55 protein-coding genes and 2 pseudogenes (1 of these 57 only partly in view) are annotated in these 57,671 nt (G+C 43.3%); 18 read left to right on the forward strand and 39 right to left on the reverse strand.

What is annotated here, in order from left to right; translation table 11 throughout:
- Nucleotides 1-429: the beginning of a nucleoside hydrolase gene (locus L1D22_RS00260; protein ID WP_239828311.1), read on the reverse strand. It extends 516 nt beyond the left edge of the window; only the first 429 of its 945 coding nucleotides appear in the window; it begins with the start codon at nt 427-429; its stop codon lies off the left edge, out of view.
- 3 nt (nt 430-432) lie between these two features.
- Entirely contained in the window at nt 433-1,644 is a 1,212-nt protein-coding gene (locus tag L1D22_RS00265) for a PfkB family carbohydrate kinase (RefSeq protein WP_239828312.1), read from the reverse strand.
- A 633-nt stretch (nt 1,645-2,277) separates the two neighbouring features.
- Here L1D22_RS00265 and L1D22_RS00270 point away from each other — a divergent pair.
- A complete protein-coding gene (locus L1D22_RS00270) occupies nt 2,278-3,576 on the forward strand; it encodes an MFS transporter (RefSeq protein WP_123310035.1) in 1,299 nt (432 codons plus the stop codon).
- Nucleotides 3,577-3,737: 161 nt separating this feature from the next.
- Here L1D22_RS00270 and L1D22_RS00275 read toward each other — a convergent pair whose 3' ends face one another.
- The 8 genes from L1D22_RS00275 to L1D22_RS00310 form a co-directional block, all read right to left on the reverse strand.
- Nucleotides 3,738-4,751 carry a manganese-dependent inorganic pyrophosphatase gene (locus L1D22_RS00275; protein WP_239828313.1) on the reverse strand — a complete coding sequence of 338 codons (1,014 nt, stop codon included), beginning with the start codon at nt 4,749-4,751 and terminating at the stop codon, nt 3,738-3,740.
- Nucleotides 4,752-4,907: 156 nt separating this feature from the next.
- Nucleotides 4,908-5,360 carry a septal ring lytic transglycosylase RlpA family protein gene (locus tag L1D22_RS00280; RefSeq protein ID WP_239828314.1) on the reverse strand — a complete coding sequence of 151 codons (453 nt, stop codon included), beginning with the start codon at nt 5,358-5,360 and terminating at the stop codon, nt 4,908-4,910.
- Nucleotides 5,361-6,005: 645 nt separating this feature from the next.
- Nucleotides 6,006-6,974, reverse strand: coding sequence for a hypothetical protein (locus tag L1D22_RS00285; protein WP_239828315.1), 969 nt, complete (start codon nt 6,972-6,974; stop codon nt 6,006-6,008).
- A gap of 105 nt (nt 6,975-7,079) precedes the next feature.
- Complete coding sequence (locus tag L1D22_RS00290) at nt 7,080-7,343, reverse strand: hypothetical protein (protein WP_239828316.1); 264 nt, start codon at nt 7,341-7,343, stop codon at nt 7,080-7,082.
- Nucleotides 7,344-7,380: 37 nt separating this feature from the next.
- The gene (locus L1D22_RS00295) at nt 7,381-7,803 is read right to left on the reverse strand and encodes a hypothetical protein (RefSeq protein WP_239828317.1); all 423 of its coding nucleotides are present in this window, start codon (nt 7,801-7,803) and stop codon (nt 7,381-7,383) included.
- A gap of 55 nt (nt 7,804-7,858) precedes the next feature.
- Nucleotides 7,859-8,173 (reverse strand): hypothetical protein, encoded by a 315-nt coding sequence (locus L1D22_RS00300; protein WP_239828318.1) that lies wholly within the window; start codon nt 8,171-8,173, stop codon nt 7,859-7,861.
- Nucleotides 8,174-8,374: 201 nt separating this feature from the next.
- On the reverse strand, nt 8,375-8,935 hold the full coding sequence (locus tag L1D22_RS00305; protein ID WP_239828319.1) for a porin family protein: 561 nt from the start codon (nt 8,933-8,935) through the stop codon (nt 8,375-8,377).
- Between the two features lie 685 nt (nt 8,936-9,620).
- On the reverse strand, nt 9,621-11,645 hold the full coding sequence (locus tag L1D22_RS00310) for a M13 family metallopeptidase (RefSeq protein WP_239828320.1): 2,025 nt from the start codon (nt 11,643-11,645) through the stop codon (nt 9,621-9,623).
- A 231-nt stretch (nt 11,646-11,876) separates the two neighbouring features.
- Here L1D22_RS00310 and L1D22_RS00315 point away from each other — a divergent pair, with 231 nt between their 5' ends.
- Both L1D22_RS00315 and L1D22_RS00320 read left to right on the forward strand, forming a co-directional pair.
- Nucleotides 11,877-12,404 (forward strand): DUF2975 domain-containing protein, encoded by a 528-nt coding sequence (locus L1D22_RS00315; protein ID WP_239828321.1) that lies wholly within the window; start codon nt 11,877-11,879, stop codon nt 12,402-12,404.
- Between the two features lie 15 nt (nt 12,405-12,419).
- Nucleotides 12,420-12,659: a helix-turn-helix transcriptional regulator gene (locus L1D22_RS00320; protein WP_239828604.1), complete on the forward strand. Its 240-nt coding sequence runs from the start codon at nt 12,420-12,422 to the stop codon at nt 12,657-12,659.
- Between the two features lie 387 nt (nt 12,660-13,046).
- On the opposite strand, the gene L1D22_RS00325 is transcribed toward L1D22_RS00320, so the two are convergent.
- The 7 genes from L1D22_RS00325 to L1D22_RS00355 all read right to left on the reverse strand — a co-directional run bounded on the left by L1D22_RS00325 (nt 13,047) and on the right by L1D22_RS00355 (nt 20,965).
- Nucleotides 13,047-13,454, reverse strand: coding sequence for a hypothetical protein (locus L1D22_RS00325; protein ID WP_239828322.1), 408 nt, complete (start codon nt 13,452-13,454; stop codon nt 13,047-13,049).
- The gene (locus L1D22_RS00330; protein ID WP_239828323.1) at nt 13,454-15,616 is read right to left on the reverse strand and encodes a site-specific integrase; all 2,163 of its coding nucleotides are present in this window, start codon (nt 15,614-15,616) and stop codon (nt 13,454-13,456) included. Before L1D22_RS00330 ends, L1D22_RS00325 begins: the two co-directional genes overlap by 1 nt.
- Nucleotides 15,617-15,618: 2 nt before the next feature.
- A complete protein-coding gene (locus tag L1D22_RS00335) occupies nt 15,619-15,939 on the reverse strand; it encodes a hypothetical protein (protein ID WP_239828324.1) in 321 nt (106 codons plus the stop codon).
- Complete coding sequence (locus tag L1D22_RS00340; protein ID WP_239828325.1) at nt 15,929-17,365, reverse strand: hypothetical protein; 1,437 nt, start codon at nt 17,363-17,365, stop codon at nt 15,929-15,931. Before L1D22_RS00340 ends, L1D22_RS00335 begins: the two co-directional genes overlap by 11 nt.
- Entirely contained in the window at nt 17,362-18,588 is a 1,227-nt protein-coding gene (locus tag L1D22_RS00345) for a site-specific integrase (protein WP_239828326.1), read from the reverse strand. The genes L1D22_RS00340 and L1D22_RS00345 overlap by 4 nt, the downstream gene beginning before the upstream one ends.
- 201 nt (nt 18,589-18,789) lie before the next feature.
- Nucleotides 18,790-20,166: a nucleobase:cation symporter-2 family protein gene (locus tag L1D22_RS00350; RefSeq protein ID WP_239828327.1), complete on the reverse strand. Its 1,377-nt coding sequence runs from the start codon at nt 20,164-20,166 to the stop codon at nt 18,790-18,792.
- A gap of 307 nt (nt 20,167-20,473) precedes the next feature.
- On the reverse strand, nt 20,474-20,965 hold the full coding sequence (locus L1D22_RS00355) for a VOC family protein (RefSeq protein ID WP_008220945.1): 492 nt from the start codon (nt 20,963-20,965) through the stop codon (nt 20,474-20,476).
- Nucleotides 20,966-21,454: 489 nt separating this feature from the next.
- On the opposite strand from L1D22_RS00355, the gene ahpC reads away from it, so the two are divergent.
- Entirely contained in the window at nt 21,455-22,012 is a 558-nt protein-coding gene (gene ahpC, locus L1D22_RS00360) for an alkyl hydroperoxide reductase subunit C (protein WP_017629768.1), read from the forward strand.
- Between the two features lie 199 nt (nt 22,013-22,211).
- Entirely contained in the window at nt 22,212-23,804 is a 1,593-nt protein-coding gene (ahpF, locus tag L1D22_RS00365) for an alkyl hydroperoxide reductase subunit F (RefSeq protein WP_239828328.1), read from the forward strand.
- A 151-nt stretch (nt 23,805-23,955) separates the two neighbouring features.
- Here the strand turns inward: ahpF and L1D22_RS00370 are convergent, their stop codons facing one another.
- Complete coding sequence (locus tag L1D22_RS00370) at nt 23,956-24,555, reverse strand: LysE family translocator (RefSeq protein WP_017629766.1); 600 nt, start codon at nt 24,553-24,555, stop codon at nt 23,956-23,958.
- Between the two features lie 122 nt (nt 24,556-24,677).
- Here L1D22_RS00370 and L1D22_RS00375 point away from each other — a divergent pair, with 122 nt between their 5' ends.
- Entirely contained in the window at nt 24,678-25,163 is a 486-nt protein-coding gene (locus tag L1D22_RS00375) for an Lrp/AsnC family transcriptional regulator (protein ID WP_239828329.1), read from the forward strand.
- 113 nt (nt 25,164-25,276) lie between these two features.
- Here the strand turns inward: L1D22_RS00375 and L1D22_RS00380 are convergent, their stop codons facing one another.
- Together L1D22_RS00380 and L1D22_RS00385 are read right to left on the reverse strand one after the other, a co-directional pair.
- The gene (locus L1D22_RS00380; RefSeq protein WP_239828330.1) at nt 25,277-26,647 is read right to left on the reverse strand and encodes an L-serine ammonia-lyase; all 1,371 of its coding nucleotides are present in this window, start codon (nt 26,645-26,647) and stop codon (nt 25,277-25,279) included.
- Between the two features lie 26 nt (nt 26,648-26,673).
- Complete coding sequence (locus tag L1D22_RS00385) at nt 26,674-28,215, reverse strand: sodium/solute symporter (protein WP_050634745.1); 1,542 nt, start codon at nt 28,213-28,215, stop codon at nt 26,674-26,676.
- A 348-nt stretch (nt 28,216-28,563) separates the two neighbouring features.
- Between L1D22_RS00385 and L1D22_RS00390 the strand changes: the two genes are divergently transcribed.
- The 4 genes from L1D22_RS00390 (at nt 28,564) to L1D22_RS00405 (ending at nt 33,641) form a co-directional block, all read left to right on the forward strand.
- Nucleotides 28,564-29,868 (forward strand): MFS transporter, encoded by a 1,305-nt coding sequence (locus L1D22_RS00390; RefSeq protein ID WP_017104144.1) that lies wholly within the window; start codon nt 28,564-28,566, stop codon nt 29,866-29,868.
- Nucleotides 29,869-29,993: 125 nt separating this feature from the next.
- Nucleotides 29,994-31,010, forward strand: a complete 1,017-nt coding sequence (locus L1D22_RS00395; RefSeq protein ID WP_239828331.1) for a nuclear transport factor 2 family protein — start codon at nt 29,994-29,996, stop codon at nt 31,008-31,010.
- Nucleotides 31,011-31,258: 248 nt separating this feature from the next.
- Entirely contained in the window at nt 31,259-32,365 is a 1,107-nt protein-coding gene (locus L1D22_RS00400) for a porin (protein ID WP_239828332.1), read from the forward strand.
- A gap of 250 nt (nt 32,366-32,615) precedes the next feature.
- Nucleotides 32,616-33,641: a LacI family DNA-binding transcriptional regulator gene (locus L1D22_RS00405; protein ID WP_239828333.1), complete on the forward strand. Its 1,026-nt coding sequence runs from the start codon at nt 32,616-32,618 to the stop codon at nt 33,639-33,641.
- Nucleotides 33,642-33,709: 68 nt separating this feature from the next.
- Here the strand turns inward: L1D22_RS00405 and L1D22_RS00410 are convergent.
- Nucleotides 33,710-34,474, reverse strand: a pseudogene (locus L1D22_RS00410) (sulfatase-like hydrolase/transferase); the annotation flags it as partial.
- Nucleotides 34,475-34,621: 147 nt separating this feature from the next.
- On the opposite strand from L1D22_RS00410, the gene L1D22_RS00415 reads away from it, so the two are divergent.
- Complete coding sequence (locus L1D22_RS00415; protein WP_239828334.1) at nt 34,622-35,389, forward strand: hypothetical protein; 768 nt, start codon at nt 34,622-34,624, stop codon at nt 35,387-35,389.
- Nucleotides 35,390-35,507: 118 nt separating this feature from the next.
- Here the strand turns inward: L1D22_RS00415 and L1D22_RS00420 are convergent, their stop codons facing one another.
- The 6 genes from L1D22_RS00420 to L1D22_RS00445 form a co-directional block, all read right to left on the reverse strand.
- The gene (locus L1D22_RS00420; protein ID WP_239828335.1) at nt 35,508-35,927 is read right to left on the reverse strand and encodes a globin; all 420 of its coding nucleotides are present in this window, start codon (nt 35,925-35,927) and stop codon (nt 35,508-35,510) included.
- Nucleotides 35,928-36,058: 131 nt separating this feature from the next.
- Nucleotides 36,059-36,439: a VOC family protein gene (locus L1D22_RS00425; protein WP_239828336.1), complete on the reverse strand. Its 381-nt coding sequence runs from the start codon at nt 36,437-36,439 to the stop codon at nt 36,059-36,061.
- A 142-nt stretch (nt 36,440-36,581) separates the two neighbouring features.
- On the reverse strand, nt 36,582-37,022 hold the full coding sequence (soxR, locus tag L1D22_RS00430; RefSeq protein ID WP_239828337.1) for a redox-sensitive transcriptional activator SoxR: 441 nt from the start codon (nt 37,020-37,022) through the stop codon (nt 36,582-36,584).
- A 186-nt stretch (nt 37,023-37,208) separates the two neighbouring features.
- Nucleotides 37,209-37,730 carry an NAD(P)H-dependent oxidoreductase gene (locus L1D22_RS00435; protein ID WP_239828338.1) on the reverse strand — a complete coding sequence of 174 codons (522 nt, stop codon included), beginning with the start codon at nt 37,728-37,730 and terminating at the stop codon, nt 37,209-37,211.
- Between the two features lie 250 nt (nt 37,731-37,980).
- The gene (locus tag L1D22_RS00440) at nt 37,981-39,543 is read right to left on the reverse strand and encodes a glutamate synthase-related protein (RefSeq protein ID WP_239828339.1); all 1,563 of its coding nucleotides are present in this window, start codon (nt 39,541-39,543) and stop codon (nt 37,981-37,983) included.
- A 203-nt stretch (nt 39,544-39,746) separates the two neighbouring features.
- Entirely contained in the window at nt 39,747-40,304 is a 558-nt protein-coding gene (locus L1D22_RS00445) for a DUF1439 domain-containing protein (RefSeq protein ID WP_239828340.1), read from the reverse strand.
- Nucleotides 40,305-40,588: 284 nt separating this feature from the next.
- Here L1D22_RS00445 and L1D22_RS00450 point away from each other — a divergent pair, with 284 nt between their 5' ends.
- On the forward strand, nt 40,589-41,932 hold the full coding sequence (locus tag L1D22_RS00450) for a sigma-54 dependent transcriptional regulator (protein ID WP_239828341.1): 1,344 nt from the start codon (nt 40,589-40,591) through the stop codon (nt 41,930-41,932).
- An 89-nt stretch (nt 41,933-42,021) separates the two neighbouring features.
- Here L1D22_RS00450 and L1D22_RS00455 read toward each other — a convergent pair whose 3' ends face one another.
- Nucleotides 42,022-43,812 (reverse strand): hypothetical protein, encoded by a 1,791-nt coding sequence (locus tag L1D22_RS00455; protein ID WP_239828342.1) that lies wholly within the window; start codon nt 43,810-43,812, stop codon nt 42,022-42,024.
- Nucleotides 43,813-44,208: 396 nt separating this feature from the next.
- Here L1D22_RS00455 and L1D22_RS00460 point away from each other — a divergent pair, with 396 nt between their 5' ends.
- The 4 genes from L1D22_RS00460 (at nt 44,209) to L1D22_RS00475 (ending at nt 47,255) form a co-directional block, all read left to right on the forward strand.
- Nucleotides 44,209-44,595 (forward strand): DUF393 domain-containing protein, encoded by a 387-nt coding sequence (locus L1D22_RS00460; RefSeq protein ID WP_239828343.1) that lies wholly within the window; start codon nt 44,209-44,211, stop codon nt 44,593-44,595.
- Between the two features lie 221 nt (nt 44,596-44,816).
- Nucleotides 44,817-46,148 (forward strand): AarF/ABC1/UbiB kinase family protein, encoded by a 1,332-nt coding sequence (locus L1D22_RS00465; protein ID WP_239828344.1) that lies wholly within the window; start codon nt 44,817-44,819, stop codon nt 46,146-46,148.
- Nucleotides 46,149-46,245: 97 nt separating this feature from the next.
- Nucleotides 46,246-46,791, forward strand: a complete 546-nt coding sequence (locus L1D22_RS00470) for a glutathione peroxidase (protein WP_239828345.1) — start codon at nt 46,246-46,248, stop codon at nt 46,789-46,791.
- Entirely contained in the window at nt 46,788-47,255 is a 468-nt protein-coding gene (locus L1D22_RS00475; protein WP_239828346.1) for a DUF3429 domain-containing protein, read from the forward strand. The genes L1D22_RS00470 and L1D22_RS00475 overlap by 4 nt, the downstream gene beginning before the upstream one ends.
- Nucleotides 47,256-47,329: 74 nt before the next feature.
- On the opposite strand, the gene L1D22_RS00480 is transcribed toward L1D22_RS00475, so the two are convergent.
- From L1D22_RS00480 to L1D22_RS00505, 6 genes are all read right to left on the reverse strand, one after another.
- Nucleotides 47,330-47,764: an N-acetyltransferase gene (locus L1D22_RS00480; protein ID WP_239828347.1), complete on the reverse strand. Its 435-nt coding sequence runs from the start codon at nt 47,762-47,764 to the stop codon at nt 47,330-47,332.
- Between the two features lie 39 nt (nt 47,765-47,803).
- Nucleotides 47,804-48,580, reverse strand: coding sequence for a phosphotransferase (locus tag L1D22_RS00485; RefSeq protein WP_239828348.1), 777 nt, complete (start codon nt 48,578-48,580; stop codon nt 47,804-47,806).
- Nucleotides 48,581-48,630: 50 nt separating this feature from the next.
- The gene (locus L1D22_RS00490; RefSeq protein WP_239828349.1) at nt 48,631-49,245 is read right to left on the reverse strand and encodes a LysE family translocator; all 615 of its coding nucleotides are present in this window, start codon (nt 49,243-49,245) and stop codon (nt 48,631-48,633) included.
- A gap of 130 nt (nt 49,246-49,375) precedes the next feature.
- Nucleotides 49,376-49,693, reverse strand: coding sequence for a hypothetical protein (locus L1D22_RS00495; protein ID WP_239828350.1), 318 nt, complete (start codon nt 49,691-49,693; stop codon nt 49,376-49,378).
- 75 nt (nt 49,694-49,768) lie between these two features.
- Nucleotides 49,769-51,205, reverse strand: coding sequence for an oligosaccharide flippase family protein (locus L1D22_RS00500; RefSeq protein WP_239828351.1), 1,437 nt, complete (start codon nt 51,203-51,205; stop codon nt 49,769-49,771).
- Nucleotides 51,206-51,221: 16 nt separating this feature from the next.
- Nucleotides 51,222-52,148, reverse strand: a complete 927-nt coding sequence (locus tag L1D22_RS00505) for a glycosyltransferase (protein ID WP_176681724.1) — start codon at nt 52,146-52,148, stop codon at nt 51,222-51,224.
- Between the two features lie 326 nt (nt 52,149-52,474).
- On the opposite strand from L1D22_RS00505, the gene L1D22_RS00510 reads away from it, so the two are divergent.
- Nucleotides 52,475-53,620, forward strand: a complete 1,146-nt coding sequence (locus L1D22_RS00510; protein ID WP_239828352.1) for a glycosyltransferase — start codon at nt 52,475-52,477, stop codon at nt 53,618-53,620.
- 114 nt (nt 53,621-53,734) lie between these two features.
- Here L1D22_RS00510 and L1D22_RS00515 read toward each other — a convergent pair whose 3' ends face one another.
- The 4 genes and pseudogenes from L1D22_RS00515 to L1D22_RS00530 form a co-directional block, all read right to left on the reverse strand.
- Nucleotides 53,735-54,517 carry a ribonuclease H family protein gene (locus L1D22_RS00515; protein WP_239828353.1) on the reverse strand — a complete coding sequence of 261 codons (783 nt, stop codon included), beginning with the start codon at nt 54,515-54,517 and terminating at the stop codon, nt 53,735-53,737.
- An 81-nt stretch (nt 54,518-54,598) separates the two neighbouring features.
- Nucleotides 54,599-54,928, reverse strand: a complete 330-nt coding sequence (locus L1D22_RS00520) for an AzlD domain-containing protein (RefSeq protein WP_239828354.1) — start codon at nt 54,926-54,928, stop codon at nt 54,599-54,601.
- Between the two features lie 2 nt (nt 54,929-54,930).
- Nucleotides 54,931-55,659: an AzlC family ABC transporter permease gene (locus tag L1D22_RS00525; protein WP_239828355.1), complete on the reverse strand. Its 729-nt coding sequence runs from the start codon at nt 55,657-55,659 to the stop codon at nt 54,931-54,933.
- Nucleotides 55,660-55,799: 140 nt separating this feature from the next.
- Nucleotides 55,800-55,919, reverse strand: a pseudogene (locus L1D22_RS00530) (AraC family transcriptional regulator); the annotation flags it as partial.
- 247 nt (nt 55,920-56,166) lie between these two features.
- Between L1D22_RS00530 and L1D22_RS00535 the strand changes: the two are divergent.
- A complete protein-coding gene (locus L1D22_RS00535; protein WP_017631023.1) occupies nt 56,167-56,505 on the forward strand; it encodes a hypothetical protein in 339 nt (112 codons plus the stop codon).
- A gap of 446 nt (nt 56,506-56,951) precedes the next feature.
- On the opposite strand, the gene L1D22_RS00540 is transcribed toward L1D22_RS00535, so the two are convergent.
- Nucleotides 56,952-57,593, reverse strand: a complete 642-nt coding sequence (locus L1D22_RS00540; protein WP_239828356.1) for a hypothetical protein — start codon at nt 57,591-57,593, stop codon at nt 56,952-56,954.
- Nucleotides 57,594-57,671 lie beyond the last annotated feature (78 nt).

Consider the following 57,671-nt stretch of genomic DNA (forward strand, 5'->3'; position numbering starts at 1 on the left):
TACAACTACTTGTAATACGGTTTTACAGTTCTCTGCGCGTTCGATAAGATCTATTACTGCTGGCGACATCTCAGCTGAATTTGAATCTTTGACATAACGAGTCGAGCCCTTAAAGACCTGAGGTTTCACTTTTAGAGCCATACGCTCCAACACGCGATGGATCTCATTATAGCTAAGCGACATTCCTGTTTCTGCATCTGAAATTGCTTCGGGTGTTGTGTTGAACATGCTATTAGTAAAAGGGGCAGCATAGATAGCTTGAAGATCAATACGTTCGCTATTTAGTAAAGCCCACGCTATGGCAAATTGATCATCAATTTCATTGAATGTATCGCTATCAATAACGGTAGGGACGCTAGTACTTAAAGGTACGTCTAACAGCTTAGCTCGTTCCGCGAAACTCAATGTCGGGTATAGAGGTTGGTTCATGATTTATCCTTTTATATTAAGTCGAGCTTCAACAAGATCTGCATTTGGCATATTTGATGCCCCTTTTCGCTCTACGGCCAATGATGCGAAGGCTGAAGCATATTTCATAGAGTATTCAAGGCTTTTACCTTGAGCGATATTCGCAGCAAGAGCCCCATTAAACGAGTCACCAGCACCACTAGTATCGGTAACAACAGCCTTAAACGGTTCAAAGAACTGATGCGTTTTACCATCAAATAACAGGGAACCTTTAGAACCCAGCGTAAGAATTACCACTTTGACCCCCATGCTGTAGATTTTCTCTGCTGCTATTTTCGCTGAGTCCAAATCTTCAATCTCAATACCAGTTAAGCTTTCTGCTTCAGTTTCGTTAGGCGTCAAGATGTCGACAAGGTGTATGATTTGCTTGACGCCATCAGAATAAGGGGCAGGATTTAGCATAACTAAAGCAGGACTACGACTTGCGTATTCAATAGCTAATTTAGTTATTTCAAAATTATTTTCTAATTGCGTAAGAAAAACATTGCTATCATTAATTAGTGAAAACTCATTGGTTAACTCTTCTTTACTGATTTTTAAGTTAGCACCTAAATCAATGGTGATAACATTCTCACCACTACCTTTTTCGACAATGATGACGGCATTTCCAGTAGGATGCTTGTTGTCATCTAGAATGGTGAATGAATCAATTTCAGTAGATGCTAGATAGTTTTTAGCTTTTTCACCAAATTCATCATCGCCAATTTTTACAGTGAAATGGACATTATTACTAACTTTCGCTGCTGCTGTTGCTTGGTTGGATCCTTTTCCACCAGCATAAAAATTAGTGGATAAAGAGTGAATCGTTTCTCCAATTTTAGGAAAAGACTCAACTTCAGAAACTATATCTATATTGAATGAACCTAAAATATAAACATCATTACTCAACCTCTTTGGGAGACCGTCAAGCGTAAACCCATCGCCCTTATTTTTTATTGATAACGTAGACATAATCTTTTTTATTCCTGCATTTTTAAATGATTCACGTTCGTTTATTTCGATGAGTTTTGCGCCACCAAAAAATAATTCTGCGATTCCGCTTTCTACTAATTCTCTTAAGTCTCTTCTTATTGTTCGATCTGATACACTCAATGACCCTGATAGCTCAGAAACATAAACCTTTTTATTTTTTAGTAAGTTAAGGCGAATTAAATTCACTCTTTGATGCTTATTCATTCTATCTCCTCACTTTTTATAATGTTAACTATAGGCCGAACTAATTTCTCTATAATCGTCCACAGTTTAACCTATAGTTCGGACATTTAGTGTCCGACACTGCTGGTTATAAGTACAGTGTAAGACTGGTGGCGCTTTCAGGTGGGGGATTTCTCTTATTTTTGCGAGACGAGGCAAACGGTCGGTTTTGGCGAAGGTGGAGGGGGAGCTGTCTTCTTAAAAGGAGTCAATAGGTAGTATGAATTGATGTCGAGTTACTTTCACAGGGCACTTTATGTTGGTTCACTAAAATGTGTAGTTGTGACTTTGCCATACCTTAGCTAATTTAAGATTAGCTAATTTAGAAATGTGTGTAGCAAGCTTTTGTCCACTTCCGAGTTACGTTTTTGCTAGTTTAGCTATTGCTAATTTAGCAAAAAGAAAATTAACTGAAACATGTCAAACTCGCCCATGCGAGTGTACAAAATCACTGGATCAGATCACTCTACATAGATGTTGCCTTTCAAGAAACTGACATTGCCTTGAACAGTATTTAGGGCGTGACCAATTTTAAGCATTTGTGCCGTTGTACTTGAGCGTGTAAATGAACTTATGCCCCTTACTACCCGTATAAGTATTCTAAGGAGATCATAAATGAAACTTAATAGTACAACCCTCTATCAACGACTCTCAAACGAAGAAGATACTCGGCCATGCACTGGTATCTCTGACTCAGCTTGCAGTGAGGTGCCTGGTAATTTTTTTAAAATATTAATAGCTCAGCTAAGCACCAAGCTGGCAGATTCATTCACCAGCAGCAAAGTCGTGCTGCCTTGGCTCTTGGCCTCCGCCGGAGCACCCGCTTTTTTCACCGCTCTGTTAGTTCCCATTCGCGAATCTGGCTCTCTGATTCCGCAACTAATGTTGGGCGGAATCGTTCGTCAATTCCAGCACCGAAAACAATTTTATGTCATCGGATCATTGTTACAGGGAGCTGCTGTTGCTTTAATGGCTATCTCGGCGCTTCAGCTCAACGGCGCTAGGCTTGGCTGGACGATTATAGTATTACTGATTATTTTCTCGCTTAGCCGCGGACTCTGCTCTATTGCCAACAAAGATGTACTAGGAAAAACGATTCCTAAAGCTCGACGAGGTCGGTTAGGCGGTCTAAGCGCTAGCCTATCGGGCATCATTACCCTACTGGTGACTGGCAGCATGCTGGCTTTTCAGTATGGTTCAATTAATTTTGTGGTCACAATGATGGTGATTGCCAGCCTATTCTGGGTGTTTGCCGCCTTAAGTTTTGGATTAATTGTTGAATATGAGGGCGCAACTGAAGGTGCAGGCAACGGATTCAAAGTAGCATTAAAGAACCTTAACCTTTTACGTAGCGATAACCAATTTCAACGCTTTGTGATGGTACGAGCACTGTTAATGAGTTCTGGTCTAGCGGCTCCATTTATTGTGTTACTGGCAACCCCCCACACTGACCTTGGTGGCGTTCTGCTGTTTGTGATCTTAACGGGAATGGCCAACTTGATCAGTGGTTGGTTTTGGGGATTATTGGCGGATCGCAGCAGTCGCCATGTGATCTTGTTAACGGCGGCGCTCTCCATTTGTATTTTTCTGTGCACGGCTCTATTCCAGGTAACAATCGAATCGGCTTTGTCTTCGATGACTATCTTAGTTGTTTACCTTCTTATTTATTTTTTGCTCGCAATTACACACCAAGGAGTCCGTTTAGGGCGGAAGACTTATCTGATCGACATGGCAGACGGCAACCAAAGAACCGACTATGTGTCAGTGAGTAATACGGTCATTGGTATTCTTTTACTGGTATACGGAGCAATCAGCGCGGTCATTGCACAGTGTAGTATAACGGCGGTACTCATCTTATTTTCAGTAAGTAGCTGCGCAGCCTTGCTCATTGCATTGAAACTCAAGGAGATTTAATCAAGCTTTGGTTAACAAAGAATAGGGCATTTCGTGTACCATGCACGCCCGAGCTAGCATACTTCTGGACAAATCCAATTTAGACACCCCAAAACAAAAAAAGTATTGGTATCTCTACCAATCCCTTCACTACTTATTTATAAAGTAACGGGGCTTGCTCTCTACAAGTTCTCAATTGCCTTTTGAACCGCAGGGCCAATCTGACGCTTGCGAGAAGTGACGCCTTCCAAAGTTAGCATGTCGTTGGTTGGTTCAGCGTTGAAAGCCGACTTGATGACTTGATAATCGCTTTCATCCACCCACAGTAAATTAGCTTCTTTGTTCTTCGTGTCTGTGATTGAGAAGAACAGATGGTCTAAGCCGTTCTCTTCTTTGTAAGTTTTCATTGCAGCCAAAAGCTCGTCTTTACGGTCAATCAGTTGTTGAGCGGTTATTGTTTCAGCAACGCCGATTCCCACCTGTTTGCCACCGTACTTAAAGTTCTTGTAGTCCAGCGTCAGAATGGTTTCAGATGAAAGGTGGCTAAGATCCGATTTAGCAATCAACATTTGTTGGCCGAAGTCTTCGATATCTGAGATGCCTGCAACCTTTGCCAACTTCTCTGCGTATTCACGATCGTGCTCTGTCGTGGTTGCTGATTGGAATACCACGGTATCAGAGAGAATCGCGCCTAAGCCAACACAAGCAAGGTGTTTAGGTAAGGTCACATCGAGCTTTTCAGCGTTATCAGCCAGAATAGTGGCAGCTGAACCCCAACCTCGAATATCCATCTCGACAATCTGTGGTGTGTTAATTGGAGAGCCACCAATCGCATGATGGTCTACAACAGCCACAATAGATGCTTGGTCAATGGTTGGCGCTAATTGAGTCACTTGGTTGAAGTCCACCAACCCCACTCGGTATGAAGAGTAATCTGTCTCTACACGTGGAGATTCTGCATTACAGTAGTTCAAGATAAACATCGATTCAGGGTTGATAGGCTCAGGCACTGTCGCCGTACCACCATAAATATGAGCCGCGAGCATCGCAGACATTACTGTGTCGCTATCTGGGCTAAGGTGCCCTGTCCATACGAGATCTTCACTGTTTTCATTGGCAGATTGTTGCAGGCTAAAAGCAAAACTTGCTGAACTGAAAGACATAATTACGGCAGCAACGACAGGGGTTAGATTCACGGGTATTTCCTTATTTGGATTCGTTTTAGAACCCCATAAGCTAGCCATCAAAAATTTCAGAGCCGTTTCAGCGATGTTTCAGATTTACTTCAATGAGTAACGAAATGTAATTTAGATCTCGTTAGGTTTCACAAAACAGCTCAGGCTTAGAGGCAATTAATGCTTGTACCTAAAGGTATTGCTGCCATCAACAATCTCGATTTTTACAGGCACGGTGCCTTGTTTAACATTGCCGATGTTGGCAAATGCCTTATGAGAAAGATCAATAACTCGGCCTTTTACGTAAGGGCCTCGATCGTTAATTTTCACATCAACAGACTTGTTATTGTCAATGTTCGTCACTCTCACGATAGTACCGAAGGGTAAGGTTTTATGAGCCGCAGTATTCGCATTCATATTATACGTCTCACCACTTGCTGTGAGCCTTCCATGGAACTTATCGCCATACCAAGAAGCTTTACCAGCAAGAGCATGTGACTTGGCATAATCCTTTGTTTTAGAACTACCGACAGCCGACGTTGAGGTGCACCCAGCTAATATCATAAGAACAAAAGCGGTAAAGATAATATGTAATTTCTTCATCTGATGTGGGTGCGCTAATCTCTGCATGTTTCTCTATTTTCGTTGTTATTGGTTAGCAATATAATGCTGAGTATAGTCACGGCTCAGCCAAGGCTACCATTCGGTATGATGTCGTAATATTTTCATGAACAACGCTTTATTCCGTCATATTCATGAAAGGTTTTATCTTCAAAACGTCAACTTTAACAACGCCTTAAAGCTGTCTAAATCTTGACCACTTCATGCAAATATGTCACCCAGCCAAACATCCAAATACAAAAAAAAATACCCTTAACATAAAGTTAGATAAAAAAGTTAGGAATCCCTTTACGCACAAGGGCTACACACAAAATATCTAACTTTTCCCTCCTAAATCTAACTTCTTGCATTTTTCTTACTCACAAACGGAAAAAATTAGATCGGTTTATTTTGTAATTCTGTTTAACAGTTTATCTAAGTTTTTCCGTTGGGAAATCTCTATTGGGAAGGCATTCCGTGAGTTTCAAGTTCTGTCGCGAGATACGACAGAATCGCTTGGTGATCACACAAGGAGCGACTGGCAACGAAACTCATTATTGGACAATTGTGAGTTACGACCCATAAAGCATTTTCGCTTTTCGAATTAGTTCTATTATTACAACCACACGACCTAGCCACATGTGGTTGACCAAATTCCCTTACCCACGACAATCATTACTGGTACAACCACGTAGATTGGAACAACGGAAGCACATCTTTAACAGATTGATGGAACAATAAGAACGGAGTACCTTGCTCTTCACCATCAACATGCACCTTCATCTTAACGACTTGGTCTAAAGCAACACGGTCAAACACACCTGAACCGTCCATCATAGCCAACTCAATACTATCTGCATTGCCATCCAACCTCAGATACCAGTCAGAACGTAATGTCGCCATGCGTTCGTCCGAAGACAGCGTAAACACCGTCGTCACTTCAGTTGGCACATTCAAATCAGAGAACGTTGCCCCCTGTGTCTCTACGATACGGTTATCTTTCATCGCAAAAGTGTCATAATTGAATACTGACGAGTCCTTGCGGAGCTTAAACTCTTCAATCAAAGAGAAGTTAACGTAATGGTCAGTCAGATTGTACATAGACACGAAGTAATGAGCGTAATCGGCTTTATGTCCACTATCCATCCTGTATTCGTCAGTGCTAACACCAAGTATGATCGCCTTATCCTCGAACGTGTCGGTCTTACCGATGAAGCACTTGAACCTTACCTCTTCATACGCAAGCTCATCAGGATTGAATGTGTCTTTACACGCATCTTCAACAAAATCCATTGGCACGCCTGAAGCAGCTGCCAGATCTAAGAACTCACCAAAGCGTTGCGGTTCGTTACGGTTTACAACCTGATATGACGTTACTTCAGTAACTGAGGAGTCTGCTGCATCATCCTCATCGAGCGACTTGACAACCTTGCTCTTATCATCATCCTCGTAACACGTGTTATCTTCAGCGTCATACTTCAGCTTGTAATCAATCTCGGCACACTCTTTCGCACCGTGATAAACATCTTCAACCTCGTCAATCTTGCTCTTAACTTTTTCAAACAGCTCGTCAACATCATCAGAACCTGAGCCGCAACCGCCAAGCACTGCAGCCACCGCTACACCAACTAATAATCTCTTCACTCTAAAACCCTAAATGTCGTATTAAAAAGAGAGTACCTAAGTACCCTCTTTGAATTAGCTCATCTTTCCTGAAGCAGGCTATCTGAACTTATTACCTGAATTCTTTTAGAACTCGTAGCCAACACCTGCAACGACGCCAACATTTTCAGCACCAGTAGCGCCTGCTTGGTCAGCGATAATAGAGTCAGTGCCCTTACCCTGCTGAACCAAGAAACCATCACGGCTAGACGTACCTTGGTAGTAAGTACGCTCACCATTAAGAGTCGTTAAGTTGTATTTGAAACAATTTTGACCTTGAACAGTATCAAGTGCCATTGCAGGAGTTGTTACCACCATCGAAATAGTTGCCATTAAAATTGTCTTCTTCATGTTTGTCTTACCTTAAAATACAGCAAGATGCGGCGACTTAACCCATTGAAGCACTCGCGTTGACACAAAGTTTTAGTGCTTCTACGTGCTTGTTAATATCATCGTTAATCTTATTCACGATACCTTGTGTGGCGGGATAACTATCACCTAGTGTTTTGCTGTGTAGGACTGGATTAGTGAACGTCAGGTTTACGAGATTACCAGTTAGACGAGTATGAACGTCTACCGATAGCTCTTGTTTACTAATGCTGTTCCCCACTTCTGATTTATACGCAAGAGTCCAGTCATGAGAAAGTTCCGATTCTGTTGTGATTGGCGTATCAAATATAGTGTTAGAACAAGCAATTATTGTTTCGTATAACGGTTTTACGTTAGAAGAGAACGAGTGGGTTACTGGTTTGAAATCTGCTGGTGTAATGGCAGCACAGCCAGGTAATATACATATTAATAAAGTAGTCATTATTGTGGTTTTCAAATTCACGATATTTCCCTTAATTATTGTGGTTTCTAGATGATTAGAGGCAAGAACCTTGTCCGATAAGTACTTTAGCTAGTTGACCGTGCTTATCGTGTATTTCAAAGTCAAACTCACCACCATGCTCAAGATAATCACGCCATATAGGTGCATCACAGGTAAAATTAAAAAGCTGAACAGCCAGCGTATCAAGGTTCTCAGTTACGGTAATATCCATTTCAATTATATAGAGATGAGAATTATTAAAAATGGTCATGCTATTGATAGTAGCTTCACCAATAAAATTAAATTGCATTGCTTTTTGAGCTAATTTATCGAGAGTCTCAGCTTGGAGCAAAACAGGCGCCAACATCATAGCGACACCAAGGATTAAATTTCGAATAGTTATTTACCTTTAGGTTTCTTATCTGACGTCCAGCTGAACCAAAAGTAAGTTGCAGTTGTCGTTAGCACTACCATTGAATGCATGGCCGCTTGCTTTTTCTGTTGTGGGTTGTCTATCATTTTTTCTCAATACCTCGAAGCTCTAGAGAGCTAGTTTAAAAATCAGACCACGTTAGAATTTGATACCGACCATCAATGAAAGCGTATCCATGTCTGAACCATAGAACTCGTTGCGAGTCCAATCGGCACCAATGATATAATCTTCTAATAAATTAGCTTTAAGACCTAAACCGTAAGTGTATGAATTTTCTTTTTTTGAAAATGCCTCGTCTCCACCTTTTTCTGAACTATCTAACCAAGTCCATCCTAAAATTCCATAAGGCTTTAACGATAGAACGCCAGGCAATAATTCGAACGTGTAACCTGAATTCCAAGCAAGTTTATATGCGTTGCCAACAACTCTAAGGTTGCCTTCTGTACCATGATTTACATCGCCATCTTGCCTCGAAATAGAAGCGACAAAATCGTGATAACCATTTAACTCGTAGCCAGCTTGAATACCCCAGCCGTACAAAGTGTTAGAGGTCACCCCATTTTCTAAATCACTCTTAGCTGTATAACCAGTTTTTAGTAGCTCAACATGTAAACCAGAGTACTGATCTCTGCTTACTTGGTCATTTGCCGATACTGTTGCAGATATAAGTGCAGTAAATAATATTATTCCTTTCTTCATCTTTTATTCCAAATAAATACAATGGTTAAAATAAGGTTATTTCATTATTTTCACTAACTAAAAATTAAAGTTACAAGTCTATCCAAAGAATAACCTGGTTGATAAACAATAATATTTAGATTCAACATCCTAAATAAATATAGAAAATTTGCAATAATAAATTATCGTAAAACAATAAAAATTAAAAAAACACTTACAAAGAGAAAGTTTACAGAAGAAACCTTAATGAAAAATCTAGTAAACAATTGAATTTAATAAATATTTACAGAGAGCCTTTAAATTAACCACATTAATGAAAACATAGCTCTCATTAATGACAAGCTGTAAGAATTCAATTTTATAGGGCAATAGACCATTTGGAGTTTAGTATTAATATAAATAATTTATGGTAAAGTTATTTAATCCTGACTTTACGTCAACACAATTACAACACTGATTCAAGGTGATGTGCAATTCGATCTTTAAGGTGAATTGAGATAAAAAATAACCGGACAAAAAAGCGTTGTACGCTTAGGTATTTATGCCCGGCCAATGTTGAACAACAATATGTAGATTAACAGCTGTATTTAACCTATTTGGTAAAGTTCATTACCTTAATGTCAGAAAAACTTCCCAATCACCTGACATAACATACTCTTAAGTAGCTCACTTCACTTACCAAGATAATCTCCACAAACATTTTTATTTACCAGATCTTCACTCTTTCTTCCGGTTTGAGGTACAGTTTACTTTTTTCATCGATATTAAACGCCGTGTACCAGTCGTCAATGTTTCTCACAATACCATTAACGCGAAATTGATTTGGGGCATGCGGGTCACTTAAAATACGAGAGCGAATCGCCTCTGTTGTTGCTTTTTCGCGCCATACCTGAGCCCATGCAATAAAAAATCTTTGTATACCCGTGGTTCCATTGATAATAGGAGCTTTTCCATTAGGGTAACTTTCAAGACAGTATTGTTTATATGCTTCCAGCGAAACGGTCAGACCGCCAAGATCACCAATATTTTCACCTAAGGTTAAGCGTCCATTAATGGATAAACCATCAAATACATAATTATTGTATTGTTCTACCAATTGTGTGGTTTTGACTTGGTATTTTTGACTGGCAGAGCGAGTCCACCAGTCACGCATTATCCCTTTGCCATCAAACATTCGGCCTTGATCGTCAAACCCATGTCCAATTTCGTGCCCAATAACAGCACCTATCGCCCCAAAATTGAATGCCATATCAACATCGTTTGAATAAAATGGTGGTTGTAAAATTGCAGCAGGGAAGACTATTTCATTCGCTGTTGGTGTGTAATAAGCATTGACAGTTTGAGGTAAAATGTCCCACTCCCAACTTATTACCGGTTGCCCGATTTTTTGAATTTGTTTTTGTATATTTAATTGACGAATTTGTTCGACATTTCTGATAAGTGTATCTTTCGAAAACAATGCTGTCTTGTTCTTATGCCAGTGATCAGGAAAACCAACTTTCACAGTAAAGTCTGACATCTTTCCGATGGCTTCAAGTTTAGTTGCATCATCCATCCACAAGTTTTCATTAAAACGCTTCTTGAATGCGAGTTGAAGATGCTCAATTAACCTGAGCATAGCTGATTTGTTTTTAGTTGAAAAATATTGCTTTACATATAGTTTCCCCAGTTCCTCACCGTAGAGTTCATCAACCAAACGAAGTGCATTCTCTTCACGCGTCTTATCAACTTTGACACCAGCAAGTACACCGCTATGAAACTTAAAATGTGCTTCCGCAAAAAAACTCGGTAAAAAGCGAGCATATGAATCTACGTAATGGAACTCTAAATATGCACGCAATACATCAAGGTCACTTTCATCAAATACTTGGGACAAGTGTTGAAGAGCGGTGTCTGCCATCACGATGATTTTTTCATTTTCTGAACTCTTTACCCCAAGTTCTTCAAGAAATACTTCCCAAGGAAACTCGGGAGCTAAAGCTGCCAATTCTTTTTTTGTTACTGGGCTGTATGTTTTGACGACATCTCGCATCTCTGTGATTGACCAATAACCTTGCGCTAACCTTGTTTCAAGCGCAAACACTTTTAGCGCTCTCTCTAAAGCATCTTGATACCCAAGATGTTGAAAAATAGTAGTTATATATGATGCATATGAGTTACGTACGACATCCATTTCTTCACCTTCTTCAAGATAAAATGCTCGAGGCATTGTAAGTCCACCTTGAGTCATATGAAGTCGATTAATAGTCGGCTCTTTTTCGTCTTGAGAGACCAACAAATCTACAAACGATCCAACGTTCGATTTCGCCATAAAAGCTGCCACTTCATTTTTTGTAGAAATAGTTTCAATATTGATAAGCGTTTTTTTTATTGGTTCTAATCCTAAATTATCAATACTGTGAGTATCTAAATAACTCTCGTACAACTTTATGATGTTATGTTCTTCGAGAGTGAGTTCTGAACTATCCGTGACAATTAGTTGCGAAATAATACTTTTCAATTGTGATTGTGTTCGGAGGTGAACATCCACAAACGCATTCCGGAATGGATAACCCGCAGGTATTTTAGTGTGGTGAATCCAATTCTGGTTAACATACTGGTTAAAGTCATCTCCGGGCTTGATAGTTTCACTTAATACGATTGTGTTGTTTCCGTACGAAACTTCTTTTGCTAGTAAGTTAAAATTAGTTATCGATAACGTTAGTATCAATGATGTTAACAAATACTTCATAGTTTACTCTTAGAAACAGTAGGCCTTAAATAAAGTTTAGTACAAATATGACTCTCCCTGAAATCATAAGTGCTTAGGGTAAGCATTCATTTATGCTACTCTTTAACTTATCGCAATACAATAACTTCTTATCACTTTGAGGTTACTATTTATTTTTCTTGAGTTGCTTCCTGCATAGGCGTATATTCTTGGCTGCGGATTGCTTTTAAGGTGTAACAGGTTGGTTGTGTAATGAAGAAAATATCTATAGAGAAACTGTCTAAGACAATTCAAGTTGTCGCACTCGTTATTGCTGCACTAAGCGGATTAATAAGTATAGTGCTGTGGTTCTTAGCAACAGTGCTATCTCCTGAATGGATTGATGCATCATTCCCCGTGGTTATAGAGACACCCATAGGGCTCGAACGCTCACTTTTAGGTAGTATTCCCGCAATGTTTCCAGTTATACAATTTATGTTGATTTTCATAACATTAAGCAAATTATTTAAGTGCTACTCTAGGAGTATAATTTTCGAAGCTTATAATGCACAGTTAATCAAAAGGGTGGGTCTGCTGCTGTTAATAAGCCCCTTCGTAACTTTAGTTTCTGACATCGGGTTGTCCTTTGTACTGACTTACTCTCAAGGTCTCTGGGAATATTCGGTTAGCTTTACTGATTCTGATATCACTAACTTTTTTATTGGTGTTATTGTAATATGCATCAGTCGAGTTATGCGAATGGCAGCAATAATTAATGAAGAAAATAAACTTACAATTTAAACACGTGGCGCAAGAATAATGATCATTTTTAATATCGATGTCATGTTAGCTAAAAGAAAGATGCGTTCTAAAGAATTAGCATCTTTGATTGGAATTACCGAACAAAACCTGTCTGTATTGAAAAATGGCAAGGCCAAAGCACTCAAACTTTCGACTTTAGACGCGTTATGTCGACACCTAAACTGCCAACCGGGAGATTTGCTTGAGTTTGTTGAAGATACCCCTAATCATCAAGAAAAGTATATTAACGATTGATATACAACTCGCACATCTTGGTCAAACCGGCGTTTCTCAAGGTAGTTGTCATCATTTGCTTGCTCATTAAGCAGTTTCTCTTTCTGGATTTAGGTGAACGTCACCAACAGGTTCACAGTTTCTGTGATCCGCACCAGAAGTTTTGGACACTAAGTTAAGTGAGTACAATCACTAACGAGGTGGATAATGACAACTAAGAAAACACGAATCAAACATGCTCCTGAATTAAAGCCGAAGCGCTTAAGTTAGCAGAGAAAGTCGGTGTCGCTGCTACCGCAAGACAGCTATCGTTATATGTGTTGTTCACCGACACAATTGACGCTGGCATAGAATGGGGCAATTCCGTGTTACATGCCCCGCCAACACGCCTATTAATCGTTCTTCAACTTATGCTTTCAAATTATGTACGTTTGTTGAGTCTTTGCGTGTTTTGGTTTTGTAGCGATGCAACTCCCAAGTCATCTGAGCGACTTTATCTACCATTACCTTCAGTTCACCTTTGAACTGCTCATTCTCAGCTCGAAGTTTTTCGTTTTTATCCAAAACTTCTTGGTACTTATCCTTTGAAACCTTTGCCTTAGCTTTGTTAGCTTTAGCCTTTACAACCCCCACATTGGTTGGGTCAGTGGTATACTTCTCTTTCTCTGCTAACACCTTTTCAAGCAGAACAATATGATTCTTCAATGACCCATTAGAAACTCCTGCTCGCCTTTCAACAGCATAAGGACTGATTTTCTTACCCTCTTTCAAAAGAGCCTTAAACGCATTATCTAGCTTTGTTGCCACCGTCGCCATTACAGAGCCTCTACTCGATATTTTTCAAATTGAATGTTATGGTCAGCCATCACTTTTTCCGCAGTCCTTATATCACTTAGTTGCGTAGCAAGTGAGCTGCGGTTGAACATTCCCATTTCTTTCATTTTTTCAATTTTTTCAATACATCTCTCTCGCCTTACAACCCAGTTTTCAGCTTCACCCTTGTTTACATTCAGGTTCTCACAGTCCCTGCCTACGCATTTAGAAGGCTCAAACAAATGCCCCATGCTACATAGCTCACCAGAAAAACAAGTGCCAAATCCTGTCGATTTGTTTGCACCTTTCGTGTCTTCAACCAACTGATTAAACCTAGCATCACCAACCACCATAGGCTCTCCACTCATGAACTTCATGAAGCCACCTGATTGCTCTTCTGGATGCTCAATCATGTCCTTAAGGTACTCAGCGTGAGACTCTATTTCTTGCTCTTGGATTTTCTCTTTAATTTTGCCTGGATTTTGAATCCCTAGTAACGTTAGAAGCTCAGAATGACTCGCATAAATGGCTGTCATCGCAAGGTGTATATGCTTAAATTGATGCTTCAACGAGGCTAATGACACTAGCCCATGACCAACAACAAAATGAGCAAATGTACGTCTTAAAGAGTGAGTATTAAAGCGCCAATACAGTTCTCCACGCTCATTTTCCTTTATTGGGCTAAGCTTCTCGTGGACGATGGGGTTTAGCAGGTTAAAAACCTCATCCATTTCTTCTGGAAGGTAGCGAATATCGATATGAAGACTGTAATCGTAGAAAATTTTGCGTAAATTCGTAGTATGGAGTTGAGCATCTTTTAACTGACGATGAATAGTATCCCCTGTCCATCCCTTTCCTTCACCTTTGAACGAAAAACGTGGCGTGAGGTGGGTATCACCTGAAACAGAACAATATTTATCATTGAGTACCGTTAATATTAATAACGCCTTCTCACAAATTGGCGCACACGCCCATGCATCTTCACGACTTAGCTTTTCCAACTTATTCGTCCACGAACGCATTGTGCAAAGCTTTACGCCATCAATATCAACCTCTTTGTATGAGTCACCATCAATCTGAGTTAATTCACTAATCCTCATTCCTGTGAATGCTGAACAAGCGCCAAAACACGCTCCTTCAATCATCCCAAAAGCATCAATGGCTTGCTTCTCAGTCACCCCTTTTGATTGGGCATACGCTTTAACGTCCAATAAAACATTATCTTTCTTATAGGCATCAATAACGCCTCTATGAGCTTTACTGCGATAGATAGACTCAACTTCGTCCTTGGCTTTATCTCGATAGTCATCAAGTACCTCTTGAGGGGAAATGCCGCTGCTTTTTGCTTTTTCCTCAACCTCAATATCGACAATGAGTTCCTGATACAGTGTTTCGATTTCTTGTTCGATATCATGCTCAGTCTGTAATGTGCGATACTCCGCCTCGACTTCCGATTCGAGGTCTCGACCGCCCAAAAAGTCTCGGTAAGCAGACTCCACATCTTGAATTAAACGAGAAAGGTATTGCTCATAAATAACGGGGATTACCGTAGGATAATGCCCTTTACCATGAGCGGCATATTTCTTGGCAACTTTGCTTGCATTCTCACCCTCTTGGTAGGGAATGTGAAATCTAGCGCTCTCTGGGAAATATGGATTAACTTGAGCGAGTACACTGAGAGCATTCAGTCTCCTAGAAATAACCTCTTCACTCCCTCCACGTAGTGACTCTTTGATTTGCGAAAAGACAATCTCACTTGAAATATAAGAAAAAACGTTGATGGCAGTATTAGCAAACACTCTCAGTAATACATCGATATAACTCTGTATGTTTTTAACCTGCTCAATCTTCCTGAAGGTTTTACCCTCCATACTCAGCAAGGTTTCTTTGCCGCCCCATATCAACCAATACATTCGTTGCTTAAACTCTAAAAGCAGTTTGGGGTTATGTTTCTTGACTTGGAACGTTAAGGTGTAGTTCGATTTCTTCTCATTCTTGGTGTTGAACAGGTCGTTAAAATCCCAAGCATCATCTTCAAAGTAAGAAGCAGGACTGCCATCTCGCTTTACGCTGACTACAGTTCTTACAGTCGGCATAAGGTAAGCTTCGTCAACTGCCAAAGCGTATTTTTCAAACAGTGCGTGGTCATGACTAATACTGTACATGCTTACCCCTTAAAAATATCTTGAATAGAATCGTCATCCCAAAGAGGATGGCAACCTTGACGCTCTAGGTATTTTTCCGCTGCCTTGAGGTTTCTTTTCTTGAAGCGTTTTTTTATGTCTCGAATCGCTGACTTCACCTCGCTGAAATTCTTGATGAAGTGGTCAAGGCTTTTATGGGCGGCTACCGCCTCATTGAGACGAAACTCAAACGACAGCAAACGCCAAATATCATGAACCTCATCAACGACAGCAAAATTTCGGCACATAAAGCATTTGATGACATAGCCACAAGCGATATTTTTCACATCGTCATCATCTAACAATCCCGTTTCTAGATTGCTTTTTTTGAAACTCACGCTTTTGCGGCACATCTTCACCTTTACATACCCCTCCGTTAGCAATGTCGTCCACGGGCACGTGAGAAGATACTCTAAGCGCATCGGCTTCTTCACTAGACAAAACCTCACAATGTTGTGCCTTCGTGGTTGCTATCGCGGCAGTAACCCCTCCAGTTGGGTTACTGCCCAACGCAAAGAGTGTGGCAGCTCCAAAAGCCAATTCACGATGTGCTACGGCTTTTGAGTTCTTACTGTAGTCTGAATTATTCCATGTACTTTCACATGAATTGCGATTGCTCTCCATCGCGCCTTGTCGCCCCATCTTTTCTTCGGCGTACTGTTTAACGGATGACTTCAAGCGTGCGCAGTTTAAAGAAAAAACTGGATTTGCTGCTTTTATTGTTTGCAGTAAAACCGAGCGTGTCATTAGACCTACAATGTAGGTATGGAGATTCATATTCGTTGGCTTATTACCATTTCGCCGTCTAAAGAGATAATGCTTATCTAACCCCAAATCGACAGCATTAAGCTTCGACAATTCGAAGTGTTCTTCAAAAAAGGTTTTTGACACCGCTCTTGGTGTAAAGGTACGAGGTTCTTCTTTGTAGCCACGGGTTTTCAAGCCTTTTACCGAGATTCGGTTGCCACCTGCCCTATCGACACTCCAACTGTCTTCCGCCACAAAAGTGTTCAGCGCCTCTGCTTGTCCTGCAGCGGTGTAATACAGATAGAGGAACACCGGATTGCATATCAGACGATTGAATTCAATTTCACGCTTATATTCGCTGCTGGTCTTATCTAAATACTCTTTGTAGAGTAATTTTCTATCTGACAACAGCGCACGAGCGATACGCTTTAACTCTTTCTTGGTGTAGTTATTGGAGTCTAACGATGAACTCGCGGTATCTAGGTTGCGAGTTGCTTTAGGTATCTGTCCAAAACCAAACTTCTTTAGGATTGAATTGAAGTTAGAAGCCATCCACCCCAACGTCTTGGCTTTTATCGGCTTACCATGCAGTCCAACACCTGTTGTTTGCTGAGATAGCCATGCAGCCTGAATATAGTTCATACACGATTCTGGTGAGAACTCGACCTTAGACTTACGCTTTTGAGGTTGACTAGTAAAATTATGCTTTAGAATGTTATCAATATACTTAAAATTTTGGACTTTACTCGCCTCTGACCAACCTGATTGTTCAAGCTTGGAAATCAGCAGAGCAACATGTTCCTTGGTACTATATTGCAACCACTTTTTGAAGTTACATGTACGGTTAGTCCCAAGACCAGACACCCAAATATATTTCCATTGATGAACCTTGGATAGTGGGTTTTCTGATTGCATTTCATCGGTCGGAATAGAGCGATAGGTACGAACGTTATCAGGCTTATCTGAGTCGAAGTTCTCCGTCATATGATGCGTTCCTCTTCCAATAACGCCATCATTAACTCAGGCACTTGGTTCTTGGTTGGATTGCCTTCCCAATGCGTTAAATAACGCATGGTCACAGATAAGTCCTTGTGTCCAAGTTCATCTTTCAGTAGTTTCAGCGCCTGTGTCGTGCTCAAGTCACGTATATTGAGCAACAGGTCGAGCTTATTAGCCGCATAAGTCGCTCTTGTATCATGGAAATCGTGGTCGAAGTGAGGGTTGCTGTTTTCCTTAATTGCATTTCTTAACCGCCCCCATAGCGTATCAATGGAATTTGATCGTTGCTCCTTTTCTTTAAATCGATTCCCTTCCTTTGTAATAAATACAGGTGCATCTTCATCATCTGTATTGAAAAAGTAGAGTCGTTTACGCTCCTTGTACCGCTCACTCTCGCAATATTGAGTGACTTGCTCCATTAACCAAACGGGCATCGAAATTGTGCGGTTCTTGCTGTATTTGGTGTGGCAGCCATGAGAAGGGCCAATCTTGATATCGGTGTAGGTTTTGCCCTTAAAACCTTTGGGTACTTTAAAATGGCGAGGCTTTATGTCAGCGACCTCAATCGCTCTTAGACCAGAATTAATCACAGTCGCTACCAACAGTCGAAACTCACCAGAAATCCCCGCTCGATTCCAATTGTCTCGAATGTGCCTTATATCCAAGTCATTCATTGGGGTGAGTTCGGTTTCTTGCTTCGGACTTTTGATGGTAATGTCCGTCAGCATTTGACCGTACTTATTGTGACCATGCACCTCAAACGGCAACTTCTCCACATAACCATGACGGTAGCAAAACACATAGAATCTTCGGATTACAGATAAGGTCGATGCCCCGACACTTCGACGCATGTTTCCTTTAGCAATCTGTTTGTCTAAATAATTTCTGAAGAGATAAATGGCGTAACGCTCAAGTTCTTCATTCTCATCATTCCAATTGAGATTGTTCTTTCCTAAATAACGAAAAAAGCGAAGCAAAGCATACGAAGTTGGCTCCGTATCTTTAACTCCTTCTACAATGCGGCGGCTCATAATAAACGCATTGGCATAGAACTCTGGCTCACCGCTAGAGGAAAACAACAGATTAACGCCATCAAAGCGCATGGGTTTACTCACGGTGAAGTCTGATGAATCTGGTGGATCACCTAACTCAATGTCACCAATTTCTATGGATCGACTTGTTGCTACAAGGTGGTAAAAATGTTCCATACAGCGCCCAATCTAAATAAATCAAATAAAAACATAGACACTGTTATCTATGTCAAACAACTATTTAGATATGTTGGCTGTAAAAAGGACTGGTATCTCTACCAATCCTCTTTAGGGGATGTTTCGGTTTTCTACCTTATGACAGGTAGATAGCGCGATTACTCGTAATCAGTCGCGTACGTGTCTTCTCGGCAGTATAAGTTACGCTTTACTGGTTTGTACCGAACTTGCCACAGGCTTGGTTTTGTTTTCTGGAACCAGTGACATCAGCCCGGTAATCACAAGAGCAGCAACACCCGACATCGTGACTGGTGAGCCAAATATGCTTTGCGCTAGCTTGGGTGCTTCTTTCAATAAGTCAGGCACTAGCATTACTCCAAGCCCTAAACCTAATGAGATAGCGATCGTCATGATTCTACGTCTATCCACCTTTTCATTAGCAATAATCTTGATGCCCGCTGCGGCGACCGTACCGAACATCACCAAGGTTGCACCGCCTAATACCGGTTTTGGAATCGTCATTAATACCGCGCCTAAGATGGGAAATAAACCTAATAGAAAAAGAATCGCCGCAATGAAGTAGCCAATGTAGCGACTCGCGATTCCGGTAAAGTGAATCACACCATTGTTCTGGCTGAAGGTCGTGTTTGGAAAAGTATTGAATACTGCCGCGATAAGCGAGTTCACGCCGTCACCTAACACGCCAGCTTTGAGTCGATTGATATATTTCGGCCCCTTAACTGGTTGGCCTGAGAACATGCTGTTGGCGGTAAGGTCACCCGTTGTTTCAATAACAGTAATCAAGTAGATAAAAGCAATTGGTAAGAAGGCTTGCCAATCAAAAGCGAAACCATATTTAAATGGGACTGGGATACTCAATAACGGTTGAGATGCAAAAGAAACCATGGGTGCTTTGCCCATTAGAATGGCAACGCCCCACCCTACAACTAAACCGACCAAAATAGACGATAGCCTAACCATGGTGTTGTTACTAAGGTTAAGTGCCACTATGGTTCCGAGCACAATTGCACCCAGCATTAGGTTACTTCCAGAGCCAAAATCTTCCGCGCCTACGCCACCCGCAATATCAGTAACACCGACTTTAATCAAAGAGATACCTATCGTCGTGATAACAATTCCGGTCACAACTGGCGTGATAACCACTTTGAGTTTTTCGATAAAGCGCGAAAGTACGATTTCAACAAAGGCACCAAAGAAGCAGACACCGAAAATGGTCGCGAGCATTTCATCCGGCCCGCCTCCATTCGCTTTAACCAGAAAACCTGCACCTAGCACTGACCCTAAGAACGCAAAGCTGGTTCCTTGGACACAAATCATCCCTGCGCCAACTGGCCCTATTTTTCTCGCTTGAATGAAGGTACCGACCCCAGACACCATGAGTGCCATGCTGATCAAATAAGGGATGTGTTCACCCAATCCTAAGACACCGCCAATAATGAGTGTGGGCGTGATAATGCCAACAAAGCTTGCTAATACATGCTGCAGCGCTGCATAGCTGGCTGCTCTGACTGATGGTCGATCGTCTAATCCGTAGATCAATTCACTGTTCTGTTCCATGTGACTTCCTTTATGTATTTTTTATTGTATACAATTTACATAGAGGCAATAAAGCAACATATATGCCAATGGTTTAACATCATACTTATCAATCGGTTAAGTTTCATCTCTAGCCATTGCTGCACTATAGAGCAACACTGACGGCTTGTTTTTGTGCAAACGGAGAACACAAAGCACTCCTTTGACCGGGTTTATCCGTAACCTCTCACTCAATAACGCAGACACAAAAAAGAGGATTGGTATCTCTACCAATCCTCTTTAGGGGGTGTTTCGGTTTTTCTACCTTATGACAGGTAGACAGCGCCTATTACTCGTAATCAGTCGCGTATGTATCTTCGTATGAGTGAGAGTAGAATTCGAACAGGTTGCCAAACGGGTCTTCTAGGTAAACCATTTGTGCTTGTTTTAGTTCGTCTTCTGGGTGGTAACGGTGAATATCCATGCGTACTTTACCGCCAAACTCTTCAACGCGCTTGATAGCTGAATGAAACTGCTCTTTTGGAAGCTGCAGACAGAAGTGGAAGATACCTAGGCGAGAGAAATCAACGTTATGACGCTCTTCACGGTCAACCATTTCGAACAGCTCAACACCGATACCGTCTGAAGTGACTAGGTGAGCAATATTGAAGCCTTTGAAGCCTTCGCCAAATACAGCGATACACATACGGCCAATTGCCGATTCGCGCTCTTCCATCACTTTGGTGTTGTTCATTACGATTCTTAGACCTAGCGCTTTCGTGTAAAACTCTACTGCTTGGTCCATGTCGCCTACCATGATGCCTACGTGATTCATTTTCATAACTTTCTCCAATTCGTTTTTTATTCTGTGCTTTTCGAAGTCTAGCTTCGGTATTTCGTTTCGATGAAGAGAGTATAGGGAGAAACCGTGATTAACTGAAATTATCATAAATTATATTAATGATAATTTTTCGTTATTTATGGATTAATAGGAGATCTCAGCTCACTTAAAGAAACACTGTCTACATAGATGTTCACGCTATACATAGGTACTCAAACTAGAAATAGCCGTTCACGCTAATAGAGATAAGCCAAATGTAGAGGACAGCCTAAAGAGCGTAGCTCCTCCAATGGGTGATGCTGATGTTTGATGACTTTTGCTAATAGTTTTTGTTGATAGCTTTTATCGATAGCCTTCTTCTATCAAAGATAGGATTTGCCTATTGAATCTATAGAAATGTCCGATTTCACTAATTTTCAGTACCAATGCAATATATCTCCATCGACGCGGGATAGCGTTAAACACTACAAATCAGAAAGAGAGTCCAACATGATCAACACAGAAATCAAACCATTCAACGCAACAGCATTCAAAAACGGCGAATTCGTAGAAATCACTGAGCAAGACGTTAAAGGCAAGTGGGCTGTATTCTTCTTCTACCCAGCAGACTTCACGTTTGTATGTCCAACAGAGCTAGTTGACCTACAAGAAAAATACGCAGAGCTTCAATCTCGCGGCGTAGAAGTTTACTCAGTATCAACTGACACGCACTTCTCTCACAAAGCATGGCACGATACTTCTGACAAAATTGGCACTATCGAATACTTCATGGTAGGTGACCAAACTGGCAACATCACAAACAACTTCAACGTTATGCGTGAAGGTCAAGGCCTAGCAGACCGTGCTACGTTCCTAATCGACCCAGAAGGCGTTATCCAAGCAATGGAAATCACTGCTGAAGGTATCGGCCGTGACGCTGAAGACCTACTACGCAAGGTTAAAGCAGCACAATACGTAGCCGCTAACCCAGGTGAAGTTTGCCCAGCAAAATGGAAAGAAGGCGAAGAGACTCTAGCGCCATCTCTAGACCTAGTAGGTAAGATTTAATCTAAGCCTATCTAAAAAGAACAAATAAAACGGTTCTACAGGCGCGCTTCGGCCCCCCTCCTAAAGGGCAGTTGCGCGCCACCCTTTCAAAACATCAACACCACAATATTTGCCGACTTGCGCCCCCTTTTTATTTTCCTTTTTCAGCAAGAAGGTATTGGTCAATACCAAGACACAGAATTTAAGAGCAGGCACGATTATGTTAGATCAAGCAATGAAGCAGCAGCTAAAAGCATACCTAGAAAACCTAAAAACCAATGTTCAGTTAGTGCTGAGCCTTGACGACAGCGATACCGCAAACAAACTGCAAGACCTAGCGAATGATATCGCTTCTCTTACAGACAAAATTGAAGTGACTCGAGATGACAGCGCAAGCACTCGAAGTCCTATTATGCAGGTCGTGAACCAAGAGAAAGGCACTGCGATCGGTTTCGCGGGTTTACCAATGGGTCACGAGTTCACCTCACTGGTACTGGCACTGCTTCATAGTGGTGGTCACCCTATCAAGCTTGAAGCTGACGTAATCGAGCAAGTAAAAGAATTAGATCAAGAGCTTAATGTCGAGATTTTCATCTCGCTATCATGCCAAAACTGTCCAGAAGTAGTTCAAGCGTTCAACATGATGTCGGCGATTAATCCTCTGATTAAGACAACCATGATCGACGGCGCAGCATTTCAAGACGAAGTGAAGTCTCGCGACATCATGGCAGTACCGAGCGTATTCATTAACGGTGAGCTATTTGGTCAAGGCCGTATGTCACTGGCTGAAATATTGAACAAAGTCGATTCAGGCGCAGCAGAAAAGAAAGCGGCAAACCTAAACCAACAAGCACCGTTTGATGTATTGGTTGTAGGCGGCGGCCCTGCGGGTTCTTCAGCAGCAATTTATGCAGCACGTAAAGGCATTCGCACGGGTGTAGTTGCTGACCGATTCGGTGGCCAAGTCATGGATACCATGGCAATTGAGAACTTTATCTCAGTGAAAGCGACAACGGGTCCTAAGCTAGTAGCTAGCCTAGAAGAGCACGTAAAAGAGTACGGTGTAGAAGTAATGACTGAGCAGCGTGCTACCAACATCATTGCTGCAGAAGACACGGAAGACGGCTACATCCACGTTGAGCTAGAGAGCGGCGCAACACTACGAGCTCGTACCGTCATCACAAGTACAGGTGCACGCTGGCGTGAAATGAACGTTCCGGGCGAGCAAGAGTACCGCAATAAAGGCGTTGCTTACTGCCCACACTGTGACGGTCCATTGTTCAAAGGCAAGAAAACAGCGGTCATCGGTGGCGGTAACTCAGGTATTGAAGCTGCTATAGACCTAGCAGGCATCGTGGAGCATGTAACCGTGCTTGAATTTGCAGACACGCTACGTGCTGACCAAGTGCTTATCGATAAAGCAAACGCAACGCCAAACATCGAAATCATCAAGATGGCGCAAACAACGCAAGTGATTGGTGATGGCAACCGTGTAACAGGTCTCGAATACAAAGACCGCAACACCGATGAACTGAAACAGATCGAACTCGCGGGTATCTTTGTTCAAATCGGCCTAATGCCAAACAGCGAATGGTTGAAGGGAACGAAGGTTGAGCTTTCACCACGCGGAGAGATTGAGATTAACGCTCATGGCGCAACATCGATGAAAGGTGTATTTGCAGCGGGTGACGTAACAACCGTGCCTTACAAACAGATCATCATTGCGATGGGTGAAGGTGCTAAAGCAAGTTTAGGTGCGTTTGACCACCTAATCCGTAACTCAGCTCCGGTTAAAGAGGTTGAAACCGCTTAATCTTTACACTTAAAAGCTTCTAGGCTTAAAAGCTTTTAACTCAAGTTCCTTAAATATTTGTTAACTTAATTCTTTACTGTTAACGACTTAGTCGACATTTAGACACCACTCCTATGGATTTAGGAGTGGTTTTTTTATTTGTAGCGACGCTTTATGCTGGTTGATAAAGCATAAAGGCAACCACCAGTGCGAGGCTTCCGCCCAAACAACGGTTTACCACCATCATCTGTTTTGGTGATTGCAGCAACTTTTTGAGCATAGTGCCGCAATAAGCCCACACCAACATGCACGGTACACCCGTGATCACCATGCCAGCAATAATGGTCACCACTTGAATCAGATAGTCTGCGTTCGGAGTGATGAACTGAGAAAACACAGTTAACGAAGCAATCCAACCTTTAGGGTTTAACACCTGAACCAACACTCCCGACACAAAGCCCGAACGATTATCGGTGGTGCTCTCTTCGATTTGCATATTGGCAATCGACCACGCCATGAACAACAAATAAGCCGCGCCCGCGTACTTCAAAATGTTGTATAGCTCGGGGTAAAGAGTGAATAGGCTCACCAAGCCGACACTGGATCCTGCCAGTACGATAATGATGCCAAAAGCGTTCCCAGAGATAAAAGGTAAAGTCGCAGCAAACCCATAACGACTTGAAATCCCAAGTAATGCGATATTGCCTGCCCCAGGTGTAATTGCAATTGATGTTGAAAATAGCAAAAACGCCAGCATTAATTGAGAGCTCATTTCCTCTCACTCCTAATAAGTAAAGTATTTATACGGAGAGAGTTTACAGATTCGACTAGGAATTAAATTGCTATATGCGTTAGTATAAAATTAAATTTGAGCAGACTTTTTCTAAAAACACCATGAAAGTGAAAGAATCCACCAATGAAGTGCTAGATGATACGGATATTGCCATTCTTGGACATATCCAACAAGACGGTCGCATGAGCAACAGTAAGCTCGCCGAGAAGGTAAACCTCAGCGAAACCCCATGCTGGCGCCGTTGGAAACGCATGGAAGAGACAGGCTATATCGACGGTTACGCCGCCAAACTCAACCGCAAGAAGTTAGGCTTGCACGTAGCAGGTTTTACCTTAGTCACACTAGGCAACCACGAAGTTGAAAACACAGAACCATTCGAAGAATTTGTTGCCGTTACCGATTGGATTCCGATGTGTCACTGCATTGCTGGCGGTGCCGACTACATGGTGCAAGTGTTAGCAAAAGATTTAGAAGAGTACTTTGAGCGTATTAGCTCAATAAGACGAGTAAAAGGCGTCAGCGCGATTCAATCCAACATCTCAGTGAAAGAATTAAAGAACAGCTATCAACTTCCTCTTGAGGACTAGTTCACATCTCTTGACTGCCCTGTTCTTTCAGCAAAACAAAAGCCCACCTCCCTAGGTTTCTGAAACTTAGGGGCAGGGCTTTGTTTGAAACGAATATCGTTTATTTACGCTTTCTATTCACAAGGGTGAGCTAAATGAATCAGCGCTAAGCCACCAAGAGAGGTTTCACGATACTTCTTATTCATGTCTTTACCCGTTTGGTACATGGTCGCGATAACTTTATCCAACGAGATCAAAGATTTACTATTGCGTTTCAATGCCATGCGAGACGCATTAATCGCCTTCATCGCACCCATCGCATTTCGTTCAATGCACGGTACTTGTACTAAGCCACCAATCGGGTCACACGTCATACCGAGTGAATGTTCCATCGCAATCTCTGCAGCAATACAAATTTGCTCGTTACTACCACCGCGCAGCGCCGTTAAACCTGCAGCCGCCATAGAAGATGACACACCTACTTCACCTTGGCACCCTACTTCGGCACCTGAAATCGAAGCGTTGGTTTTGTACAAAATACCAATCGCACCCGACACCGCTAAGAAATCTTTGAGTTGCTTGGTATCCAACTCTTTAATGAAGCGATGGTAGTACATCAATACCGCAGGAATCACGCCCGCGGCACCATTGGTTGGTGACGTCACTACTTGGCCACCAGCCGCATTTTCTTCACTGACTGCAAAAGCAAACAAGTTAATCCAATCCATGATTTCCATTGGATCGTTTTCGACGGCTGCATTCGCTTCTAGCTTTTTCAATAGGTTTGGCGCACGGCGAGTGACATTCAACCCACCATCAAGAATGCCTTCAGTTTCAAAACCGCGTTCCATACAACGCGACATCACGCGCCAGATCTGGTCTGCCTTTTCTGCAATCGCATCTGCATCTTGGAAGGCCGACTCATTTTTCAGAATCATTCCACCTAGGCTCATGCCGTTGTCTTCAGCTTGTTTGAGCATTTCATCAGCGTTCTTAAAAGGGTAAGTCACCTCTACCGATTCAGTTTTGGTACCGTTTTTCAGCTCATCCGCGGTTGCAATAAAACCACCACCAATCGAGTAGTAGGTTTCATCGATAATCACCTTACCAGCTTGATCAAAAGCGGTAATCATCATGCCGTTTTCATGCAGAGGCAGATTATCTTCGTGGAACAACATATCTGTCTGGTAATTGAAACCGATAGCATGACTACCACTCAATTGCATTTCACCACTGTCGATAGCGCGTCGCATCGCTTCATTAGCGCTGGTGATCTTAATCGTGTCTGGCTTATTGCCAAGCAAACCCAAGATGGTTGCTCTATCGGTGTGGTGACCTATTCCGGTTAACGATAACGAACCATAAAGATCGACCTGAACACGCACCACCTCTGTGATTCTGTCTGCGACTAATTGAGTGAAATGGAAACCCGCAATCATTGGGCCGTTAGTGTGTGAGCTCGATGGCCCCACACCAATTTTGTAGATATCAAAGATCGATAACATAGATATACCAGTAAAGAATCGGTCAATTAAGAAAGAGCGGCATAAAGCCAATCAGGGATAACAGTACAAGCAGCGATCGTCACTACAGCAAAGACCAACAAGCCGTAATGACTCGCGGTAGGCTTTGCAAACAAATGCTTTTGCTTGGCTATAAATTCATTTTGTTGCTCGGTTACCTCTCCCCAGAAGCGGCTCACAACAACACCTAACACTAAGAAAACCACAGTGCCAATCAAGGCAAACCAAGGCCAAGCTATTCCGCTGTATTTCGCAATGAATACGACGGCCACACTGCCAATACTGCCCGCAATTACCCCTTTCTCGTTTGCTTGTTTGAAGAACAAACCCAAGATGAAAGAGCCAAGGCGAATACCGACAAAAATAGAGGTTAGGCTCGCAATCGTTTTAAGCACTGATTCATTAGAAACAGCCAGTAATGCAGGCACAACAACCGACGCTGCAGCAACAAGGCTCATTTTTCTAGCAACCGATTCATAGTGCGCGTCAGAGGCTTTCTTGCGGAAAAATCGCTTATAGAAATCGAACGTTGCGACCGTCGCCATTGAGTTATAAGTGGAATCCAGTGTCGACATGGCCGCTGCCGAAAGTGCTGAGATCACCAAACCAACAATGATTGGGTTGGTATGGTTAAACACAAAATCGAGAATCACTTCGTTGCTGTTTTCAAAGCTGCTGTCTTGATAAAAGACACTTAACAGCACCCCCATCACAGCAAAGAACAGATAAACAAAGAACGCGCCGTAGCCACAAAGTAACATCGACTTTTGCGCTGTTTTAACACACTTAGTCGCCAACGTTCTTTGAATAATCAGTTGGTTAGTGCCATACACACTCAGGTGTAAGAAGCTCACAGCCACTACGCCTGCCCACAATGTGGTATCGACGCCTAAGTCAAAATCGAGGTTGATGATATTCAAATGTTCAGGAGACAACACCTCGCCCGCATCGATTTTCATCAGCAATAAAACAAAGATCGCAATGCTGCCGATAATCAACACTGCTGACTGAAGCATGTCAGTCCAGATTACTGTCGAGATCCCCCCCGCATAGGTATACAACGCAGTAAATACGCTGATGTAGATGATCGCCTCAGAGATACTCACCGGCAGCACTTGCACTAAGATCAGCGCAACCGCATACAAAATAACCCCTGCCGAAATACACTGAACCACAATGAACACGATGGAATTGATCGTGCGAGCAACAACGCCAAAGCGGTGCTCTAGGTATTCGTAAATCGAGGTTAGGCCGAGCTTGTAAAACACCGGAACAAAGAAAAGCACAGTGAAAAAGATCACTATTGGATAGTTCAAATGTACGCTCATCGCTTCCATGCCTGAGCTATAAACCCAGCCCGGCATGCCAACGAACGTCATTGCGCTGATGTAGGTTGCAAGAATCGACACACCTGCCGTAAACCAACCAAACTGTTTTCCACCAGTCGAAAAGTCGCCACCGACGCTATAGCGCCTATTAACTAAGTAGCTGATAAACAAAGTAGTTAGTACATAAAGAGCAATAACCACAAAACTTGAGTACGTAACCATTTTTAGATTCCGTTTATTGTATGTCGCAAATCATTCGCCGCCAATAGTACTCAAAAATGGATATTTTCCCTCAAAAACCCACAGTAAGTGTGACTATTATCACTAAGATAGACGATTAAACACTCAAATCGCCCCACAAAGCACAAAAACGCGATCAAATGAGATCTAGATCACCAAAATACACAAAATGGGTACGCACTCATTTTAAAATTGACTTTGATCACGGATCTAATAACCACAAAAATTCTATTATCTCTCCCGAAATGAAGACGGTGTGATGAAGCTAAATAATCAACACACAATAATTAAAACCAAAACCACCCTATATAAAATAAAGGTTTATCGGTCATGACCATTAAAAAACACATGAGCGAAGTTCCTATGATTCAAAGGGTAGCCGCATATCTAGCAATTCTAGTAGGTTACTTTTTTTATTGTTATAACTTTGTAATTATTGACTACGTACGCCCATACATTGTGGAAGAATATGCTGGTATTAGCCTTTCTGATACCGCTCAGTTCTACACTTGGCAGTCGGTTGGTGCTCTGATTGGTGCACTGAGCTGTGCATGGTTCGCAACCAAGTTCGGCAAGAAGTCCACACTAGTAGCAATTACGGCACTAAACGGTGGTGCAACCATCATCAACATGATGTTTACCGACTACGCTACTTGGGCTGCAATGCGTTTCATCATTGGACTGTCTTTAGGTGGTTACTTCACTGTAGCTGTATCTTTGATGATTGGCCTATTTACACCAACGGTTCGCGGTAAGTTGACTGCTTTTGCTTCTTCAATGTTCTCTGTTGCTTTAGTGGCAATGGGCGCTTACGCAGCCTTCATTACAAGTGTTGATGCACCTTGGCAGAGCCTAATGTGGGTAGGTGGTATTCCACCGCTTGTAGCAGCAGCGTTAATGATCTTTGTATTACCAAGCGACAAAACAGTGATCGCCTACGGTGAAGAAGATCAACAAACAACAACCAATGCAGCTGGGGAAGTAACCGAAGCTAAAAAAGGTTCTTGGGGTGAGATGTTAAGCAAGCCTTACCGCAAAATTACGATTACTTGTTTACTTCTTTCTGGTCTTAACTTCTACGGATTCCAATTCTTCGGTGGCTTTGTAACTACCTACCTGAAAGATGTTCGTATGTTTGATGGTGCAACCATCGGTTTGATCTTCTCTATCTCAGCATTTGGTTCACTCTTCGGTGCTTGGTTCTGGGGATGGGCAGCAGATAAGTACGGTCGTAAGATCAACGCGTTCGGTTTCATCCTCGCAGGTATCATGGTTTCTATCTTCTTTGTCGCACCTGGCGACATGATGATTGGTGGCCTAAACATGCTGGCTCTTCTAGGTCTTATCTACAACTTCGGCCTGTCTGCTTCTGCAGTATGGGGCGGTTACTTCTCTGAATTGTTCCCAGCACGCTTGCGTAGCTATGGTGCAGCTTTATTCCATGGCGGTCGTATTATCGGCATGTGGGCACCAATGGTTCTTATCTTCATCCAAGAGCGTACCGACCTACAAACAGCAATGTGGGGCTCACCAATCGTATGGATTATCGCCGGTCTACTATGGCTAACACTGCCTGAAACTCTTAAAGGTGGCGTCTTCGATAAGAGCAAAAAAGCTGAAGCAGCAAAAGCTTAATTCGACACTCATACGCTGAAGTTCAAATACGAAAAATTTAAAGCCGGCTGATAAGTCAGCCGGTAACAAAATCCAAATCGAGTCCTGTTCCGAATGTTGACTCGACAACACAAAGAGAAATTATTATGTCTAAATATCAAGAAGCTAAACGCATTGTTCGTGAATACTTCGATGCAATGGAAAACGCAACTCACGAGAACGTTGCTGAAGTTTTAAAAGCACACACTTCTGAAGATTACTTGTGGCGCGGTGTTTACCCATTCCGTGAACAAGAAGGCGCACAAGCAGCTGCTGACCTATTCTGGGCACCAATGATGAAGTCAATGACTCGCATGCAGCGTCGTCAAGACATCTTCATCGGTGGTAACAACGAAGTTAACCCAGATGAGATTTGGGTAATGAGCATGGGTCACTTCATGGGTCTATTCGACGCTGAATACCTAGGCATGCGCCCAACTGGCAAGATCATGAACGTTCGCTACGCAGAATTTAACTGCGTTGTTGATGGCAAAATCACTAAGACAGGCTTGTTCCTAGACCTTCTAGGCATGATGGATCAAGCGGGTTGCTACCCACTTCCACCATCAACTGGTAAGCACTTCGTATACCCTGGTCCACGCAACCACGATGGTCTGCTATTCGAAGACGCGGCTCCAGAAGAAGGTGTTGCGACACTTGCTCTAGTAAACAAAATGGTTGATGACCTGTCTGCTCTTAACGACAGCGGCGCGATGGGTTGCCCACCAGAAGTACTAGCGAAGAGCTGGTCAAAAGACATGATTTGGTACGGCCCATGTGGTATCGGCGCGTCTTACACAATTCCTCGCTACCAACAACAGCACCAACTTCCTTTCCGTAACAACCTGAAAGACAAGAAGTTCAACGGCCACGTTTGTCGTTTCGCTGAAGGCAATTTCTCTTGCTTCTTCGGTTGGCCAAACCTATCAAACACACCAACAGGTGGCTTCCTTGGTATGACAGGCGGTGAAGTACGTGCAAACATGCAAGTAGTTGACGTTTACTACCGTGACGGTGACAAGCTGTCTGAGAACTGGGTTCTTATCGACCTTCCTTACTGGCTGCAACAGCAAGGTCTAGATGTGTTCGAACGCACTTCAACCATCATGAACCCAACGCTGTAATCGATACGCTTTAATCCAAAAGATTGAAACGAAATAGTGGCAACCTAAATAGACATCTGATTTAGGTTGCCACGCTTACTGGGAGACCCTTCTCGCTCCTAGTAAGTGCTCCAACCAATTCATTATTGCTCCGCTAATAACTGAATCTACTCGTGCCTCATGGATGGGGTACACCCTGCCAAACCATTACCAATATAACGGGCTTGAAAGCACGGTGGCTTTCTACGGCCTGAATAAAGAGAATTACAATGAAAAAGTCGATTCTTTCAGCAGTGATCCTGACAGCACTTACCTCGGGTTCTGCTTTTGCTGCACACACTTTTACCAATGACGCGGGCGATAGCCTTACTTTAGACGGTCGTTTCGACGTTCGTTACCAAGACAAAGGTGAAGTCTTTAACTCAGATACCAATGCTTGGGAAAAAGATAACGGAGAATGGAACAGCGGTAGCTCTCGTTTCGGCCTTAAAGGTCAAATGGGACTCGATAACGGCTGGACTGGCTTTGGCCATGCTGAATGGGGTTACAACTCAGGTGCTAACGGCGACAATATTTACGACCGACTTCTATACGCAGGCGTAGAGCACGACAAATACGGCAAGATCGCAGCAGGTACTAAGCAATGGTCTACTTTTTACGATGTGGCTTGGTTTACCGATATGGGTCGAGTGTTCGGTTCGCGTGGTTCTGGTTACTACAACCTATCTGACTGGGGTATTGCGTCAGGTACAGGTCGCGCCGAGAACTCGATTACTTACCGCAACAGCATTAGCGACAACTGGAAATACGGCTTCACTTACCAAACCACTCGCGAAGATGTTGGTCTAGCTGACGGCTTAACAGCAACGCTGAAAAACGGTATGGGCGCATCAACGCTGTACACTGTTATGGATGGCCTAACGATTGGTTTAGCTTACCACCAGAATGAGTTTGATGATGTCGATGCGGGCGTTAAAAATATCAAAGATGGTGATACACAACGCATTGGTCTATTAGGTGTTAACTATACCAATGACGGTCTATTCGTTGGTTTCACCTACAGCCAAGGTTCAAACTGGGAAACCACCAGCCAAGCTGAATTCTACGACCACCGCGGTGCCGAATTCTTCACTTACTACCACTTTGAAAACGGTCTGCGTCCAACCTTTAACGTGAACTACTTAACGGATACCGACGACAACGCAAACGGCTACGAGCGCCAGCTTATTATTCCTGGCCTTGAGTACCACTTTAAGAAGAATAAGTTCTTAGTTTGGACGGAATACCAGTTTGATAATGGTAACGACAAATCTGTTGGTAACCATTACGAAAATAGCGATGACCAGTTCGCTGCAGGTATTCGTTACTACTTCTAACGATATAGCGGTATGTTGCTCATTTTATGGGTAAATTCGTAATCTAAAGCTCTGCTCTTACGCAGAGCTTTTTTGTCATTTCCTCTGAAATCCTACTGTTTTACCAATACAGAGAATGGGTTATACCCAACATCAAATTCAAAATAGTCATTATTCCTTATTTTTCATATCATTCCTTGGTATTACTTTATGAGTACGCACCTAAATATGTTACTCTGTGCGCAGTTAATTTGGTTCAAAAGTGTGGTCTATGAGCTCTCCAAAACACTCCACGGCGTCAAAGCCAACCGTCACCTCTAAAGATGTCGCTAAACTTGCTGGCGTTTCTCAATCAACTGTATCTCGTGTATTTGTCCCGGGCAGTTCAGTGTCTGAAAAGACCAAGCAGAAAGTGTTCGATGCAGCAAAATCGTTGAATTATCGTCCCAATGCCTTTGCCCGCAGTCTGACGACAAATGAGTCCAAATTGATTGGCTTAGTTTTCCCAGATGCCGACTACCCTATCCACATGAAAACTCTGCAGCTTATCTCTACTGAGCTACAAAAGCAGGGTTACTCTGCGGTATTGATTCCTTGGCAAGTTGATGGGAACGACAACCACTCGATTCCCAATATCTTCCAATACCGAGTTGATGGCGTAATTGCTGCTTCCGCGACCTTTAATAAGTCGCTTTATGAAGAGTGTGAAGAGTTCGACATCCCTATCGTTCAGTTCGCGCGTGTTGTTGAAGGGACGAAGAGTAGCCATGTGGTGAGTGACAACTACGCCGCTGGCCAAGTCGCCGCTCAGCATTTACATAACGTAGGAACAAAGTCAGCGGTTTACCTGACAGGTAACGTACCAACCTACACCAACGGCGAGCGTGAATCGGGCTTTTGCTCTGAATTCGAAGATCTCACTGGCAAGCAAGCTCGTGTTATTGAAGCTGACTATGACTACCTTGATGCACTAGATACCATTCGGACTCTGTTTTCAGAACCCACACATCCTCAAGCGATTTTCTGTGCGACAGATAACCTCGCGATGGCGGTAATGGATGTGGCGCGCTTAGAGTTCAACCTGCGTATTCCAGAAGATCTTCAAGTGATTGGTTTTGATGATATCCCGCAGACTCAATGGTTGAACTACCAACTCACTACCTTCAAGCAAGATTTCAGACGCCTTGCACGTGAATCAGTGAAAATTGTCGTTAGCCAGATTCAAGAGCAAGACACCAGCTTAGTTAAACTGATGGTGCCAGTGAAGTTCATTGAACGAAACACGACGCTAAAATAGAACCAACGTTAAGACGCATTCAAATAAAAATCCCGCTCAGTGTGAGCGGGATTTTTTATGATATTTAACTAGTTACCTACACCACCGGTCTTCTCTGCCGGAGAATCAGGCGTCACTGGAGGCCACTCTTGAAAAGTTGCTAGATGTTGTTGGACAGCAGCTTGTGCAGGACCAAATGCCCACATTTTTTGTCCCATCCATTTTAGGTACATGCCCGACTCTTCTGCCGCTCGCTCGTATGGGTCACGACGTAAGTTAAACAGTAATGGTGCGTTTAGCGCTTCTTTAGGACCACTCCAACCGTGATTTTGCACGATGAAGTGCGCCTTCCAATCACCAACACGAACCGCTTGCAGCTGATCTCGTTCGTAGTAGTAGATCTCTTTACGATTTGACTCGCCTTTCTCTGTCAACATGTCCACTTGGTTGTAACCATCAAGGTGCGCTTTAAAGCCATCGTGACCTTTCAGCATTTTCTCTTTAAGATCCGTTGGACCACCAGCCGCAGCAACCAGAGTGGGTAACCAGTCCATACCATCAAAGATGCCATTGCCTACAGTACCTGCAGGAATTTTACCCGGCCAGCTCACAAGTGCAGGAGCGCGAACGCCGCCTTCCCAAGTTGTGCCTTTTTCGCCATGGAATGGTGTCATACCGCCATCTGGCCAAGTCATGATCTCTGGGCCGTTATCGGCAGTGAAAATGATGATGGTGTTGTCTGCAATGCCGAGCTCTTCCATTTTGGCAAGCATCTCACCAACGTGATCATCGAGATCTTTCATCACCACTTCTTGCAATCCCCACCCATTCTGGCCAAGCATAGCTTCATACTCTTACTCTTACTCTTACTCTCAAAATTTAGCTCTTTAGAGAAAACATAGTCTACAATCAGGGATATACAAGTTGCATATAAGCAAAGTAAATCAAAGATCTAATCATTCATTAAGGCGCAGTTTCACATCGAATATAGGGATATCAATATGGCTAAATGGCATTACCTAATCGCACCAATGTTAGTTGTCAGTTCAACCGTTACTGCCCAAGAGGTAAGCTCAGAAACGAGCACAAAAAAATGGCAGCACAGCATTGAGATCTATGCTCAAGCTCTGAATATTCGAGGCGATACAACTATTGGTGGCCTATCTAGCGATGTGGATGTTGATCCTGCTTTCATCATGGATAATCTGGATATGGGCGCCATGCTTCGTCTTGAGGGGATTTACGAAAATCAGTGGGGATATTACCTTGACTACAGCTTTATGGATCTCAGTGCTAAGTCTGATTCGATCATCGGCAACACCGGACTTCTCAACGGCAAGCTTGAGATCAGACAAGGGGTACTAGAAGTAAAAGGCTTCAAGCGCTACCAATATGATATCGGTAATATCGACTACATGGTTGGATTACGTTGGTGGGACAACGATATTGATTCCAAACTCTATACAAACAGTGGGACGACGCTGAATTCAAGATCTTTGGAAGAAGATTGGATTGATTACCTGATAGGCGTTCGTTGGACGAAAGAACTCAACAAAAGTTGGACAGTACACACAAGCTTAGATATGGGGCTTGGCAGTGATACCGACTTTACCTCGTCGCTACTAACTGGTGCTCGCTATCAGATTAATGATTGGTCGGACTTAAATCTCGCTTATAAATCGACTTGGGTGGACTACGAAAACAAAGGGGCTTTTGAATATGACACGGCATCACAAGGTTTCTTAGTCGGTTGGGCTGCGCACTTCTAGTCAAACAATAAAAAGGTAAGCCTGATAGCGTCAGGCTTACCTTACAAAATCATCCTTTCTGCGCTCCTGCCATTTTTAAATAGCGAATAAGCAAAACAGAGAATAACTAATCAAGAATCTAGCTGTTTACAGAGCTTGGAACCACGCACTCTTGCTTCATGATTTTAAGGCCAACTTCGAGGGTTTCTGTCCATGCTTGTTCGACTTGATCATTGTAGTGAGGATCGTATTTCTTGACCGTATTGAGCAATGATTTAAACCACTCATTAAGCTCTTGCTCAGAGATATCCATTCCTAAATCTTTGTGCTGCTTTCCGAGTCGCTTCACGGAATTGCGCACACTGGGCAACCCAGCTGAATTATAAATGAGGATGATGGAAGCCTTGAGCATCTTAGTTTGTTGCTCCAGCCCTATATTTTCAAAACGCTCTGAAAACCTAGGATTATGCTCACAGAAATCAGCCAAGAATGTTTCTAGGAATTCTTGGTCGATTCTGCAACGCTCAAAGCTCTCATAAAACAGTTCGTTTGGTGTCATCTAGCCAATCCTTTGCAATGGTTTGTTCGCCCTGAACAACCGAGATGACTTAATTATACGCCACTGTGGCATAAAATGAACTATGCCTTAAACCGAACTGAGGCATAACGTGAACTGAGGAGTAAGGATAACTAAGGCATAAAGTGAGTTGCACAGATCTTGTTTCCATCAGGATCTCGCAAGTAAGCCATGTAAAGTCGACGCTCGTCAGAACCTCTCGCACCCGGGCCGTTTTCAATACTCGTTCCGCCATTTTCTACGCCAACTCGGTGCCATTCGTCCACCAGCTCAGGAGAAGAGGCTAGGAAGCCGATCGTCATACCATTGCCGTGCGTTGCTGGCTGGCCATCAATCGGTTTGGTTAAACCTAATACACCGGTTTGGCTCACGTAAATGCAGCGGCCTTTAGGGTCAACAGTACCTGCGCTGTAACCAAGCACCTTCATGATTGGGTCATAGAAAGACTTCGCGCGTTCAATATCTTCGGTTCCAAGAAAAACATGGCTGAACATAACTAACCTCTTCTTATAGTGAAAGAACATCCTAAACTAGACCCTTAATTCCAATTTGTCTAGACGAGATATCCCTACCATCACTGCTCTATTCATTGATAACACACATAGAATTGAGTTCGATGTTCAGACGAAATTGAAGCTAATCAACAATACGTTGAGCGCCCTGCCCTTGGTCATGCAGGATATCTTCAGGGTTTAATAGATGGCACTTTTGCATGCTCAAACAGCCGCAACCAATACACCCTGTTAGGTTCTCTTGTAGCGAGCGGATCTGTGCCATTTTGCTGTCGAGTTGTCCTTTCCACTTCTTCGCCACTCGATCCCAATCACGCTTGGTTGCGGTGTGGTTCATCGGCAAACTAGACAACTCTTCGGTGATCTCTTCAAGCGTAAACCCTATTGACTGGGCGACTTGAATCAAGGCGATTCGACGCAGCATCGCAGATTGATAACGGCGCTGATTACCATTAGTCCGAATAGAGGCAATTAACCCTTTGGTCTCGTAAAAACGCAGCGCAGAAGGTGCAACACCGCTGCGCTCCGAGAGTTGACCAATCGTTAAATACACGATGTTTTTCATGTCTGTTTACTTCCCTGAATGTATTGCTGATAGATTAGAATCCGTTTTCGATTATAGCTAAAGTTAGCCTTAAGTTTAGTTCTATTGATTACATTGCGTTCATACCACGAAAAACATCTCTATCTTTAGCAAAAACAGCCGCCAATAATGGCTGATTTGGCTTAGTTTGAAATATAAATCTTATATTCAGATCTTTTTCATGATCATCTTAAGATTGTCGATCATGTCTAGGTTGGTCATCTCACCAATCTCCATATCGAAGTTATCGTAAAAGCTAGGAACAGACATTGAACCTTTAACATCGGCATCGAAGTAAGGCGCAGAACTAACCGCAGAAGATAACACCGAAGTCGCACCGCCCGGGCCCGGAGAGGTAGCCAGCATAACCACAGGTTTGCCTTGGTACACTTTCATATCGATGCGCGATGCCCAATCAAATACGTTTTTAAAAGCCGCGGTGTATGAACCATTGTATTCAGCAAAAGAGATGACGACCGCGTCTGACTCTCCAATCTTCTCGAAGAAGCGTTGAGCGTGTTGATGAACGCCCGAGTCTTGCTCTCTTTTCTCGCTGTAAATTGGCATCTCAAAGTCATTAAGGTCGAGCACCTCGACTTGTGCACCTTCGACTAAACCTGCGGTGTACGCTGCAAGCTGTTGGTTAATTGATGTTGTACTGTTGGTCGCGCCAATCGCTAATACTTTCATTATTTATCCTCAAATTTTATTAGAAACATTTCTTTAAAAGTGACAAGGTGATTGTTTATGTTTTTAGATTGGGGAGGATGATAAAACCTAAAGTTAACTTTAGATAAAGCGATATTTTTTAAAAAATAGAAAATAATTTAAAAGCGTATATAAAGCAGATAATTACGATGGATGAAGTATGGCGTTGTATGACACTGGCAAAAATAAGCACACCCACAAATGCAGTGGGTGTGCTTTATCGAAAGGTTATTTACTTAAGTTTATTTAATGAACTGATACCCGAATAAGTTACGCCCGATAACTCTGCCATCTCGCGATTCCATGTTGCCAAATCATGAGGGTTAAATTGATTCAAATGATCATGCCCACACGCCCTCGCCATCACTTGCATTAATTCTGTCGAGGCCTCGAAAAAGTTCTTAAGCTGATTCGATGCTTTCTCGACATTTAAGCGTTGGCGTAAATCGGCCTTTTGAGTCGCTATACCCGCCGGGCAATTATTGGTGTTACACATTCTCGCTGCCACACACCCTATCGACTGCATGGCACTGTTTGAGATGGCGACACCATCAGCACCAAGCGCCATCGCTTTCACGAAGTCTATCGGCACGCGCAAACCGCCAGTGATGATCAATGTGACTCTGTCACTGACCCCTTGTTTATCGAGATAAGCTCTGGCACGTGCGAGTGCTGGAATAGTGGGAACACTGATATGGTCACGGAACATTTCTGGCGCAGCCCCTGTACCGCCACCACGCCCATCCAAAATGATGTAATCGGCACTGGCATCAAGCGCAAACTGAATGTCTTCTTCGATGTGATTGGCACTTAACTTAAAGCCGATCGGGATGCCGCCTGTCACCTCTCGAACACGATCGGCGAACTTTTTAAAATCCTCGACCGTTTTAAGGTCGACAAAGGTGGGTGGAGAAATCGCTGCCGTACCCGCTTCAATGCCACGCACTTCCGCGATTTTGCCTATGTTCTTCGCGCCCGGTAAGTGCCCGCCCGTTCCGGTTTTGGCACCCTGCCCGCCTTTAAAGTGAAAGGCTTGAACGTTTTTGAGTTTAGCTTCATCGTAACCAAACTGAGCACTGGCTAATTCATAAAAGTAGCGAGAGTTCGCCGCTTGCTCTTCAGGTAACATACCACCCTCACCAGAGCAGATGCCCGTCCCTGCGAGTTCGGCACCTTTCGCCAATGAGACTTTCGCTTCTTCAGACAGCGAGCCAAAACTCATATCAGACACAAACAAAGAGATGTCCAATTTAAGCGGCTTCTTCGCTTTGGGGCCAATAATCAGTTCCGTACCAACGGGCACATTTTCTAGCAAAGGCTTGGTGGCCATTTGTGCGACCATCACTTGAATGTCGTCCCAGTGAGGTAATAGGTGTCTTGGCACGCCCATAGAGGTCATTGGCCCATGATGACCGACCTTGGATAAACCATCACGCGCCAGTTGGTGAATAAACTCCACGGTAGGCTCTTCTTTGGTTGCAGAAGCTGCAGGAGACAAATCTGGCGCTGCCGCTTGAATGTGAACCTCTGGGCCTTCTTGCCCAACTTGTTCCGTCGTGAACTGTTTATGAGTGCCATCGCAAAAAGGAAGGTTGTTGGAATACTTACAGCGGCAAAGGTAGGCGTCTCCGCTCTCTTCGGCGACAAAGCTTTTCGGTTTGAAACCCGTACCGGCATGAGAACCATCACAAAACGGTTGGCTTTTCGATTTCCCACAGGTACAGAAGTAATATTCGTCTCCCTCTGTCAGCTCGACTTTGACGGGTTTGTTATCCGCGATTACCGGACTCTTCATAGTTCGTTCACCTTTTCTTTTTTATGATTTGATGACTGAAGCGATGACTTGCTCACAAGAGTAAAGTAAAGGTGAGATACGCTGCTAATTCAATAAATGACCTATTAGATAAGGTTAGTGAACCAACTCAATAGAAAGAAAAATGGCCGCCCAATAGGCAGCCATTATGTGTGATAGCTTAGTAGAAACTTATGTATGTGGGATTAATCAAACAGCTCAATGACCAGTTTGTTATCTCGGATTACCAGATTAGGTTCTGATGACTTGATCAACAACTCTTGAACCTTATTGCTGTCGAGTTTGTAGACTGGAGATTGAGACAAAGCAAAGCCGATCATCGACACGGCGGGTTTGAGTAATTTCTCTATTTCAGGAGAAAGCTGCTTTCCCTTCTCCTCAAAGCGCTCTAGTCGCAATGACTTTAAGTACACTTCACCACTTTCCTTGTCATATTCAGGAATCGCGCTGAATTCTAAATCTAGGTCCAACCCCATATTCGGCATATTGAAGACTTGAACTTTTGCATTGGTGTTCGCTAGCACTGACACTCGCTGTTCATCTGATCGGCCAATTTTTACTTGTAGATCATCGACCGCGACTTGCGCATACATCACGCTTTGTACACCTACCTCTTGTTCAAGCATGACTGAATCAGCAAGATATTCTGTCATCTCTTGCTCAGTCACGCTGTAGCTGACACAACCACCTAGAACTAGTGCAGACGCTGCTAAAATGAACTTTTTTGCTACGTTAATTATCATCAATATCAGCTCTTTATCGTTAGTGATTAGCGCGGAGTTTACTGTGTGATCATCAATAAATAAAACAGTAAAAACACGATATCCGTGAATACCTTTAATTAATAAGCACAAATATCAGTAAGTAAAGCACCTGATTGCCCTTCCTGCTTAAGACAACGCCATTTGTTAGTTCAAATACGTCAAATTTGTGTAGTCGAATTAATTAAACTCTTCTAAGCTTATGGGATATTTAGGGGGCTTACTGTAGGTTTCATCATGGAGTCGAAACATGAAGAGTGAGCACAATGCCATCAAAGAGAGTATCACCTGAACCTAAAATTCGTTCTGTGGTTCTGCTATGTAACTCAACATGCCTGCACCATAATCAGTGGGCGGGAGAACTGCGCCTCCATAACTGGAAAGCTCAAATTGCAGAAACGACTGAACAAGCCATTCACTTGCTCAATTCCCGCAGCAACAGCTGCGCACCAATTGTCGTTTCCTGTCTAACATCATCCTCGGTCGACAAGCAATGTGAGCAAATATCAACGTTGAAGGCACGCTTTCCAAGTTTAAAAGCAATCGCTATCTTCAACCAACCACCAAGCCGAAACTTATCGCTCATTAAGCAAACCTATTGGGATTATTACCATCTACCAATTGATATAGAGTGGCTTTGTCGAAATTTAGGGCATGCGTATGGCATGGTAGACACCAAACAGAACAAGCCTAAGCCTGCTTCGTGCCATAAATATCAATTGGTGGGGAAATCCAACACCATCCAACAACTTAAAAAGAAAATAACTAAGATCGCTAACAACGATTTTCCAGTACTGATTCAAGGGGAAACAGGAACAGGAAAAAGCCTATGTGCGCGTTTAATACATGAAGCCTCAGCTCGCAGCCAGAAACCTTTTATCGCAGTAAATTGTGGCGCAATTCCACAGTCACTGATTCACTCCGAGTTATTTGGTTTTGAAAAAGGCTCATTCACAGGAGCAAACAAACGCTACGTCGGACACGTGGAAAGAGCGAATGGTGGCACACTATTTTTGGATGAGATCGGCGACCTTGAACTGTCGCTGCAAACTTACCTACTCCACTTTCTAGAAAATAGTTCGATAGAACGACTCGGCAGTAATAACCAATTGCCCGTAGATTGCCGTGTAATTTTCGCCACCAACGTCAATATCGAACAAGCCGTTGCTGCGGGTAAATTTCGAAAGGATCTCTTTCATCGGATTAATGTACTTCCATTGGACCTAGTACCACTCAATGATCACAAGGAAGACATTGAAGATTTGGTTCGCTTTGAACTGAAGCACAGTTACGCGTCCAAAATCAAACTGCCTAGTGACACCCTTGAGCAAATGAAACAGTACCATTGGCCGGGCAATGTCAGAGAGTTATTCAACTGCATAAAAAGGGCGATTGTTCTTTCTAATTCAAACGTGCTCTCTACTCGTCATATGGGGATCCAATTGAAAGATGCGTCGCCCGATACAGAGACTGACACACGACTTTCCTCAAAAAATATTCGTCGAGTGATTCAGCAACACCACTACAATATTTCCCAATCTGCTAAAGCGTTGTCTATTTCTCGGACAACCTTGTATAAGCTAATTAAAAAACACCAAATAGTAATTTAAGTCGTCTAGTTAATTAATTACCTAACAAAAAAGCAACCTAACGAACTAGGCTGCTTTAGAGATTAATTGAGTACAATTAATGAAAGTACTTATGGCTCAGATACAGGAATTGGACAAACATCACAGGTTGCAATGTTCGATGTTTCCATAAATGCTTCTTGCAAGAACAGCGAGTCAAACGTTGCTGTCACCTGATTCGATAGCATTCCGTCTACTCCAGTTGGTAACACATTTGGCGCATAAGTTTTGCTTACTTGTGTACACACTTGACCAATCGCATCACCAAAGTTCGGTATCCACTCCCCTCCACCGGTTTTACAAGCAAACAACTCAGGGTCGGCACTTAATACGCTACATATATTACCAGCACCACATGTGGTCACATCCTCAAGATCATCACAAGGTAAAGCGAAGTCGAGGTAATAACTGCTGTTGACGACTTCGGTAGGTAAGTCAGAACGGCTCAAAGAGTCATCCTTAGAATCCACCAGCGATTCAATGGCCAATGGGATATCACCGGTATTACATATTTCAACATCATAGGTTTTCTTAAGCACAACTTGACCACTATCAACCTCTAAGAAGCTATTACATACCTTAGAAATCTCAACCATCGGGCTCAAGTCTATTGGTGGACAATTGTAAGCCACAGGAGCTTGAGCATTCACGATGAGCCCATCAAGATCCACTGAACCATCGATCACACCGACGGCACCATTATTTACTGACAAGTAATTACCCATGAATGAGAATGACTCACCGACGCTCCACACTTCATCACCGTTCCCCACCACAGGAAGCGCACCTAAGATTGGTGACTCAGATAAAAAGGCCACTTCATAATCACCATTGGTGCCTAGCGAGCCAGGTCCTGTATTGGTGACCGTCACGGTATAATCGATGTTAAACATGCCATCAACCGTAAAGCTGGTGGTGTTACAAGTCGCTGCTATATTGATGCTACATAAACTGAATGAACCGACAACGAAGTCAGCCAAAGATGCATCAATCGAACGTGAAGCTCGTGACTCTACTAAGAAGCTACTGAAACAAGGAATGTCGCTGATACCAAACTCATCGTTCAACAACGCAGATAAATTCAGGCGTCCTTCCACAAAGCTCTCTGTCGGAATAGACGTTGTTTCCCCCGTTTTCGCGAGATAGTCCCAACCTTGCACATTCGGTAGCGGTATTGCTCCAATAGAGTCATCATTTGAAATCGCACATATTTTCTCGACACCAACAGCACCACTGCCACATCTTGCACCCACGAAATCATTCGATTTAGGGTCTCCAGCCGTTTGGAACAGTCTGGTCATGTTGTCGGTGACATCACCATTATTTAAATCCCACTGCAACACTTCTATATACGGATTACCACCACTCGCTTGTGGAAATGAAATCAGCACGAGGATGTCTCCATTGACATGCTGCCCAACAAAGTCGCCTTTGGTTTTCCCATCCGGCAACCCAACCTGGTCTTGTAAGAACCAGAAGCCAATGTACATATCACCATTGTTCGCATATCGGTCTGCACCAAAGTAAATCAACAAGTCACCTTCGCTTTCAAAGGCAGCGGCATACGCATTAGTAAAGTCATCTTTGGGTTGTGGTGACGCCGTACGGAACGCCCAATCCGTAATGTCGGAATCATCTTTTGATCCACCCTTCCAAAAGATTTGGTCGATACCGTTACGATCTTTTTGGAAAAATTCCGCAATCCCAACCATGCTGTTGGGATCATTTACGTCGTCCCAATCGATAGCACTATTATCACTGCTAGCATTACCATCAAGTTCCATCACATCAACAGTAGCCCACACCAACTGAGGGCTACTAAACAACAAAAGCACACTAAGTAAATAATTTATAACCTTCATGTTCTCTCTCCATTTATCCATACTTATGCTTTTCAGGATGTTCTGCCTGCCCAAATTGGAGAAATCCTTTAGCAATTCGTAGGTTCGATAGAGCATATTCCAAGCCAACTTCAACTAATTGATTTGGTTGATGTTTATATATTGAAGGCACACCTTTATTGAACATTTTGTTATCATTTGTCCATAAAGTCGAGATTTGACCCAATAATCAAGGACTTGAAAGTGTGAACAAAGTGTCTAAGTCAGACATATTTAGAGCTTTGATACGAGGAGAGTGATCTTTAAAAGGTACAATAGCGTAGCCACTTTAAGCTTATCGAATAACAAGCGTTTGAAGGGTGCCGACTTAGCGGGCAACTGAAGGTTCTTCTAACTAAGCAACAGGCGAAAAAAACAATGACACAACTGACGATATTTTATGATGGAACCTGCCCACTTTGTGCAAAAGAGATGGCAGCACTGACTAAGTCTGATTCCAAAGATCAGATCCAGACCGTCGATATCTATAGTGAAGCATTTTCAAACTACCCGCAGATAGATGCCGAGGCAGCCAATACAATTTTGCATGCATTGGACGAAAACGGAAAGCTGCTGCTCGGTTTAGACGTGACTTATCAAGCGTGGAAGCTAGTAGGAAAGGGTTGGCTGTATGCCCCGTTACGTTGGGCGATTTTTAAGCCAATGGCAGATTGGTGTTATCTACGGTTTGCCAAAAATCGATATAAGATTTCGTTTTGGCTAACCGGAAAATCACGTTGCAACGGTAACAGCTGCACAAAATAGTGTTGAGTTAAGACATGCCGCTGGCGACTTTATAGTAAACGATGCCAAACAGAGCTGCGAACACCAATACCGTAACGGCCACTTTCAACCAAATAAATTTCATGCTTTGTCCTTATAATTCTATTTACTGTTTCACGCGACAAGTTATCACAACAAAACATAAGGTTGTGTAGTGATTGATAGAACTTTGTAGTAAACCCTGATTCCCAGAGAGAACCTTTATGTCGGCAAAAGAGAGAAACCTTCCCACTCATCGACTTTCTAGATTTAGTAAGTTCGCCTCGTTGGCGACAAGAGTCGCGGGTAACGTGCTAACGGAAGGCACCAAACAGATTGCACAGGGCAACAGGCCCAAAGCAAAAGACTTACTGTTAACGCCACAAAACATTGCTCGCCTGACCGATCAACTCGCACACCTACGTGGCGCTGCAATGAAACTGGGGCAGATGCTTTCAATGGATGCGGGGGATATTTTAGAACCAGAGTTAGCCGACATTCTTTCTCGTCTGCGCTCAGACGCCGACCCTCTGCCAACCAAGCAGCTCAATCAAGTGTTAGAAAGCTCGCTCGGAAGCCAATGGAAAACCGAATTCCTTTCCTTCAACTTTAAACCGATTGCCAGTGCCTCCATCGGCCAGGTTCACCAAGCCTACAGTGATGCGGGGGACAAACTCGCCGTCAAAGTCCAATACCCAGGCATTCGAAAAAGCATCGACAGTGATGTAGATAACGTAGGCACACTGCTCAATATTGTTGGCTTGATACCAAAGTCGGTCGACTACAAAGGCTTGTTAGAAGAGGCAAAGAAACAGCTCCACGATGAAGCAGACTATGCTCGCGAGGCTGACTACGCGACTCGTTATCACGATGCACTAAAAGAGCACTCTCACTTCGTGGTACCTAAGATTCATCAGCAAGTCTCTTCAGAATCGGTGCTCGCCATGGACTTCATCGAAGGCGTCTCGATAGAACAAATAGAAAGTTACGATCAAAGCACCCGTGACTTTGTGATGCACAGCTTGCTTGAACTTCTGTTCAGAGAATTGTTCGATTTTAAGATGGTGCAAACCGACCCCAATTTCGCCAACTACCTCTACGTTGAAAACACCCGACAAATTGGCTTATTAGATTTCGGAGCAACCCGTGAATACAGCGACCGCTTCAGCGAGGGTTATCGCTTAGCCTTTTCGTCAGTAATTAATAACAATGAGCAAGGGCTCAACCAAGCGTTAGAGCAAATTGGATTCTTTAGCGAGACAATCCTCCCCGATCAACGCCAAGCGATTCTAAACCTCGTAAAAATGGCCTGTGAGCCGATGTTGGTTGACGAAGAGTACGACTTCAAAGCCAGTGGTTTAGCACAGAGACTTCGTGAAGCAGGCACTATATTGAGTATGGAGCAAGAGTATTGGCACACTCCGCCCGCCGATGCGCTGTTCCTGCACCGAAAAATTGGTGGTATGTATCTATTAGCAGCTCGCCTTGGTGCGAAAGTGAATATCAGACGTTTGGTCGCTCCATATCTCATAGCAGATGAGCAAAAGCACAACTAAAAGCGATATGGAAAACGACAGTAAATAATACGCAAAGTGATCATTTCAACGTGCTCAAGAGTAATGACCATTACGCCAACTAAAATGAGCCAAACCTATGAAATGTTCACTACTTTGCTCAACCGTATTGATTACCAGCCTAACAAGCTCTATCGCTTTTGCAGCGAGTTGCCCCGAGATACTTAATGGCAAACAACGCTTGTTAAACTCAACCGAAGAAATCGCCTTGTGTGATGAATTTCAAGGCAAGACTCTGTTAGTGGTTAATACGGCAAGCCAGTGCGGCTTCACTCCGCAATTTGAGCAGCTCGAGCAACTTCATCAAACCTACAAAGACCAAGGCTTCACGGTTATCGGCTTTCCAAGTAATGATTTTCGCCAAGACAAAGGGAGCGAAGAGAAATCAGCTAAAGTCTGTTACCTCGACTATGGTGTGACCTTTCCTATGATGGCTCGAGCTTCACTGTCTGGTAGCAACGCCAACCCTGTATTTGCAGAGATACAACAACAAGCAGGCGTAACGCCCAAGTGGAACTTCTACAAATTCTTGATCAGTAAAGAAGGCAAAGTGGTCGCCACCTTCCCTAGTTCAACATCACCAGTGAGTGCCACACTCAAAAACGCGATTGAGCAGCAGTTATGAGGGCGGACTATATGACGACAACTCAAACCCGTAACACCATGGCGAAACTGGGGTATATGGGGTTAATCCCTTTTCTATTTGGCCTACTGCTGTCTCTGACCGACAGCCAATTCATCGGAATAAGTGGGGAAACGCTCTTCATCACGTACAGCGTGGTTATCTTGAGTTTTCTTTCAGGAATCTTATGGGGAAATGGCATCGAAAATTTCGAAAGCCAATCAAGCAATAAAGCGCTGATTCTCAGCAACGTGATTGTGTTAGTCGCATGGTTGGCGGTGTTGCTTGGGGAGCAAAAAGAGTTTCTCACTACCCTGATTCTCATCATTGGCTACATTGCGGTTTGGCGAACAGAAAGAGCTATGAGAGAAGAGAACCAAAGTGAAGGCCCTGATGGATACTTTGATATGAGAACTCGGCTCACCTCTAGCGTGGTACTAATGCACGGTATCGTGATGCTGACCTAGCTCTGTGAAGCTTTATTTGAAGTGTGAGACTTTAACTTAGTTGGGGGCCTTTGATTAAAACCGTTAGCAAAAATCTAGATGATTAGCTGCATCACCAACCTTGGCTCATCATCACCAAAGTAGTTTTCTTCTTGTTTAATCATAGTGAATCCCATCGATGCATAAAGCGCACAAGCCGACGCGTTATTTGGGTCCACAGTAAGTAGTAGCTTAGATTCTTGAGGAATCTGAGCTATTGCATGCTGCATCAATTTTCGGCCAATCCCCATCCCACGATAATTCAGATTCACTGCCAATGATAAGACCCAAAACTCATACGGCTTATCTGTGGTTGTCATCAAAGCATAGCCCGCCAACTTCGATTCTTGTTTAGCAACTAATAAGCCTTTACCCCAGCAATCAAACGCCTGACGAAAGAAAAACTGCGGATACGCATGGTCGCCAAACAAAGCATGTTCAAGCTGGTAGATATCAGCCAGATCTTGTTTTTCAGCACAGACAATGTTCATAGAGAGACCTTTATAGATATGACTACAACCGCCCTACCACTACAGTCTGCCTTCAACTGAAGACAACCAAGTAGGTATTTGCTCTCTATACCACAGGATGTATTTCGAAGCTTGGGGGTTGTTACGCGCGACTAATATATTCGTGACTTCGATTACGATCCAGCTTTTCGCGATGATCAATTGCCTTATTAAATCTTCTCGGGAAATCAAATTGTTATGATGTAGGTAATGGTCAACAATAAACTCATAATCAGACAAGGTTCCCATGCGAGAAACGAGCGGCGCTAAATCGATAGCTGGGCTGCCATAGCCAAAACGCTCCCAATCAAATAACACCAGCTGACCGTTATCTCTTCTTCCCCAATTTCCCTCGTTCGCATCCCCCGAGACCAAGGTTTTATGGTCGAACAAAGCACCACTCAATCGCTGAATGCGCAGTAAGCTATCTTGAGTAACTTGAGGTAATTTGAGAGACGCTAATGCTGTCTCCGTTTCTTTTAAGTGCCAGCAATGCTCTTTGACCGCAAAACTAGGCAGATATTGAGACTTATGAATACGAGATAGCTGCGGATACACCTCAAGGGTGGCTTGAAGTTCATTTAATGTCAAAGAGTGTGGAATGTACTCGATAAAGAGGTCGTTTCCTTGTACAGCCAACAATTTAGGGCTGTGTACACCAGACAACTGTTGCGCAGCATGTTGATAAAAGGAAATCTCAACCTCACCCGCTCCTTGCTTACGAATACAAGGTTCACCGTTAAGTTGTTCTATAGATACTCGAGCAGAACCCATTTGCGATAGATCTCTGGTACTCATGAACCTCTTCTCCAGCTTTCATGTATACAAAGGCAATCTAGAACCAAAAACTACTGTCGACTAACCAACAGATTCGCGCCAGATAGAGCAAGAAAAACCGAGCACGCTTTGTTGAAACGTTTTGCCATTTGCGGCTTGGAGAACCAGTTTCTTAGGTATAAGCCAAAAGCCGCGTAGATCGATATCGCGAGCATTTCTAACACTAAGAAGGTGCTTCCTAGGATAAAGAACTGCGTGTTTACATTCGCGGTGACATCTACGAATTGAGGTAGGAATGCAGTGAAGATAAGTATCGCTTTTGGGTTGCCAGCCGCCAGTGCGAATTCTTGTTTAACAAGACCAAACCAGTTCTTATTGCGCTCAATGTCCGCGACAGGGCTGGCTTGTGAACGCCACAGGTTGAACGCTATCCACAGCAAGTACATCGCGCCAAAAAGTTTGATAAGGAAGAACAAGGTTTCAGAAGTATAAAGAACGACAGCCAAGCCAGAAGCCGCCAAGGCGATCATGCCAGAAAATGCTGTGATTCGCCCTAATCCCGCAACCAAGGCCGCTTGAAATCCATAACAACGGGCGTTGTTCATTGATAACAAATTGTTGGGGCCCGGTGTCATATTGAGCGCAAAACAAGCCGGGATAAACAGCAGTAACTTCCAGATTTCCATTGGTGCTTCCTAATTGCCAAATGCCGCGATTATAAAATCCTTAAACAAGGTCTTATCGTTTATAGCAGCATTTCATATCTTTTGTAACTGCATAAAAAAGAAGCACCAAATCTATACAGTCACTTTTCAATCAGTTCTCAAAAAACTGTTCGTACTCAGGTGTCGATAAATTTTCAGCTACGCCAATTTCACCGACGAAATAGATAGCACTCGCAATTGTGTCTATGGTTGGGTTTGATTCTCGCTCTGGAAAATCGCCAACGACGGGAACAGATTTTGGCGCAGACACCGAACTGCAAACAAGGCTGTTACATACCCTGTCTTGATGTTCTAAGGAGATAACTTCGGGCACTTCGAACAGCTGCCCCTGTATGTCGTGGCTAGACAATTCAGAAGAAGCGTACGATAAGGTTGAGAATAGAGCTGAGAGCACAATCCACTTATTCATGTATCTTTCCATTGATGGCATTCATTGAATTTATAAATACTATCGAATCTTACACATTATGAACAGTGTTTTATTTCAATTTGCGTGAGACTGCTTTCCCAGCATGAACTTATCGAGCAAAGCTTGCGGGACAACGATCACCGAGTATTTCACAAAGGCCACCAGCGTGATGAGACCAACAGCCGTTCCAAGGATAAAGTCATGGACATCAACCAACACCAATCCCAGAAGTTGGTCACTCGCTATCGCCACGAGTGCGATGCTGACTGCGGTTACCCACTTGCTGTGTTCATAAGGTAATTGTTCCATCGCTTGGCTTACAACATACAGAAGCATGAGTCGCACAACATAAGTTGCACAAAGAACCGCGACAACACCCCACACGCCATAAATAGGCGTCACTGTGAAATAACCAATGGCCGCTAAGACCGCACATCCACCTTGAATCCACATTTGAGATTGGCTTGAGTCACCGCTAAAACAACCTAGATTCAAATAATCTCCTGCATTTTTGATAACGCTAATCGCAAGCAGCGCGACAACAATGGTCCCCGCGTAGTGATAACTGCTCGGTAAAATGAGAGAAATAAACCCGGGTACCGTTAGAATCATCAACGAACCTAAAACAATAGCGAGGTTCACTCCGACTAACGCCCTATCGGCGCACATCTTGCTGCCACCCGGCTGTTGAAGCATAGCGACACGGTTTGGAAACCACCAAAGCGCGTAAGGCTGTAACAACAAACCAAGAATCAACGCGAACTTACCGCTAACCGCATAAATCGCGAGTTCTTCGACACCGACGAAGCTTGCCATCACCCAGCGGTCGAGCCCCATGGTCATATACATTGATGCCCCGCCAACCAGAACGGGCAGTCCGAATTTTAAGATCTTCGCTGAGTATTTGAAGCAACCAAAAGCTCCCATCTCTTGCCATTGATAACGCACTAAGCAAACCATCAGCAACACACTGGATACCGCAGCTGAAATCAACACGCCATCAATACCATATCCGGCCTCTAGCAGAACAAAAGTCATGATGGCTTGAACACCGGCTTTCAACACATTGAGCATGCAAAAACGTTTCGCCATCGCGTTCATTCGCATCAGTGTGAGCGGGATAGAAATCGCCCCATCGAGCATGGTAGGAATAAGCAGAAGCAGTATCTGGTAAGCCTGGAATTCAACAGGCAACATTAAGATTAACAACGGCATACTGAGAGCAATCAAGGCGCCCCCAAGCACGCAAACCAACACACTCAATGTGAAGCAGTTCGAGACGAGCTTTCGCTTTTCATCACCTTCGGCGACACCCACATAACGATACATGGCATCGACAATACCGAAGCTGAACAATATCGTCCCAATGTCTGCCAGCAAGACGATGGCTTCTAAGGAACCATACTCTGCCAACGTCATATTGTGCGTAATGTACGGGATCATCACCAATGAGATCCCTTTCATCATCAATATGCCGATGGCGTAATAAGCCGACTGCTTTAATGAACCCATAGTCGTCACCTATTCCTTACCAAGCTGGCTTTAGGAAACTTTTACAGTCTCCAATTAGGTGTCGCAACGTGCGTTTTTGAGGTGACATGACCAAAGAACGGAAACTATAGGCAATAGCCTGTCTGTTCTGTTGTAAACCTCGATAATAGTCAGCGTAACCTTCAAGTATTCTCGCCTTGGCAATATTGAAGCTAGACTGTGGTAGGTTCCAACTTTCGCTATCGTCTTGATAGCGTTGGAGAATGGATTCTATGGACTGCAAGTTCCTAAGTTTGAGATTCTCAGTTTGAGTCACCGAGGTGGCTCTCATCAAGTACCCAACCTGCACCGAGTTCAACACACCTATCTGATGATTTTCACTCATTCGGAGCCATAACTCCCAATCTTCACCGTACTTGATGTCTGCATTAAAACTATCAGTTTGAGAAAACACCTCAGCCTTGACCATAACGGTCGAGGTACCAATCACGTTGTTTTCGATGATGAACTCTAAAGGGTTTTCTATATTGATGAACAACTCGTCTTGGTCTTGAAATTGTGACCAATAACTAAAGCAGTCAACAATGACTTCGTAATCTTCAGTTAGGTGTTCGTAATTGGTAAAGCTCATCGCCAGATCAGGGTATCGCTGGTGAAACTCAAGTTGGCGTTCGATTTTTTCTGGGAACCAAAAGTCATCCGCATCTAAAAAAGCGATGTATTCACCGGTCGCTTTCTCAATACCAAGATTCCTAGCTTGAGGCGCACCAACACCCAAGGTGGATAACTTAATAATGCGCTCGTCGTGTATCGTCGCAAGATAGGTCGATGTCCCATCATTACTGTTATCATCAATAATAATCAGTTCGACGTCTTGATGAGTCTGTTTAAGCACACTACCGATCGCTTTCGGTAGATAGTCTAAACAGTTGTAGGTAGGAATAATGATACTTACTTTAGCCATAATGACGCTCTCACAGTTATACGTTATATGACCAACATTGCATGTTCTGTGCCGATCGCTTATCTCTACTGGATTGCTTTTATATCAGCGACCTACAAGCCTATTCGCAAAATGACGACGAGACGTAAACAACGGAGAAACTCAAAATTCCAATTTGATTTCCATTTTGAGAAAACCAGCTCTATTTGAGCGATCACCGCAGGAAAATCATCCCTATCCCCTCTAAAACGCCCTTTAAAACCCCATTCAATCTTGGTTCGTATTTTGCTTTATTGGTTATTACCTTGGCTTGATAGCTGTAATCACATGGATTTGAGGAGTAAGGAATGAAGAAAGTAGCATTTGTGGCGCCAACCTACCCAGTACTCAGTGAGACATTCATTCAAACAGAAGTCGAGTCTGTGAAAGCTTGTGGGCATGATGTTTGTGTAATGACGTTCAAAATTGAAAACAGTGAAAAGCAGTTCGACTACGACATTGTCGAAATAGGTAAAAATGTTCGGATGGGTAAAATCCCCAGCATTAACTGGTTAGGGTTCATCATGGCTGTTTCATTTGTCTCTAAGCAAAATAGCATGCCCAAAAGGTCGCTTTTCGTTTATGGCTTTAAACTGGCTCTGCAACTGGCAGAAAAAGACATCGATCATGTTCATGCACACTTCTGCCAACACACAACCGCGCATGCCATTGTTGCCGCGAAACTTCTCAACATTACTTGCTCGTTTGTCGCCCACGGACACGATGTGTACGAGTTTGCTTATGATATTGAACACAAGATCTCATCGAGCGATTTCGTGGTAGCGGTCTGTAAAGACATGCTCACCGATTTCAATAACATGGCAAAAGGCAACATCAAACTGCTGCATTGTGGTGTGAACACCAACCAATTTAAGCTACAACCCAAAACGGATACCAAGCTTCTGCGCCTTGTGTTCCTTGGTCGACTCGTCGAGCAAAAAGGCATTCATTACTTGATAGATGCGTTGGCACCGATTGCTCAACCTCTGAATATCCACTTGGACATCGTTGGGACTGGGGATATGGAGCAGCAATTGAAAACCCAAGTAGATCAACACGGACTCACTCAACATGTCACCTTTCTTGGCGCACAACCTCACGAATGGGTAAAAGAGAATCTACCCAATTACGATAGCCTGATCGCTCCATTCTGCTTTTCAGAAACAGGCTGCGTCGACACAGGGCCACTCGTGTTAAAAGAAGCGATGGCTGTTGGTACGCCCGTAATCACCACCAACATTATGGGGTGTAAGGAGATCGTCACGCCAGAGACCGGATTTTTGGTCAATGAGAAAAGTGTTGAGGAATTAAGAGAAACCATTGAGCGTTTTGCACAGCTCAGCAGCAATGACAAAACAGAAATGGGGATGAAGGCAAGAACAAGAGTCGAGCAGAACTTCAATTCATTTAAGCAAGCACAGCAGCTATCTCACTGGATAGAAAACCCAGCTTAACGCCATAAGCAGTAAGCAATAAGAAATGAGCGTTATAAAATGAGGTAAGAACAAAGCGCTACATTGTTGCACACTGTAACGCTAAGATTGTGATGCCTTAACTATCGAGCCTTCTTATCCGGCGCGCAAAGCTAAGATTTCAGTAAGATCGTTAGTCTCTGAATATCGACTCAGATTTTGCTCTTTAGAAGAAATCGCCACAATAGACATGCGGTCGGCCAGCTCGTTGCCTTCAATACCTACGTGTCCATTAACGTGGTGGATGGTAATTTGAGATGCGAGTTCTTGGTAAAGCGCATAAGCAGGCTTGATGATATCAAGGTTTTTGATCTCGCCACCCGACTTCGTCCAACCCTTTTTCTCCCAACCTGATGCCCACTTAGTAATGCAGTCTATCGAGTATTTCGAGTCACAATAAATCGCTACAGACAAACCGGCTTGGAGCTTTTCTTGCGCAAGAATGAAGGCTTGCTTTAAACCTTGCAGCTCAGCGGTATTATTCGTGCCCATCGGTTGATACAAGCCATACCACAACTCGGTTAGCTCATTATTCAAGTAGACCGCTAACCCCGTTCCCGCTTCACCAGGATTGGGCTCACAGGCCCCATCGGTAAAGATCTTGATGTCAAAAGGCATATCCGTAATTTGCTGCTGAGAAAGAGGCGGTACCTTCGCTTTAGTGGCTGTACGTGGCTTCGAAAATGCAGGCTTAACTCCTGAACTCGACTGAGATGCAGAAGACGCTTTACCACCGAAAGCAGACTCTGCTTCACCTAGTGTTGGAAACGATTTATATCTCGCGCCTGCAAAACCATCGACTTGCGTTTTACACTCGTTCCAAGTGGTAAAAATACCCGGTGTGCGACCTTTCCAAACCACATAATATTTCTTAGCCAAATTAACTCCTTACCAAAACCTAAATACACAAAAGGTGAATCAATACATTAGAAGTCACCACGCCATGCGTTGCAAGGTCAATCAATTAAAAAGATATTCAACCGCGACAAGGTTGTAGAACAAGAACACCGCCATGCTGACGCCTATCGTTAACAGCACATTACCCGTCTTCCATATCAACAGGCCTGTCACCACCGCGCCAATCAAGTATGGGTTCTCTAGGCTTGGCCAAAATGTTTGTTCTGGTGCAAACACAATCGGCCCCCAAATCGCAGTCAGAACCGCAGGGCTTGAGTAACGTAGCAAGCGTCGCGCTGTTTGATTTAAGCGAAGCGGGATTGCAGGTTCTAAGAACAGATACCGACTAAAGAACACAATCGCCGTCATGAGTAATATCGTTAGCCAAATCATCTCTATTTCCCCTCCGTGATTGGTTTATTGCCATTGTTTCGCTCTTGAAATGAATCGCTGAAAAAGCCTGCTAACATGCCAGCAATCGCTGCAATCATTAGCCCACCTTCAACATTGTTCACCGACATAGCAACCGATGTAACCAGAGAAACCACCACACATACAACTACAGGCAATGTTCTGATTAATGGAAAAACCAACGCGATAAAGGTCGCGGCTACCGCGAAGTCGAGACCGATTTCATTGAGTGACGGAATTTGGCTTCCTGCGACTATGCCAACGAAACTCGCGATATTCCAAACCAGATAAAAACCACCGCCAACACCCGCTGCGTACCAACGATTAAACTCTTGTTGAGATTGCCCGCTACATATCGCAAACAGTTCGTCGGTGAGCCAAAAGCCGAGTAATAGACGCCAGCGAGCCGGAAGATGACTGATTTTGTCGCGCATCGATACGCTGTATAAAAAATGCCTTGAGGTGATGAACAACGTGGTCAGCAACATAGTGCCAAGGCCAATACCCGCTTTGAACATGCCCGCGGCGACCAGTTGCGCTGAGCCTGCGAACAGAATCGCTGACATCGCTTGTGCTTGCAGTTGATTCAATCCGGCGTCTATCGCGTATGAGCCCGCAAGAATTCCCCATGGGATCACAGCGATACTCAGCGGCATTCCAGCTAAAACGCCCTTCCATAACTGAGTGCGCCTATCCACCTTTTGATTATCCATATTATTCTTTTCTCTCTTCACATTGGCTATTCAATGTAAAAACACCTGAGTGGGTTCGATTGTACAAACTTGCTCGATTTCGCGATCGAATTAACGTGTCTGATTTAGAGCATTTTGATGTATTGCCCCGGCGTTTAGCTCTCGTGGCTATGAGGTGAGAAGTTCTGCTTTTCGTATTCAGCATTGAGAATTTCAAGGCCACCGAGTTCTTCTGTGATCTTATATTCGGCCTTTTCTTTAGAACGTTTCTTGTTCTCCATAGCAATTCCCAAGCCTGTTAATTATCGAGCGACTTATCAGTCTACTCTATAGGCTCTTTCAGCTTTTGTACAAAATTGCGCACTTGGCGGTTAATGCGCTTTTTGACCAAGGAATTAAACGGCTCAATAACGTTTTCTAATTGCGAGCAAGATCGTGCTCTTTAAGCAGTTGGCGAAGAATTGACAAATCAGTGACTTAATCATGCTCATAATCCCCGCCAACTATTGGTAACTGTTCAGAGATATGATGAAGAAAGCCTTAGCATTGATCTTTTTCTTGAGCCTTACAGGCTGCACGCACAATCAATCCAAAGCACTAAGCATGAACTCCTCGTCGGTTAATACATACCCACAATCGATGTCGAACCTGCAACTGTGCGATACCTTGTATTACGGGCGCTCGAGCAACCAAACATTGGCGGCCATTGGCAGTGAGTTTAATCGAAGAGGATTGTCGAAGAGTTGGTGTGATACCGAAACCAACAAGCTTTATCTAACAAAGACAATTGATTGGGTAGCTGAACAAGTCGAAGACAAGGAAGATTCAGAGGAAGAAGCGTCTGCAGTTGTGCTGCCTGCGAATTAAAAAACTCAAACTTGTTGGACGAGGTAATTAGACTGCTGCAGATAACAAAAAGCCAATCGTTGAGAGCTGATCGTTTAAATGATGCTCGCAACCAAAGCTCGCATAACATTGCATCGAAAGCCTACATATTTGCAGAGCTGCTAAAATTCAACGTAGTAAAATCACCACACTCCAGTCAGTCCTTCTAAAGACAGAATCGCTTGGTGAGCACAAACCACCACAAGTCTGCGTAACAAACTTTTGGACATAACCTTGTTACGAATCCGTGGTGATTATGAGATCTTGGATAATTACTGCTAAGGCAAATTATTCAAAACACCTGCGAACTAGTGACTAGTATTACTACATCCAATACAAATGAATCCAAGGGACGCTTACGTATATTTTACGTAAAATCTAACAGGTATTTTTTATTTAGGCTTGGTCTCCATTTTATAATAATGAACCTAATTAAGTGCAACAATACCAGATGTACCCACTTTCCACTTATATTTTGAAGAATCCTTGTATGTCGTCGTTGCACTTCCTGAGGTCAAAATGTTGCGATTTTTGTCAAAAATAAAACTGCTATCTGTTTTAACTTTAAATGTTAGCCCTTGATCTCCGTATAAATCTTGACTATCGGTATAACGAGCATGAGTTGTGACCGTATAAGGTGATGATGAACCACTAATTTGGATTGAATAGGTACCGTCGAGTAAATTGACCGATATAAGCTCTGAGTCCGAGTTAGCGTCTTTAAGAAAGATTTGCTCACTAGGATTGGTGTTTTTAGCTGAGACCGTTAATTTTTCACCACTTTTGGCTACCGTTACCTTGGTTGTAGTTTCTAAAATGTAGTCTGACTTACCATCCGGCATATATCTATGACCAGAGATTGTACATTCCATACTCGTTACACACCCATTTTCAAAAATCGCATCAACAATGGCTGCAGTGCTATCAGCAACGTATTGGGCATATATCTCTTTTTCCACAGATGAATTGAAGCTTTTACCGAAATAATCGGTCACAGCGTTATCAGCATCTTCATTGCCACAACCAGTTAGTAATATCGAAATAGTAGCGACACATAGTATAGTTTTCATTAATTCTCCCTTCCCACCTTGGGATGTTTGGGTTCAATGTATTGGTTAGGAAACAAAAAATTTGTTTCTTTTAGGGCA

The organism is Vibrio sp. Isolate34 (assembly GCF_022397915.1).
Lineage (GTDB): Bacteria > Pseudomonadota > Gammaproteobacteria > Enterobacterales > Vibrionaceae > Vibrio.

What these genes read in the sequence shown, in the direction of transcription:
- L1D22_RS00290 (WP_239828316.1), bottom strand. Translation starts at nt 7,343, where the DNA reads ATGAAGAAGACAATTTTAATGGCAACTATTTCGATGGTGGTAACAACT.
- L1D22_RS00420 (WP_239828335.1), bottom strand. Translation starts at nt 35,927, where the DNA reads ATGACACCAAACGAACTGTTTTATGAGAGCTTTGAGCGTTGCAGAATC.
- L1D22_RS00540 (WP_239828356.1), bottom strand. Translation starts at nt 57,593, where the DNA reads ATGAAAACTATACTATGTGTCGCTACTATTTCGATATTACTAACTGGT.
- L1D22_RS00375 (WP_239828329.1), top strand. Translation starts at nt 24,678, where the DNA reads ATGAAAGTGAAAGAATCCACCAATGAAGTGCTAGATGATACGGATATT.
- L1D22_RS00480 (WP_239828347.1), bottom strand. Translation starts at nt 47,764, where the DNA reads ATGAACATTGTCTGTGCTGAAAAACAAGATCTGGCTGATATCTACCAG.
- L1D22_RS00505 (WP_176681724.1), bottom strand. Translation starts at nt 52,148, where the DNA reads ATGGCTAAAGTAAGTATCATTATTCCTACCTACAACTGTTTAGACTAT.
- L1D22_RS00355 (WP_008220945.1), bottom strand. Translation starts at nt 20,965, where the DNA reads ATGAAAATGAATCACGTAGGCATCATGGTAGGCGACATGGACCAAGCA.
- L1D22_RS00510 (WP_239828352.1), top strand. Translation starts at nt 52,475, where the DNA reads ATGAAGAAAGTAGCATTTGTGGCGCCAACCTACCCAGTACTCAGTGAG.
- L1D22_RS00270 (WP_123310035.1), top strand. Translation starts at nt 2,278, where the DNA reads ATGAAACTTAATAGTACAACCCTCTATCAACGACTCTCAAACGAAGAA.
- soxR (WP_239828337.1), bottom strand. Translation starts at nt 37,022, where the DNA reads ATGAAAAACATCGTGTATTTAACGATTGGTCAACTCTCGGAGCGCAGC.
- L1D22_RS00280 (WP_239828314.1), bottom strand. Translation starts at nt 5,360, where the DNA reads ATGCAGAGATTAGCGCACCCACATCAGATGAAGAAATTACATATTATC.
- L1D22_RS00435 (WP_239828338.1), bottom strand. Translation starts at nt 37,730, where the DNA reads ATGAAAGTATTAGCGATTGGCGCGACCAACAGTACAACATCAATTAAC.
- L1D22_RS00520 (WP_239828354.1), bottom strand. Translation starts at nt 54,928, where the DNA reads ATGATTTGGCTAACGATATTACTCATGACGGCGATTGTGTTCTTTAGT.
- L1D22_RS00265 (WP_239828312.1), bottom strand. Translation starts at nt 1,644, where the DNA reads ATGAATAAGCATCAAAGAGTGAATTTAATTCGCCTTAACTTACTAAAA.
- L1D22_RS00475 (WP_239828346.1), top strand. Translation starts at nt 46,788, where the DNA reads ATGAGGGCGGACTATATGACGACAACTCAAACCCGTAACACCATGGCG.
- L1D22_RS00395 (WP_239828331.1), top strand. Translation starts at nt 29,994, where the DNA reads ATGTCTAAATATCAAGAAGCTAAACGCATTGTTCGTGAATACTTCGAT.
- L1D22_RS00340 (WP_239828325.1), bottom strand. Translation starts at nt 17,365, where the DNA reads ATGACGGAGAACTTCGACTCAGATAAGCCTGATAACGTTCGTACCTAT.
- L1D22_RS00485 (WP_239828348.1), bottom strand. Translation starts at nt 48,580, where the DNA reads ATGAGTACCAGAGATCTATCGCAAATGGGTTCTGCTCGAGTATCTATA.
- L1D22_RS00295 (WP_239828317.1), bottom strand. Translation starts at nt 7,803, where the DNA reads ATGACTACTTTATTAATATGTATATTACCTGGCTGTGCTGCCATTACA.
- L1D22_RS00390 (WP_017104144.1), top strand. Translation starts at nt 28,564, where the DNA reads ATGACCATTAAAAAACACATGAGCGAAGTTCCTATGATTCAAAGGGTA.
- L1D22_RS00455 (WP_239828342.1), bottom strand. Translation starts at nt 43,812, where the DNA reads ATGAAGGTTATAAATTATTTACTTAGTGTGCTTTTGTTGTTTAGTAGC.
- L1D22_RS00400 (WP_239828332.1), top strand. Translation starts at nt 31,259, where the DNA reads ATGAAAAAGTCGATTCTTTCAGCAGTGATCCTGACAGCACTTACCTCG.
- L1D22_RS00460 (WP_239828343.1), top strand. Translation starts at nt 44,209, where the DNA reads ATGACACAACTGACGATATTTTATGATGGAACCTGCCCACTTTGTGCA.
- L1D22_RS00535 (WP_017631023.1), top strand. Translation starts at nt 56,167, where the DNA reads ATGAAGAAAGCCTTAGCATTGATCTTTTTCTTGAGCCTTACAGGCTGC.
- L1D22_RS00305 (WP_239828319.1), bottom strand. Translation starts at nt 8,935, where the DNA reads ATGAAGAAAGGAATAATATTATTTACTGCACTTATATCTGCAACAGTA.
- L1D22_RS00315 (WP_239828321.1), top strand. Translation starts at nt 11,877, where the DNA reads ATGAAGAAAATATCTATAGAGAAACTGTCTAAGACAATTCAAGTTGTC.
- L1D22_RS00345 (WP_239828326.1), bottom strand. Translation starts at nt 18,588, where the DNA reads ATGGAACATTTTTACCACCTTGTAGCAACAAGTCGATCCATAGAAATT.
- L1D22_RS00525 (WP_239828355.1), bottom strand. Translation starts at nt 55,659, where the DNA reads ATGGATAATCAAAAGGTGGATAGGCGCACTCAGTTATGGAAGGGCGTT.
- ahpC (WP_017629768.1), top strand. Translation starts at nt 21,455, where the DNA reads ATGATCAACACAGAAATCAAACCATTCAACGCAACAGCATTCAAAAAC.
- L1D22_RS00415 (WP_239828334.1), top strand. Translation starts at nt 34,622, where the DNA reads ATGGCTAAATGGCATTACCTAATCGCACCAATGTTAGTTGTCAGTTCA.
- L1D22_RS00445 (WP_239828340.1), bottom strand. Translation starts at nt 40,304, where the DNA reads ATGATAATTAACGTAGCAAAAAAGTTCATTTTAGCAGCGTCTGCACTA.
- L1D22_RS00350 (WP_239828327.1), bottom strand. Translation starts at nt 20,166, where the DNA reads ATGGAACAGAACAGTGAATTGATCTACGGATTAGACGATCGACCATCA.
- ahpF (WP_239828328.1), top strand. Translation starts at nt 22,212, where the DNA reads ATGTTAGATCAAGCAATGAAGCAGCAGCTAAAAGCATACCTAGAAAAC.
- L1D22_RS00405 (WP_239828333.1), top strand. Translation starts at nt 32,616, where the DNA reads ATGAGCTCTCCAAAACACTCCACGGCGTCAAAGCCAACCGTCACCTCT.
- L1D22_RS00310 (WP_239828320.1), bottom strand. Translation starts at nt 11,645, where the DNA reads ATGAAGTATTTGTTAACATCATTGATACTAACGTTATCGATAACTAAT.
- L1D22_RS00325 (WP_239828322.1), bottom strand. Translation starts at nt 13,454, where the DNA reads ATGGCGACGGTGGCAACAAAGCTAGATAATGCGTTTAAGGCTCTTTTG.
- L1D22_RS00425 (WP_239828336.1), bottom strand. Translation starts at nt 36,439, where the DNA reads ATGTTCAGCCATGTTTTTCTTGGAACCGAAGATATTGAACGCGCGAAG.
- L1D22_RS00465 (WP_239828344.1), top strand. Translation starts at nt 44,817, where the DNA reads ATGTCGGCAAAAGAGAGAAACCTTCCCACTCATCGACTTTCTAGATTT.
- L1D22_RS00440 (WP_239828339.1), bottom strand. Translation starts at nt 39,543, where the DNA reads ATGAAGAGTCCGGTAATCGCGGATAACAAACCCGTCAAAGTCGAGCTG.
- L1D22_RS00330 (WP_239828323.1), bottom strand. Translation starts at nt 15,616, where the DNA reads ATGTACAGTATTAGTCATGACCACGCACTGTTTGAAAAATACGCTTTG.
- L1D22_RS00300 (WP_239828318.1), bottom strand. Translation starts at nt 8,173, where the DNA reads ATGATGTTGGCGCCTGTTTTGCTCCAAGCTGAGACTCTCGATAAATTA.
- L1D22_RS00500 (WP_239828351.1), bottom strand. Translation starts at nt 51,205, where the DNA reads ATGGGTTCATTAAAGCAGTCGGCTTATTACGCCATCGGCATATTGATG.
- L1D22_RS00380 (WP_239828330.1), bottom strand. Translation starts at nt 26,647, where the DNA reads ATGTTATCGATCTTTGATATCTACAAAATTGGTGTGGGGCCATCGAGC.
- L1D22_RS00450 (WP_239828341.1), top strand. Translation starts at nt 40,589, where the DNA reads ATGCCATCAAAGAGAGTATCACCTGAACCTAAAATTCGTTCTGTGGTT.
- L1D22_RS00385 (WP_050634745.1), bottom strand. Translation starts at nt 28,215, where the DNA reads ATGGTTACGTACTCAAGTTTTGTGGTTATTGCTCTTTATGTACTAACT.
- L1D22_RS00370 (WP_017629766.1), bottom strand. Translation starts at nt 24,555, where the DNA reads ATGAGCTCTCAATTAATGCTGGCGTTTTTGCTATTTTCAACATCAATT.
- L1D22_RS00495 (WP_239828350.1), bottom strand. Translation starts at nt 49,693, where the DNA reads ATGAATAAGTGGATTGTGCTCTCAGCTCTATTCTCAACCTTATCGTAC.
- L1D22_RS00490 (WP_239828349.1), bottom strand. Translation starts at nt 49,245, where the DNA reads ATGGAAATCTGGAAGTTACTGCTGTTTATCCCGGCTTGTTTTGCGCTC.
- L1D22_RS00470 (WP_239828345.1), top strand. Translation starts at nt 46,246, where the DNA reads ATGAAATGTTCACTACTTTGCTCAACCGTATTGATTACCAGCCTAACA.